The organism is Collinsella aerofaciens (assembly GCF_039752775.1).
In the GTDB taxonomy this organism is placed as follows: domain Bacteria; phylum Actinomycetota; class Coriobacteriia; order Coriobacteriales; family Coriobacteriaceae; genus Collinsella; species Collinsella aerofaciens_R.
Map to the genome: position 1 here is coordinate 1 of NZ_JBDMGT010000012.1, position 55,997 is coordinate 55,997.

At 58.0% G+C, this 55,997-nt stretch carries 59 protein-coding genes (1 of these 59 running past the window's edge); 40 read left to right on the plus strand and 19 right to left on the minus strand.

What is annotated here, in order from left to right:
- Positions 1–307 precede the first annotated feature (307 nt).
- The 4 genes from nrdG to folB all read left to right on the plus strand — a co-directional run bounded on the left by nrdG (position 308) and on the right by folB (position 2,626).
- Positions 308–889, plus strand: coding sequence for an anaerobic ribonucleoside-triphosphate reductase activating protein (nrdG, locus tag ABHR63_RS04620; RefSeq protein ID WP_346965087.1), 582 nt, complete (start codon positions 308–310; stop codon positions 887–889).
- 67 nt (positions 890–956) lie between these two features.
- Positions 957–1,514: a GTP cyclohydrolase I FolE gene (gene folE / locus ABHR63_RS04625; protein WP_346965088.1), complete on the plus strand. Its 558-nt coding sequence runs from the start codon at positions 957–959 to the stop codon at positions 1,512–1,514.
- A 1-nt stretch (position 1,515) separates the two neighbouring features.
- A complete protein-coding gene (locus ABHR63_RS04630) occupies positions 1,516–2,097 on the plus strand; it encodes an HD domain-containing protein (protein WP_346965089.1) in 582 nt (193 codons plus the stop codon).
- 43 nt (positions 2,098–2,140) lie between these two features.
- Complete coding sequence (folB, locus tag ABHR63_RS04635) at positions 2,141–2,626, plus strand: dihydroneopterin aldolase (RefSeq protein ID WP_118226560.1); 486 nt, start codon at positions 2,141–2,143, stop codon at positions 2,624–2,626.
- Between the two features lie 6 nt (positions 2,627–2,632).
- Here folB and ABHR63_RS04640 read toward each other — a convergent pair whose 3' ends face one another.
- Positions 2,633–3,409, minus strand: a complete 777-nt coding sequence (locus ABHR63_RS04640; RefSeq protein WP_346965090.1) for a M48 family metallopeptidase — start codon at positions 3,407–3,409, stop codon at positions 2,633–2,635.
- A 74-nt stretch (positions 3,410–3,483) separates the two neighbouring features.
- The gene (locus tag ABHR63_RS04645; protein ID WP_346965091.1) at positions 3,484–4,497 is read right to left on the minus strand and encodes a dipeptidase; all 1,014 of its coding nucleotides are present in this window, start codon (positions 4,495–4,497) and stop codon (positions 3,484–3,486) included.
- 120 nt (positions 4,498–4,617) lie between these two features.
- Between ABHR63_RS04645 and ABHR63_RS04650 the strand changes: the two genes are divergently transcribed.
- From ABHR63_RS04650 to ABHR63_RS04660, 3 genes are all read left to right on the plus strand, one after another.
- Complete coding sequence (locus tag ABHR63_RS04650; protein WP_055286916.1) at positions 4,618–5,046, plus strand: FKBP-type peptidyl-prolyl cis-trans isomerase; 429 nt, start codon at positions 4,618–4,620, stop codon at positions 5,044–5,046.
- A gap of 3 nt (positions 5,047–5,049) precedes the next feature.
- On the plus strand, positions 5,050–5,628 hold the full coding sequence (locus ABHR63_RS04655; protein ID WP_346965092.1) for an urease accessory protein UreE: 579 nt from the start codon (positions 5,050–5,052) through the stop codon (positions 5,626–5,628).
- A gap of 83 nt (positions 5,629–5,711) precedes the next feature.
- On the plus strand, positions 5,712–6,509 hold the full coding sequence (locus tag ABHR63_RS04660) for an HAD-IIB family hydrolase (protein ID WP_346965093.1): 798 nt from the start codon (positions 5,712–5,714) through the stop codon (positions 6,507–6,509).
- Between the two features lie 77 nt (positions 6,510–6,586).
- Here the strand turns inward: ABHR63_RS04660 and ABHR63_RS04665 are convergent, their stop codons facing one another.
- From ABHR63_RS04665 to ABHR63_RS04685, 5 genes are all read right to left on the minus strand, one after another.
- Positions 6,587–6,967, minus strand: a complete 381-nt coding sequence (locus ABHR63_RS04665) for a Fur family transcriptional regulator (protein ID WP_172677978.1) — start codon at positions 6,965–6,967, stop codon at positions 6,587–6,589.
- 61 nt (positions 6,968–7,028) lie between these two features.
- Entirely contained in the window at positions 7,029–7,439 is a 411-nt protein-coding gene (locus ABHR63_RS04670) for an acylphosphatase (RefSeq protein WP_195245751.1), read from the minus strand.
- A 2-nt stretch (positions 7,440–7,441) separates the two neighbouring features.
- Entirely contained in the window at positions 7,442–8,548 is a 1,107-nt protein-coding gene (locus tag ABHR63_RS04675) for a Gfo/Idh/MocA family protein (RefSeq protein WP_346965094.1), read from the minus strand.
- 75 nt (positions 8,549–8,623) lie between these two features.
- The gene (gene rnhA, locus ABHR63_RS04680; RefSeq protein WP_195245749.1) at positions 8,624–9,160 is read right to left on the minus strand and encodes a ribonuclease HI; all 537 of its coding nucleotides are present in this window, start codon (positions 9,158–9,160) and stop codon (positions 8,624–8,626) included.
- A gap of 12 nt (positions 9,161–9,172) precedes the next feature.
- The gene (locus ABHR63_RS04685; RefSeq protein ID WP_195503334.1) at positions 9,173–10,111 is read right to left on the minus strand and encodes a LysR family transcriptional regulator; all 939 of its coding nucleotides are present in this window, start codon (positions 10,109–10,111) and stop codon (positions 9,173–9,175) included.
- A 273-nt stretch (positions 10,112–10,384) separates the two neighbouring features.
- Here ABHR63_RS04685 and ABHR63_RS04690 point away from each other — a divergent pair, with 273 nt between their 5' ends.
- From ABHR63_RS04690 to ABHR63_RS04700, 3 genes are all read left to right on the plus strand, one after another.
- On the plus strand, positions 10,385–11,695 hold the full coding sequence (locus ABHR63_RS04690; protein ID WP_346965095.1) for an O-acetylhomoserine aminocarboxypropyltransferase/cysteine synthase family protein: 1,311 nt from the start codon (positions 10,385–10,387) through the stop codon (positions 11,693–11,695).
- 312 nt (positions 11,696–12,007) lie between these two features.
- The gene (locus ABHR63_RS04695; RefSeq protein WP_346965096.1) at positions 12,008–12,784 is read left to right on the plus strand and encodes a hypothetical protein; all 777 of its coding nucleotides are present in this window, start codon (positions 12,008–12,010) and stop codon (positions 12,782–12,784) included.
- Between the two features lie 186 nt (positions 12,785–12,970).
- Positions 12,971–13,177, plus strand: a complete 207-nt coding sequence (locus ABHR63_RS04700; protein ID WP_117773770.1) for a hypothetical protein — start codon at positions 12,971–12,973, stop codon at positions 13,175–13,177.
- A 109-nt stretch (positions 13,178–13,286) separates the two neighbouring features.
- Here the strand turns inward: ABHR63_RS04700 and ABHR63_RS04705 are convergent, their stop codons facing one another.
- Positions 13,287–14,201 carry a ketopantoate reductase family protein gene (locus ABHR63_RS04705; protein WP_346965097.1) on the minus strand — a complete coding sequence of 305 codons (915 nt, stop codon included), beginning with the start codon at positions 14,199–14,201 and terminating at the stop codon, positions 13,287–13,289.
- A 326-nt stretch (positions 14,202–14,527) separates the two neighbouring features.
- Between ABHR63_RS04705 and ABHR63_RS04710 the strand changes: the two genes are divergently transcribed.
- The 6 genes from ABHR63_RS04710 (at position 14,528) to ABHR63_RS04735 (ending at position 21,115) form a co-directional block, all read left to right on the plus strand.
- Complete coding sequence (locus ABHR63_RS04710) at positions 14,528–15,718, plus strand: aldo/keto reductase (protein WP_138112086.1); 1,191 nt, start codon at positions 14,528–14,530, stop codon at positions 15,716–15,718.
- Positions 15,719–15,809: 91 nt separating this feature from the next.
- Complete coding sequence (locus tag ABHR63_RS04715; protein WP_238057570.1) at positions 15,810–16,829, plus strand: Gfo/Idh/MocA family protein; 1,020 nt, start codon at positions 15,810–15,812, stop codon at positions 16,827–16,829.
- 166 nt (positions 16,830–16,995) lie between these two features.
- Positions 16,996–17,862 carry a deoxyribonuclease IV gene (locus ABHR63_RS04720; RefSeq protein WP_346965098.1) on the plus strand — a complete coding sequence of 289 codons (867 nt, stop codon included), beginning with the start codon at positions 16,996–16,998 and terminating at the stop codon, positions 17,860–17,862.
- Between the two features lie 147 nt (positions 17,863–18,009).
- A complete protein-coding gene (locus ABHR63_RS04725) occupies positions 18,010–18,870 on the plus strand; it encodes an ABC transporter substrate-binding protein (protein WP_346965099.1) in 861 nt (286 codons plus the stop codon).
- 118 nt (positions 18,871–18,988) lie between these two features.
- On the plus strand, positions 18,989–20,350 hold the full coding sequence (locus tag ABHR63_RS04730) for an ABC transporter permease subunit (protein ID WP_238057569.1): 1,362 nt from the start codon (positions 18,989–18,991) through the stop codon (positions 20,348–20,350).
- 12 nt (positions 20,351–20,362) lie between these two features.
- A complete protein-coding gene (locus ABHR63_RS04735) occupies positions 20,363–21,115 on the plus strand; it encodes an amino acid ABC transporter ATP-binding protein (protein WP_006234381.1) in 753 nt (250 codons plus the stop codon).
- 117 nt (positions 21,116–21,232) lie between these two features.
- On the opposite strand, the gene ABHR63_RS04740 is transcribed toward ABHR63_RS04735, so the two are convergent.
- Together ABHR63_RS04740 and ABHR63_RS04745 are read right to left on the minus strand one after the other, a co-directional pair.
- Positions 21,233–21,652, minus strand: coding sequence for a flavodoxin (locus ABHR63_RS04740; RefSeq protein ID WP_006234379.1), 420 nt, complete (start codon positions 21,650–21,652; stop codon positions 21,233–21,235).
- Between the two features lie 46 nt (positions 21,653–21,698).
- On the minus strand, positions 21,699–22,403 hold the full coding sequence (locus ABHR63_RS04745) for a DUF3793 family protein (protein WP_175406011.1): 705 nt from the start codon (positions 22,401–22,403) through the stop codon (positions 21,699–21,701).
- A gap of 174 nt (positions 22,404–22,577) precedes the next feature.
- Between ABHR63_RS04745 and ABHR63_RS04750 the strand changes: the two genes are divergently transcribed.
- A complete protein-coding gene (locus ABHR63_RS04750; protein ID WP_138112100.1) occupies positions 22,578–22,961 on the plus strand; it encodes a heavy-metal-associated domain-containing protein in 384 nt (127 codons plus the stop codon).
- A gap of 26 nt (positions 22,962–22,987) precedes the next feature.
- Here the strand turns inward: ABHR63_RS04750 and ABHR63_RS04755 are convergent, their stop codons facing one another.
- Both ABHR63_RS04755 and ABHR63_RS04760 read right to left on the minus strand, forming a co-directional pair.
- A complete protein-coding gene (locus ABHR63_RS04755; RefSeq protein ID WP_233540402.1) occupies positions 22,988–23,413 on the minus strand; it encodes a hypothetical protein in 426 nt (141 codons plus the stop codon).
- Complete coding sequence (locus ABHR63_RS04760) at positions 23,406–24,911, minus strand: Y-family DNA polymerase (RefSeq protein ID WP_128620111.1); 1,506 nt, start codon at positions 24,909–24,911, stop codon at positions 23,406–23,408. Before ABHR63_RS04760 ends, ABHR63_RS04755 begins: the two co-directional genes overlap by 8 nt.
- A gap of 236 nt (positions 24,912–25,147) precedes the next feature.
- On the opposite strand from ABHR63_RS04760, the gene ABHR63_RS04765 reads away from it, so the two are divergent.
- Positions 25,148–25,672 carry an iron-containing alcohol dehydrogenase gene (locus ABHR63_RS04765; RefSeq protein WP_229066775.1) on the plus strand — a complete coding sequence of 175 codons (525 nt, stop codon included), beginning with the start codon at positions 25,148–25,150 and terminating at the stop codon, positions 25,670–25,672.
- A 199-nt stretch (positions 25,673–25,871) separates the two neighbouring features.
- Positions 25,872–27,566, plus strand: coding sequence for a glucose-6-phosphate isomerase (pgi, locus tag ABHR63_RS04770; protein ID WP_138112106.1), 1,695 nt, complete (start codon positions 25,872–25,874; stop codon positions 27,564–27,566).
- A 141-nt stretch (positions 27,567–27,707) separates the two neighbouring features.
- Here pgi and ABHR63_RS04775 read toward each other — a convergent pair whose 3' ends face one another.
- From ABHR63_RS04775 to ABHR63_RS04785, 3 genes are all read right to left on the minus strand, one after another.
- Positions 27,708–29,012, minus strand: a complete 1,305-nt coding sequence (locus ABHR63_RS04775) for a VirD4-like conjugal transfer protein, CD1115 family (protein WP_138112109.1) — start codon at positions 29,010–29,012, stop codon at positions 27,708–27,710.
- Entirely contained in the window at positions 29,005–29,622 is a 618-nt protein-coding gene (locus ABHR63_RS04780) for an ATP-dependent Clp protease proteolytic subunit (RefSeq protein ID WP_138112112.1), read from the minus strand. The genes ABHR63_RS04775 and ABHR63_RS04780 overlap by 8 nt, the downstream gene beginning before the upstream one ends.
- 63 nt (positions 29,623–29,685) lie before the next feature.
- The gene (locus tag ABHR63_RS04785; protein WP_138112116.1) at positions 29,686–30,732 is read right to left on the minus strand and encodes a hypothetical protein; all 1,047 of its coding nucleotides are present in this window, start codon (positions 30,730–30,732) and stop codon (positions 29,686–29,688) included.
- A 618-nt stretch (positions 30,733–31,350) separates the two neighbouring features.
- Between ABHR63_RS04785 and deoC the strand changes: the two genes are divergently transcribed.
- The 14 genes from deoC (at position 31,351) to ABHR63_RS04855 (ending at position 45,277) form a co-directional block, all read left to right on the plus strand.
- The gene (gene deoC / locus ABHR63_RS04790; protein ID WP_117770143.1) at positions 31,351–32,025 is read left to right on the plus strand and encodes a deoxyribose-phosphate aldolase; all 675 of its coding nucleotides are present in this window, start codon (positions 31,351–31,353) and stop codon (positions 32,023–32,025) included.
- A 149-nt stretch (positions 32,026–32,174) separates the two neighbouring features.
- On the plus strand, positions 32,175–33,017 hold the full coding sequence (locus ABHR63_RS04795; RefSeq protein ID WP_346965879.1) for a Cof-type HAD-IIB family hydrolase: 843 nt from the start codon (positions 32,175–32,177) through the stop codon (positions 33,015–33,017).
- A gap of 63 nt (positions 33,018–33,080) precedes the next feature.
- Positions 33,081–33,740 carry an HAD family hydrolase gene (locus ABHR63_RS04800; RefSeq protein ID WP_346965880.1) on the plus strand — a complete coding sequence of 220 codons (660 nt, stop codon included), beginning with the start codon at positions 33,081–33,083 and terminating at the stop codon, positions 33,738–33,740.
- Positions 33,741–33,889: 149 nt separating this feature from the next.
- Complete coding sequence (locus ABHR63_RS04805; RefSeq protein WP_006234364.1) at positions 33,890–34,633, plus strand: GntR family transcriptional regulator; 744 nt, start codon at positions 33,890–33,892, stop codon at positions 34,631–34,633.
- Between the two features lie 218 nt (positions 34,634–34,851).
- Positions 34,852–36,315, plus strand: coding sequence for a YfcC family protein (locus ABHR63_RS04810; protein ID WP_006234363.1), 1,464 nt, complete (start codon positions 34,852–34,854; stop codon positions 36,313–36,315).
- A 9-nt stretch (positions 36,316–36,324) separates the two neighbouring features.
- Positions 36,325–37,908: an amidohydrolase gene (locus ABHR63_RS04815; protein ID WP_346965881.1), complete on the plus strand. Its 1,584-nt coding sequence runs from the start codon at positions 36,325–36,327 to the stop codon at positions 37,906–37,908.
- A gap of 1 nt (position 37,909) precedes the next feature.
- Positions 37,910–38,761, plus strand: coding sequence for a sugar phosphate isomerase/epimerase family protein (locus ABHR63_RS04820; protein WP_346965882.1), 852 nt, complete (start codon positions 37,910–37,912; stop codon positions 38,759–38,761).
- Between the two features lie 61 nt (positions 38,762–38,822).
- A complete protein-coding gene (locus ABHR63_RS04825; RefSeq protein WP_022094440.1) occupies positions 38,823–39,791 on the plus strand; it encodes an SIS domain-containing protein in 969 nt (322 codons plus the stop codon).
- A 14-nt stretch (positions 39,792–39,805) separates the two neighbouring features.
- The gene (locus ABHR63_RS04830) at positions 39,806–40,669 is read left to right on the plus strand and encodes a PfkB family carbohydrate kinase (protein WP_346965883.1); all 864 of its coding nucleotides are present in this window, start codon (positions 39,806–39,808) and stop codon (positions 40,667–40,669) included.
- 121 nt (positions 40,670–40,790) lie between these two features.
- On the plus strand, positions 40,791–41,591 hold the full coding sequence (gene frlD, locus ABHR63_RS04835) for a fructoselysine 6-kinase (protein ID WP_195239143.1): 801 nt from the start codon (positions 40,791–40,793) through the stop codon (positions 41,589–41,591).
- Positions 41,592–41,618: 27 nt separating this feature from the next.
- Complete coding sequence (locus ABHR63_RS04840) at positions 41,619–42,479, plus strand: amidohydrolase family protein (protein WP_346965884.1); 861 nt, start codon at positions 41,619–41,621, stop codon at positions 42,477–42,479.
- A gap of 2 nt (positions 42,480–42,481) precedes the next feature.
- On the plus strand, positions 42,482–42,910 hold the full coding sequence (locus tag ABHR63_RS04845) for a secondary thiamine-phosphate synthase enzyme YjbQ (protein ID WP_006234356.1): 429 nt from the start codon (positions 42,482–42,484) through the stop codon (positions 42,908–42,910).
- A gap of 33 nt (positions 42,911–42,943) precedes the next feature.
- Positions 42,944–43,753 carry a BtpA/SgcQ family protein gene (locus ABHR63_RS04850; protein WP_346965885.1) on the plus strand — a complete coding sequence of 270 codons (810 nt, stop codon included), beginning with the start codon at positions 42,944–42,946 and terminating at the stop codon, positions 43,751–43,753.
- A gap of 6 nt (positions 43,754–43,759) precedes the next feature.
- Positions 43,760–45,277, plus strand: a complete 1,518-nt coding sequence (locus ABHR63_RS04855; protein ID WP_346965886.1) for an FGGY-family carbohydrate kinase — start codon at positions 43,760–43,762, stop codon at positions 45,275–45,277.
- A 79-nt stretch (positions 45,278–45,356) separates the two neighbouring features.
- On the opposite strand, the gene ABHR63_RS04860 is transcribed toward ABHR63_RS04855, so the two are convergent.
- Both ABHR63_RS04860 and ABHR63_RS04865 read right to left on the minus strand, forming a co-directional pair.
- Entirely contained in the window at positions 45,357–46,139 is a 783-nt protein-coding gene (locus ABHR63_RS04860) for a TatD family hydrolase (RefSeq protein ID WP_346965887.1), read from the minus strand.
- Between the two features lie 14 nt (positions 46,140–46,153).
- Positions 46,154–46,951 (minus strand): tRNA threonylcarbamoyladenosine dehydratase, encoded by a 798-nt coding sequence (locus tag ABHR63_RS04865; RefSeq protein ID WP_346965888.1) that lies wholly within the window; start codon positions 46,949–46,951, stop codon positions 46,154–46,156.
- A 179-nt stretch (positions 46,952–47,130) separates the two neighbouring features.
- On the opposite strand from ABHR63_RS04865, the gene ABHR63_RS04870 reads away from it, so the two are divergent.
- From ABHR63_RS04870 to ABHR63_RS04890, 5 genes are all read left to right on the plus strand, one after another.
- Complete coding sequence (locus ABHR63_RS04870) at positions 47,131–47,409, plus strand: autorepressor SdpR family transcription factor (protein WP_346965889.1); 279 nt, start codon at positions 47,131–47,133, stop codon at positions 47,407–47,409.
- Positions 47,402–48,106, plus strand: coding sequence for an SdpI family protein (locus ABHR63_RS04875; RefSeq protein ID WP_270226768.1), 705 nt, complete (start codon positions 47,402–47,404; stop codon positions 48,104–48,106). The genes ABHR63_RS04870 and ABHR63_RS04875 overlap by 8 nt, the downstream gene beginning before the upstream one ends.
- Positions 48,107–48,289: 183 nt before the next feature.
- The gene (ettA, locus tag ABHR63_RS04880; RefSeq protein WP_055251458.1) at positions 48,290–49,969 is read left to right on the plus strand and encodes an energy-dependent translational throttle protein EttA; all 1,680 of its coding nucleotides are present in this window, start codon (positions 48,290–48,292) and stop codon (positions 49,967–49,969) included.
- 280 nt (positions 49,970–50,249) lie between these two features.
- Positions 50,250–51,377 carry a hypothetical protein gene (locus ABHR63_RS04885; RefSeq protein ID WP_161144873.1) on the plus strand — a complete coding sequence of 376 codons (1,128 nt, stop codon included), beginning with the start codon at positions 50,250–50,252 and terminating at the stop codon, positions 51,375–51,377.
- Positions 51,378–51,408: 31 nt separating this feature from the next.
- Positions 51,409–51,747 (plus strand): hypothetical protein, encoded by a 339-nt coding sequence (locus tag ABHR63_RS04890; RefSeq protein ID WP_195245735.1) that lies wholly within the window; start codon positions 51,409–51,411, stop codon positions 51,745–51,747.
- A gap of 53 nt (positions 51,748–51,800) precedes the next feature.
- On the opposite strand, the gene ABHR63_RS04895 is transcribed toward ABHR63_RS04890, so the two are convergent.
- Positions 51,801–53,147, minus strand: a complete 1,347-nt coding sequence (locus tag ABHR63_RS04895) for a hypothetical protein (protein ID WP_161144875.1) — start codon at positions 53,145–53,147, stop codon at positions 51,801–51,803.
- 138 nt (positions 53,148–53,285) lie between these two features.
- Positions 53,286–54,239 carry a hypothetical protein gene (locus ABHR63_RS04900; protein ID WP_161144876.1) on the minus strand — a complete coding sequence of 318 codons (954 nt, stop codon included), beginning with the start codon at positions 54,237–54,239 and terminating at the stop codon, positions 53,286–53,288.
- Positions 54,240–54,733: 494 nt separating this feature from the next.
- On the opposite strand from ABHR63_RS04900, the gene ABHR63_RS04905 reads away from it, so the two are divergent.
- Together ABHR63_RS04905 and ABHR63_RS04910 are read left to right on the plus strand one after the other, a co-directional pair.
- Positions 54,734–55,015 (plus strand): DUF2087 domain-containing protein, encoded by a 282-nt coding sequence (locus ABHR63_RS04905; RefSeq protein ID WP_055251466.1) that lies wholly within the window; start codon positions 54,734–54,736, stop codon positions 55,013–55,015.
- A protein-coding gene (locus tag ABHR63_RS04910) for an MFS transporter (RefSeq protein WP_346965890.1) crosses the window boundary here: on the plus strand, positions 54,993–55,997 show its 5' portion. Its footprint extends 180 nt past the window's final position; the window shows 1,005 of its 1,185 coding nt (coding positions 1–1,005); its start codon is at positions 54,993–54,995; its stop codon lies off the right edge, out of view. Before ABHR63_RS04905 ends, ABHR63_RS04910 begins: the two co-directional genes overlap by 23 nt.

The following is a 55,997-nucleotide window of genomic DNA, read 5'->3' on the forward strand; positions in this document are numbered from 1 at the left end:
AAAGGTCCGGGGCCTCGCTACGGGGCGGCCAAGTTGACGTAGCTGAGATGCGGCATGCGGTCTGCTCACTCCTCGAAGTTCTTAGCGGAGATAATTCGAGCTGCAGCTGCGATTTACTTGCGATGGCGGTTGAGCCGCAACCCAGTTTTTATTAGATCTCGAACCCTATGCTCGATGTTCGCTTCGTTCATTGAGTTACCCTTTGCATGAGGCCGGGACATATCGTCCCGCCCGCAGTTTCGCAGGCCGCAGGCCGAGAATGTTTGAGGACGGGATGATATGTCCCGGCCTCCCGGGAGAGTTACCTATGAACTACGCGAACATTAAGTATTTCGACATTGCTGATGGGGAAGGTGTTCGTACTTCTCTGTTTGTGAGCGGGTGCCGTCGTGGGTGCAAGAACTGCTTTAACTCTGTTGCGTGGGATTTTGCTGCGGGCGAGCCCTTTGATCGCACCGTCGAGGACAAGATCATCGAGAGTCTCGACCATCCCTTTATCGATGGCCTGACGATTCTGGGCGGGGAGCCCATGGAACCCGAGAACCAGGCGGGACTCGTTGATTTTATTGAGCGTGTTCGTGCCACTTATCCTGTGGGGTCGGGGAAGACCATTTGGTGCTTTACCGGTGACGTGCTCGAGGAACTTATGCCGGGCGGTCGTCACTATACCGAGGCGACGGAGCGCATTCTCGCCTGCCTCGATTTGTTGGTGGACGGTCCGTTCGTTCAGGATCTGTACGATATCTCGTTGCGCTTTAGGGGCTCGAGCAATCAGCGCGTGATTGATATGAACGCCACGCGTGCCCGTGCCGAGCGTGAGAACATTGCGCTTTGCGACGCCGTGGAGCTTTGGCGGGACGATCCGGTCTATTCGACCCATACTATGTAGGTGGCAGAGGTTGCGTGCCGGCGTGGTACCATAGCGCGAACGCTAAATCGAAAAAAGTGAGGCCCAGATGGTCGATCAGGAAAAAGTCGAGACTGCCATTAAGCTGCTGCTTGAAGGTATAGGCGAGGACCCAACTCGTGAGGGCTTGCTGGAGACTCCGGCACGCGTCGCCCGTATGTATGGCGAGATTGCCGGCGGTATGGACCAGAGTGCCGAGGAGCACCTGTCCAAAACCTTCGCCGTCGCTTCGAACGATTTGGTTATCGAGCGCGACATCACGTTCTACTCGCTGTGCGAGCACCATCTGCTGCCGTTTTATGGCAAGGCCGCCATTGGCTATATCCCTAACGGTCGGGTGGCTGGGCTTTCCAAGCTCGCCCGCACGGTTGAGGTTTATGCCCGCCGTCTGCAGCTGCAGGAGCAGCTGTGTGCGCAGGTTGCCGACGCTCTCATGGATTATCTCGCTCCCCAGGGAGCGATTGTGCTCATGGAAGCCGAGCATATGTGCATGACCATGCGCGGCGTGCAAAAGCCTGGCACCAAGACCGTGACGCTCGCTCGCCGCGGCGTCTTTGAGACCGATTCCGCGCTCGAGGAGCGTTTCTTTAGGATGCTGGGCCGCTAACATGAGGGTCGTCAACGACTTTGCATCGAGGACCGATGAGGGGACGTCGCGTCGCGGCTTTATGGCTTCGGGCTTGGCTCCCTTTGGTGCCATGCCTCGCATTGATTACATTTGTGCCAACGGGCTGTTCCGGCGGCATCTGGGCAACATTGCGCAGTTGGAATCGGGGCGCATCTTCTGCCGCCACGGTATTGACCATCTGCTCGATGTCGCTCGCATTATGTGGATCAAAAATCTCGAGGAGCGGCTCGAATTTGACCGCGAGGTCATCTACGCCACGGCACTTCTTCACGATATCGGCAAAGATGAACAGTATGAATCGGGTATATCCCATGATGTTGCAAGCGAACGCGTCGCTGATGCGATTCTCGGCGGCATGCCCGATGATGTGGCGTTTGAGCCGGCCGATGCCGCAGCCATTAAGACGGCCATTCTGGGCCATCGAAAGCTGCGCGTGAACAGCCAACCGCTTGAGCGTCTGCTCTATGCAGCCGACAAAGCGTCGCGCGCCTGCTTTGCATGCCCCGCGCGCAATGCTTGCAACTGGAGCGATGATAAAAAGAACCTGTCGATTCGCGTGTAGTTAGTTTGCGCGGTCGGGGTTCTAAACGAAGGAGACGATCGCGATGAGCAATAAGAAACTGCCCGAGAATGCAACCAAGACTGAAGGCGCCGAGCTCGCCCGCCGTGGAAGGGGCGAAATATCCACCGCAACGGCGGTACCCCACGTGAGCTATGACGATCTGCGCCATGCTGACCGCATTACTATCGACGGTCTCGAGGTCTTTGCCAACCACGGCGTGTATCCCGAAGAGAACGCGCTGGGCCAGAAGTTCATCGTGTCCTTGGTGCTCTATGCCGACCTGCGTGCAGCGGGGGAGCACGATAACCTGGACGCTTCGATTGACTACGGCTCGGTGTGCCACGATGTCGATGGCTATCTGCGCGAGCATACGTTTAAACTCATCGAGGCGGCAGCCGAGGGTGTGGCCCAGATGCTGCTGCGTCGTTACCCCTTGCTGCTTGGCGTGCGCGTTAAGCTCGATAAGCCTTGGGCTCCCGTCGGTCTTCCCCTGGCAAGCTGCGGCGTCGAGATCGAGCGCGTACGCTAACCGGTTCTAATACATCTCTATGGGTGGCTGCTTGAGCCGTTGCGACAGCGCTCTATTGTTGGGGCAGTACGCGTCGAGCAGGGCGTGAAACCGCTGATTGTGGCTTGGCTCGAGCAAGTGGACGAGCTCGTGGGCGACAACCATGTCGAGGCATTCGACAGGGTAGGCGGCGAGCTCGCGCGCGATGCGAATGGCGCCGGATTTGGGAGTGCATGAGCCCCAACGCGTTTTCATGCTGCGTACGGAAACGCGAGAAACGGCGACACCCATTGCGATTTCGTATGCGTGCACCATATCGCGCAGCGCCGATGTGACTTCGGACGTATAGAGCTGGTCGATGTGGGCTTGGAGCTCATCGGACGTTAGGCCGTCGAGGATTGCGTGCCGCTTGGTCTGTGGGCCTTCGTCCGATTTATCGGTACCCATAAAACTTGCGAAGGTGGCCTGTTTGGGTCGCGGTGCGGGCGATGCAAAGTTGTGATCGAGCGCATCTTGTACCGTGATGGGCTTGCCCCAAAGTGCAATGATGGACGAGGGGCTGAGCGGCTCTCGCGCTGTCGCCTGATGTTGCTCACGCTGGTCAAGTCGGCTGATAATCCAGGCGCTGTTGCGCTTCACAAACGCTTCGATACGCTCGCGGCTGGCGCCGAGCGGTGCGCTGGCGTGGGCCTCACCGCTCGATGTGATGCGTAGGTTGAAGTTCTTGACGCGCTTTTTGGTAACGACGACGGGGATGGATGTGCCATCCGGTCGGGATACGGTAATCGTAAACTGCTGCGTCAAAAGCGGTCCTTCAGGTTGGGGACGGGCCGGCATGTCGACCGTTCGGCATGCCGGCCCGCTCAAGGGACGTGAAATTAATAACGCTCAAAGAAGGCAAACGCGTTATCGCTGCAGAGCTTCTGCATCACGGTCTTGCCAAAGTGCTTGGAGAGCATGTTCTGGAATTCGGGCATCTTGCTGGCATCGGAGAGGAAAGCGGGCACGGTGGCTCCGTCCCAGTCGCCGCCGAGTGCGATGACGTCCTCGCCGCCCAGGTCGAGCCAGTGCTCGATATGTGCCGCCAGCTGGTCGAAGGTGACGTCTGCGGCTGTCTTATCGGTTGCGTCGTTGGAAAGGAACTCGCTGCAGTAGTTGAGGCCGACGATACCGCCCATGTCGCGAATGGTGCGGAACTGGTCGTCGGTGAGGTTGCGCTTGGCGCCGCAAACCGCACGGGAGTTGGAGTGGCTGGCGACGAAGGGACGCGTGGCGTGGGCGACAACCTCGTCAAAGCACTCGTCGTTGAGGTGGGAGACATCGAGTACCATGCCGGCGTGCTCCATCTGCGTAAGTGCCTCGATGCCGGCGGCGGTGAGGCCGGCGTGGGTATCGTGTCCGCTCGCGAGCGGTCCCTGCGCATTCCAGCTGAGCGATGACATGAGTACGCCCAAGCTCTTGAGCACCTCGATCAGCGCGGGGTCCTCGGCAAAGAACGTGGCGTTTTCGATGGTGTGGATGCAGGCGACCTTGCCGTCTTTGAGCGCGGGGCGAATGTCTGCCGCGCTGCGTACGTTGACCATGCGGTCGTGGTTGAGCATTGCCTGGCCGCTCATATGCGCCATGATCTGCGCCTGGAAGCGCGCGGCGTGGGCGGTGGGAATCTCGTCGGGGACAAACGTGGCGAAGCACTGTGCCCATGGCGTGTTGCCGATCTTTGCGAGCGAGATGGCGCAGGCGTTGCCCTCGATGAGGTCGAAATCTTGCGGATGCGTTTCGTCGCCGGGGAAATAACCGTCGGTGCCGGCGGTAAAGCGCAGGTCGAGATCGAGCGTGGCCCAGCCGATGCGGTCGGCGGTGTCGCAATGTAGGTCAAATACGGGATATGCCATGGTTCCTCCGGATGCAGCGTTTCTTTGCAAACTGTCCTTGAATTGTATGACTAGGGTATAGTTAGCGCCATATGTTCACGGCGGCCCGCGTTGTGCGCCGCCCTTATCACGGAGGTTACCATGTCCAACCAGGGCAAGAAGGTCAAGACCCATTATCGCGGCACGCTCGACGACGGCACGCAGTTCGATAGCTCCTACGATCGCGGCGAGCCGCTGGAGTTCACCTGTGGTGCCGGTCAGATGATCAAGGGCTTCGACGCCGCCGTTGTCGACATGCAGGTGGGCGAGAAGAAGACCGTGCACATTCCTGCTGCCGATGCCTACGGCGAGCACAATCCCGAGATGGTTATTACCTTCCCGGCCGAACAGGTTCCCAACATCGAGCAGATCGAGAAGGGCATGAAGCTCTTCCTGTCCACGCCGAGCGGCATGCCCGTCCCCGCCGTGGTCATCGACGTAACGCCCGAGGCCGTGACGCTCGACGCCAACCACGAGCTGGCCGGTAAGGACCTCAACTTTGATATCGAGCTCGTCGAGGTCGAGGGTTAGAGTATGCTCGAGCGCTTGGTTTCGACGACATGCTTGGGAAATCTCAACGATCCGTCCTATGAACTCCTGTTTCGCCGGAAGCTGGGCGGCGTCTTTGAAGTTGACGAGCTGCTGCTCGATTGGGACCAGGCTGATGTATACGCGTTTGTGGGCGTGACGGAGCTGGGGCGCACGGTCGATGTTCGGCTGGATACTGCCGACAGCGGTCGTCTTGTCGACGGCGACGTGCTCGCCGTCGACCGTTCGGGCGTGGTGCCCGTGGCGGTTGTCGTGCGCCTGCGCAGCGCCGAGGTTTATTTGGTCGAAGTTGACCGCATGGACCCGATTGCGCTCGCGCATGCGTGCTGGGAGATCGGCAATATGCATGCGCCGCTTTTTCGAGGCGATTCGGACGAGCATACCGTGCGCATGTATACGCCGGTGCAGCCTGTTTTGGGCCGCATGCTCCGGGGCGTCGAGGGCGTTCGGCTCTCGACGGTTACCCGTGAACTCGATTCGGACCGGCGCTTTGCGTCGAGTGCGGCGGATGCCGTTGTGAGTATGGCTCCAGACTTTACGATCGTAAAAAAGGCGCGCGGCTAAGCGCGCGTATGCGCAAGACGGGCTTTGAGGGGCGACCGATCAAGGTCCGTCTTGCTGTTGATATGAGGCTTTGGGGGAAGCATATGGGTCTTGAGGGAATCAAACTGATTGCATGCGATTTGGACGGCACGTTGCTGCATCCGGGGGAGCGCGAGCCGCGTTCCGAGGCCTTTGAGCTTATCGATGAGCTGCATCGTCGTGGTATCGTGTTTATGCCGGCGAGTGGCCGTCAATATGCGAGCTTGCGCTACCTGTTTGCCCCGGTGGCCGATGAGCTCGCCTATGTATGCGAAAACGGAACCCTGGTGATGAGCGAGGGGCGTGCCGTCGTCAAGCGTTCCATGGAGCGTAGCCTTGCTATGGTTATCGCGAATACCGTGGTTGCGTATCCCCATACCGACATGACCCTTTCGTGTGAGGGGCACATCTACACCATGAGCGGCAACGATGCGTTCGTCGACCATTTGCGCTATGTGGTCCACTGCGATGTGGCGGTGGTCGACCGTCCCGAGGACATCGACGAGGATGTCATTAAGATTGGCTTCCAGACGCCCGAGGTGGATTATCCGGCGGCCCGGGAGTATTTCGAGCGCCTCTTTGGCGACCGTGTCGATGTGATGACGTCAGGAACCGCATGGACGGACCTTATCGGTTTCGGTTCGGGCAAGGGCTCCGCGCTTGTCGATTACGGTCGTGTCCTGGGTATTTCGCCCGATGAGATGATGGCGTTTGGCGACAATGAGAACGATCGCGACATGCTCAACGTCGTGGGCCATCCCTATCTGATGGAGAGCTGCAATCCCTCTATGCGTGGCATTAACGACCGCGTCCGCTACGTGCGCACGGTCGAAGAAGAGCTGCGTCGTCTACTTGCTGAGTAGACATTTGGGACATGTCTAGGAATCTACTTTTTGCTGCAAAGTGCGGAAAGGTGGATTTTAAGGCATGTTCCAAACATCTACCGGCAGTCGGGGCAGAGACCCTCGAAGATGGTGTAGTGCGACGTGACGTGCCAGCCGATTTGCTCGGACGCCTTGGCGTCGAGCTGGGCATCGAAGGGGAGCGGTACGTCGATGACGCGGCTGCACGAGGTGCAGATGATATGCGCATGCGGCTCGATCGTGCGATCGAAGCGGCTGCCGCCCGGCGTCTTGATGGAGAGGATTTCGCCGGCGTCGGCCAAGAGATTGAGATTGCGGTAGACCGTACCACGGCTGATTTTGTCATCCTGCGCGCGCACGACGTTGTAGATTTCGTCGGCGGTGGGATGGTTATAGCTTTGGCGCACGGCGTCAAGAACCAGCTTTCGCTGCCTGGTATTCCTTCTTTGCACCGCCATGCGCCTCGCCTCTTTTCTATTAACGGTCGTAGGTAAATGATACCGTATTTAGCACACAATACTAATAATGAGGAGTGAAACCGTCTTCATTGGCAAGTGGGGCTCGGGCCTGGGCATCTACGAGGCGAAAACGCGTTCCCATGCGCTCGTAGGAGGCATGAAGTGCCTCGAGATGAGATAGGATATTTGCCGGAGCTCCCTGTATCTCCATCTCGACTGAGCCGTCTTCCATGTTACGCACCCAGCCGGTGAGTGCGCGTGCCTGCGCGAGGTTGGTGTTGGTAAAGCGAAAACCAACGCCTTGGACTTGCCCCGCCCAGCGCAGGAAATAGCGCAGGGGAGTGTCTTGAGTGGCCTCGTCGCTTGCGAGCACGGTAAGCCTGCGGCGCAGCTCGAGCTCGACGTTTGATGGTTTTTGAGGCTCTCGACTGCCGCCGGTGACGCTGGAGAAGAACGTATCGAAGAGGCCCATCGCTATGCCTGCTTGCCTGCGTCGGCCGGGAAGGTTATGCCGGCCTGCTGACGCACGGCATCCATGATGCGTAGTGAGACGAGCGTGACATCGCGGTAGTGGCCAAGCTCGTGGCGTCCCGCCGGGGTCTCCCAAATCTCTTCCTTGACGTTATCGATGCCGCCGATGGCGGTGATGAAGTCCGTGAGCTCGTATTCCATAGTGTTGCTCGATTTGGGCAGGTCGAGCACGCGGCCGTTATCGCCCTGTTCGCGCGGCGCCTCGGTCGCCGAGCCGCGTACGACGTCGCCGCGATAGTCGATGCGGACGTTGCGGGGCGTGGACAGATGGTCGATCTGGATAGTGCCACGCTCGCCTTCGATCTGCGAGGGCAGTAGGTCATTCGTAATTTTGGAGTGCGCGAGCTCGACGGAGATTCGGCCACCGCCGTAGCTGGCGAGGATGGAACCGCAGCCGTCGATGGGGCCGTGCGTGAGCTGTCGCGTGGTGGGGTCGAGCAGAGTAGCCATGCTCGTAAGGCCGGAGGGCATGCCGAAAATCTCGACCATGGGCTCGACGGTGTAGACGCCAATATCCATGAGGGAACCCGATGCCATATTGCAGTCGAAGATATTGGTGGCGCGTCCCGCGAGAATCTCGTTGTAGCGCGAGGAATACTTGCCAAAGCGCAATGAGGCGCGGCGGATGGGGGCGATTTCACCCAAGGCGTCCTCGATGGCGTGGAAGGCGGGATCGTGGAGGGGACGCATGGCCTCGAGGGCCACGACACCTGCTGCCTCGGCAGCGCGGAAGACCTCAAGCGCTTGCGCCTCGGTGGCGCAGAAGGGCTTTTCGACGATAACGTGCTTACCGCCGGCGATGCAGGCGAGCGCCTGTTCGTGATGGAGTGCATTGGGGCTGCCGATGTAGACGGCGTCGACGTCGTTGGCGGAAGCGAGCTCGTCGAGTGCGGTGAAGTTACGCTCGCCGCCGTGCTTAGCGGTGAAGGCGGCGCCGCGATCAGCATCGCGCGAGAGCGTGCCCACAAACGCAGCTTGGTCGTTGGCGTTGACGACCTGGATAAAGTCGTCGGTAATCATGGATGTGCCGATGGTCGCTATACGCAGCATGTATCCCCCTCGTGCCGTTCGGTTTACAGGATGAGTGTAGCGCGAAGGGGCAGGAAATAGCGTGCGAAAACGCCGTTACAGGTCGCTCTCGTTAAAGCCAGTGTCGATATCGAGGTTGCTGCCGTCGGCCGCCCTGGTGGCAAGCTCGTCGCAGCGCTCGTTGAGCTCATGGCCGGCGTGACCCTTAACCCAGATGAACTCAACCTTGTGCTTGCTCTTTGCGGTGAGCAGGCGCTCCCACAGATCGCGGTTCTTGACAGGCTGCTTGTTGGCGGTCTTCCAGCCGCGTTTTTTCCAGCCGTCGATCCAGTGCTTGTTGAAGGCGTTAACGACGTACTGCGAATCGGAATGGACTTCGACGTCGCAGGGGCGGTTGAGCGCCTCGAGTGCCACGATAACGGCCATGAGCTCCATGCGGTTGTTGGTGGTCTTGGCGTAGCCGCGCGAAAGCTCAGAGGTGAAGGTCTTGCCGGCGGGGTTGGTGTATTTGAGCACGGCGCCGTAGCCGCCGCGTCCCGGATTTGATCGGGCCGAGCCGTCGGTATAGATGATGACCTTCACATGGTTCCTTTCGTTGGGTACGTTTCGTGTGAGTGACCATTGTAGCGCCATGCCCGCCGGGGGCTAGCAATCTACGATTTCTACCCCGTCTTCCGACAGTTGGTTGGCATGGATGATGCGGTTGAGTTCGTCGAGGTATTGCTGCAAGAGGGGAGAGGGCTTGCGATCGTCGTGCATGATGTAGCCCACATGCATCGTCGGGGCGTCTGCTAACGGGATCGATGCCATACCCCATTGCATTTCATTGGAGAGGACACCGGTCGACAGGGTGTAACCGTTCGACGTGATAAGTAAGTTAGTAAGTGTTCCGCGGTCCGAGATTCGTATGTTGCGGTCGCAAGGGATATAGCTAAAAGGTTCCTCGGCGTAATAGAAGGAGTTTGAGGTTCCCTGCTCAAAGCTGTAGCGCGTATAGGGTGTGAGGTCGGCAAGGGACAGCTGCGGGCGGCGGGCAAGCGGGTGGCGCTCGCTAACGAAGACGTGGACCGTTGCGTCGAAGAGGGGATGGAAGCTTGCGCGGGCATCGGCGAAGGCCTTCTGCAGAACGCGGGCGTTAAAGTCATCCAGATACAGAATGCCGATATCGCTGCGAAACGCGCGGACGTCATCGATGATCTGCGATGTGGTGGTCTCGCGCATGATGAACTCGAACTTGCTGTCGCGGCAGCGCTCGACCACGTTGACAAAGGCCTCGACCGAAAAGGCGTAGTGCTGGGCGGAAATGGCGAGGCGGGCTTGCGGGGTGCCGCCGTCCTCGTAGCGCGCCTCGAGCATATCGGCCTGCTCTACGACTTGACGCGCATAGCCCAAAAGCTCGGTGCCGTCGTTGGTGAGCGTGACGCCGCGGCTGGAGCGCGTAAAGATCTCCAGATGGAGTTCCTGTTCCAGGCTTTTGACGGCGTTTGAGATGTTGGACTGAGCGGTATAGAGGCGCTGAGCTGCGGCGTTGATTGAGCCGGACTCTGCCACGGCAATCAGAAAACGAAGCTGCTGAAGGGTCATCGACGCCATCCTTTCGATTGCTATCTATAAAACCGATAACAGGTTAGCGCTTTTAAGTGATTGACCGAGCGAAACAATGCTCGTACTATTCAAAACACACAAAGGCGGTAGGTAATTAAACCGACCACGGAACCGGGATGCGAAAGGAGGCCCGCATATGAATTGCTTACCAAGACGAATGCCGGGCTCCTGTTTGCGCCCGTTGGCGTGATCAGGAGACAGCGACTTACTTCTCTCTAATTTGTTTACTTTTGTTCGATCAAGGAGATCATCATGAGCCAGTTCATCAACAACCCCGAGCACACCTTTGGTTTCGATACCCTGCAGCTTCACGTTGGCCAGGAGAGCGCCGATCCCGCATCCGACTCCCGCGCCGTGCCTATCTACCAGACCACGAGCTATGTGTTCCGCAACTCCCAGCACGCCGCCGACCGCTTTGGCCTTGCCGATGTTGGTAACATCTACGGCCGTCTGACCAACTCCACCCAGGGCGTCTTCGAGGACCGTATCGCCGCACTCGAGGGTGGCGTGGCAGGTCTCGCCGTCGCCTCCGGTGCTGCTGCCATCACCTATACCCTGCAGGCTCTTGCCCAGGCCGGTGACCACGTGGTTGCCCAGAAGACCATCTACGGTGGCTCCTACAACCTGCTGGAGCATACGCTCTCCCAGTTTGGCGTCGAGACCACGTTTGTCGACGCTCATAACCTGGACGAGGTCGAGGGCGCCATCAAGGACAACACCACGGTCATCTATCTCGAGACGCTCGGCAACCCCAACTCCGACATCCCCAACATCGACGCCATCTCCGAGATCGCCAAGAAGCACGGTCTGCCGGTTGTCGTCGACAACACCTTCGGCACCCCGTATCTGTTCCGCCCGCTGGAGCATGGTGCCAACATCGTCGTCCACTCCGCAACCAAGTTCATCGGCGGCCACGGCACCTCGCTGGGCGGCGTGATCGTCGACGGCGGTAACTTCGATTGGAAGGCGAGCGGAAAGTACGCGCAGATCGCCGAGCCCAACCCCTCCTACCATGGCGTCTCGTTTGCCGAGGCTGCCGGTCCCGCCGCCTTCGCAACCTATGTCCGCGCCATCCTGCTGCGTGACGAGGGTGCCTGCATCAGCCCGTTCAACGCCTGGGTCCTGCTCCAGGGCACCGAGACTCTGTCGCTGCGCGTTGACCGTCATGTCGAGAACACCAAGAAGGTCGTTGAGTTCCTGACCGGTGACACCCATGTTGCCAAGGTGAACCACCCGAGCCTGCCTGAGCACCCCGACCATGAGCTCTACAAGCAATATTTCCCCAACGGCGGTGCCTCGATCTTTACCTTTGAGATTAAGGGTGGCCAGGAGGCCGCCTGGAAGTTCATTGATCATCTGCAGGTGTTCTCGCTGCTCGCCAACGTGGCCGACGTCAAGTCGCTCGTCGTGCACCCGGCTACCACCACGCACTCCCAGCTCTCTGCCGAGGAGCTCGCCGAGCAGAACATCACGCCCTCCACGATCCGTCTTTCCATCGGTACCGAGAACGCCGAGGATATCATTTGGGATCTGAAGCAGGCTTTCGCCGCGCTGGACGAGTAAGGCGACTTGTGCAAGGACCCCTTGCGACTCGATAGGTATAACTGCATAAAATGCCTGCTCAAGGCGCCTGTGCGAACAATGGTTGCACAGGCGTCTTTTTTGCATAGAGAGGGCGCAAAAACAGGGTTTTTGACATGCTTTATGCATTCGAGTTGTGGAAAACTCCTGTTGAGAGGATGTGAGTTTTACGCAATTGACGTGCGCCTTTTGAGTAAAACCGCAGGTCGCGATTTGCTCGGGGTACTATGCAGCGCGATCGAATCACACGCAGCTCAAACGCAGCAAAAACGCACTACGGAGGTTTCCAGCTACATGAGGATCGATTCACGAAAACCGAAAACCGCCGCCCTTTCCGCCGCTCTGACCGTGGCACTTTTGGCGGGCGCCGGTGCAACTGATGCCCACGCCGCAACACTGTCCGATACGGTTGGATCTACTCCGTCCGAGACGACGCTGGTGCAGCCCGTTGACTATCGTGGCGATGGTTATGGTTCCATGCAGGAGTGGAACGCCTCGATGGAGGCCAAGCGCGATTCCCTGGAGATGCGCGCTCAGATCATCATGAATATGTATGGCGACTATGCCACCGATGAAGAGCGCGCTGTGTTGCAGGGTTGCATCGACGGTGCGGGCAGCCTGTTGACGATGGGGGAGGTCGACGCCAAGTCGACCGAGCTCGATGAGCTGCGCACCGCGCTTGAGGATGCCAAGCGCGAAGCGCTCGAGGCGGCCGCCGCCGAGGCGGAGGCTGCCGAGGCCACCCAGGCTTCGTACTACAACGCCGGTTTTACTCCGTCCTACGCGTCTGCCGCGTCCTACGCGAACGGATCGGGCCTGACGCGCTCTGCGGGTGTCAATAACTACAACGGGCGCCGCGAGACCTATTACAGCAGCAATGTGCTTTATCACTATCGCACGGGCGAATGGACTCAGGATTCTGAGGGCTTCTGGCGCGATTCCGACGGCTATTACGTTGTTGCCGCGGGCGATATGGCCCAGGGCTCGACCTTTACGGGCTCCAAGGGTGATTGCAAGGTCTATGACTCCGGCTGCGCTGCCGGAACCACCGATTACTACACCGGTTGGTAATTTTTCTGCATCACGGATATTTGGCGGACGGGCGTCTTTACCGAGCTTTAGGGCAACGTAAGGACGTCCGTTCTATGTATGCGTTTGAGTTAACAGAGCCCTTACCGTGGCGGTACGCTGGGCGTATGGATGCGGGGCACACTGGTTCTTGAGAAATAAGGTCTTTCTCTTGGAGGAAGTGGTCTTGTGAATGCTCGAGATATTGCCGTTGCCGCCGTCGCGTTGATGCTTGGCTGCCTTGGTCCCACGGCCGCGCTCGTCGCGGGCATGCAGGGGACATGCGGGGCTGCTCCTATCGTGGTCGGCGCGCTGATCGCGGCCACGCTGCTGGGAAGCGCAGGCGTGGTTCTTTGCCGCGACGATGAGGACCAGGCGTCGGAGTCGCAGCTCTAACCGTTCTGAAGCTGATTTTTGGCCAAAGATGAAAAAGGAAGCCGCCGCGAGGGGAGTGCTCCTTGCGGCGGCTTTGCCATTGGATCTGTTGGCTGCAGTATGCCGAGCACTACCAGCTGCTTTCTATTTCGCGAATCCTCTGGTAGAGCCAATCGTTTTGCGGCACTTGGATATCGTGTTTGGCGGCCAGGCGGCAAATGGTGCCCGCGAACTCCTCGACTTCGGTTTTTCGTTGTGCGATGCGGTCTTGAGCCATCGAGGGCATACCGGCGGGGTCGATTCCCTCGATGAGGTGCACCATCTGCGTCAGGTCTGCCTCGGTCAGCTCAACGCCCTCGGCGTTGGCGACCGCAAGCGTTTCGCGCATGGCGGAAGCAAAGCAGCGACGCTGCTCGGAGCCCAGCTCCGTGGCGCTTCCGTAGGTCCCGCCGTAGGCCATGCAGGTCTGGTTGATGCCGTCGTTGAGCATGAGTTTGGCCCACATGCGGTGCGCAATATCGCGCTCGACGGTATGGGCGATGCCGCAGCGCGTATAGAGCTCGTCGATGGCGGTAACGGTTGCGGGCTTGGTGCCCGCTGCCGCGCCAAAGCGAATCTCGCCCGCATTGGTAAAGGTGAGCTCTCCGTTGAGGAACACGGCGTCCATGCCTTGGCAGATACCCAGGACGGTGTGCTCCCAGCCAAAGCGCTCGGCAATCTTTTGCTCGCTCGTAATGCCGTTGCACAGCGAGGCGATGAGCGTGTTGGGTCCCACGACACGCTCCATAGTCTTGAGTGCTTGGTCGAGACCGGTGGTCTTGACCGTCAGGATGACCAGATCGGCGGGCGCTGCCTCGCTGGCGCGGACGGACGTGAGATCGCAAGGCTTTCCGTTGACGGTGAGCGCATCGCCCGCGTGACGCTCAAAACGGGCGTCATCCATAACGTATTCGACGGCGTCATTGCCGAGGGCCTTGGCAATCATGCTGCCGTAGAGCAGGCCGACGCCGCCCTTGCCGATAAAGGCGACCTTGTTGATCTGCATGTGAATCATCTCCTCACAAAAAGGCGCCCGCGTGCGGGGCGCCTGATGGATTGTATGCTGCCGGGGTGATTGATGGGTGCGCGGGGCGGCTGTTATGAAAAAGAAACTATTGCGCTGTGCGCTTATGCCGCGGGGCAGACCGCAAAGACATGCGCGTGGTCATGCCCGGCCCCTTTCATCGGGCTTTTTGCTGATGTTAAAGCGGTGCCGTGACAGCTCGATTTCTACTGCGTTACGATACGTTCTCGATTGCGATTCCACGATGTTTCGGCTGCGTGACCATTGTGTTTCGCCTTGCCGGGGCGCTGATGGCGAAGGGAGGGGCCGTGCAATATCGCGTTGACCCCAAAAGCGGCAACCGTATCTCGGCGTTGGGTCTGGGCTGCATGAGGTTTCCCGGTGCGCCGGGACGTCCGGATGCGAAGACAGCCGATGCCATCATTTCCCGTGCGGTGGAGCAGGGGATTAATTATCTGGACACCGCGTATCTCTATCCCGGTAACGAGGCGTGCGTGGGCGCCTCGCTTGAGCGCTTGGGGCTGCGTGACCGGGTGTTGCTGGCGACCAAGTTGCCGCATGCTTCGTGCAAGTGCGCGGAGGATTTCGACCGGTTCTTCGATGAGCAACTGCGGCGCCTGCGGACCGACCATATCGACTATTACCTCATGCATAACATTACCTCGCCCACCCAGTGGGAACGTGTGGTGGCGTTGGGCATTGAGGACTGGATCGCGTGTCAAAAGGCGGCGGGGCGTATTCGCCAGATTGGTTTTTCGTACCACGGCAGCGCGGTGGATTTCCTGACGATGCTTGACGCATATGACTGGGATTTTTGCCAGATACAGTACAACTATGCCGGCGAGCGTTACCAAGCGGGAACGGCAGGACTCATGGCGGCTGCGGAGCGCGGGCTCGCGGTGTTTGTGATGGAGCCGCTGCTGGGCGGGCGTTTAGCGGGCAAGCTGCCGCCACGGGCCCGCGCTGTGCTCGATAGTGCCCGTGACCCGCATTTGCGCACTCCTGCCGCCTGGGGTCTTTCGTGGGTGTGGAATCATCCTCAGGTGACGATGCTGCTTTCTGGTATGACCGATACCGCGCAGGTGGACGAGAATTCGTCACTGGCAGACCTCGCGTTGCCGAATTCGATGACTGCCAACCAGCTCGACACGATCGCGCACGTGCTGGATGAGTTTGAAAAATCGAATCGCGTGCCCTGCACGGGATGCGGCTACTGCATGCCATGTCCCAAGGGTATCAACATTCCCGGCTGCTTTGCCGCCTACAACGCGAGCTATGCGCACAGCTGGTTTACGGGGCTGTCGCAATACTTTACGGCGAGTGCGGTGCGCACGAGCGAGCCCAAGCTGGTGAGCAATTGCGTCAAGTGCGGCAAATGCGCGCGTCACTGCCCGCAGCATATCGATATCCCCGAGCGTCTCGATGACGTGCGCCGACGCTTCCAGCCGGGCCCCGTAACGGCCATGCTTAAAGTCTTCGGCAAAACACGCTCCTCATGACCCTTTTATATCTTGTGATGGAATAGTTCCTGTTTGCGGCAGAATAGGGCGGTAGCAGGAACTATTTCGCCGCAACTGATGGGAGGCTATCGTGGGTGACCGAGGTTTACGTAATGATTCGCGTGAGGTTCGTTGGGGCATTTTGGGCGCTGGGCACATTTCTCATCGATTTGCATCGTCTCTCAAGAAGGTCGATGGGGCACGGCTGGTGGCTGCGGCCGGCCGCACTCCTGCACATGTCGAGGAATTTTGCCGAGCGTTTTCGATCGATGCTGCGCATGGCCATGTCTCGGTCGACGATAACGGCGATGCGGCTTATGACGCGCTGATTGCCGACCCCGATGTCGACGCAATCTACTTGGCTCTTCCGCATGGCATGCATACGCGTTGGGCCTGTCGCGCGCTGTGCGCCGGAAAGGCCGTGCTGTGCGAAAAGCCGGCCGTTTTGAGTGAGGAAGAGGCTCTCTCGATTGCCTCCACCTCTCGCGAGCGCGGCGTGCTGTTTATGGAGGCGATGAAGAATCGGTTTTGCCCGATGCACACTCGCGTGAAAGACTTGCTTGCGTCGGGTGAGCTTGGCCGTATTGTCTCGATTGAAAGCGTGCAAAAGCTCGATTACGGCGAGTCTCCTTCGGGCTATCTGCTTGATCCGTTGCAGGGCGGCTGTCTATATGACATGGGCTGTTATGCGGTCGGTTGGTTTGAGGATTTGCTCGCGGGCGCGTGCGAGGTTTCGTCCCGTGAAGTTCGCTGGCGTGACGTATCGGGCGGCCGCGTCGATTGGGCCGACGAGATCCGTATGAGCGTCGGCGGTATACCCATTCATATGGTGTGCGACGGCAAAGCAACATATGAAAGCCGCTTAACGATTGCCTGTGAGCGAGGCTCGTTGGAAATCGAGCGTCTCCATCGCCCCGAGCTCGCCCATGTGAAGTATTCCGACGGTCGAACGCTAGAAATAAATGCCCCGTTTGAGATCGATGATTTCTACGGCGAAATCCAGCATGCGACGCGGCTCATTCAGGCGGGGAAACTCGAGAGTCCCGTCATGCCCCTTGCCGCCACGCAGCGCTGTGCACACATCATCGATGCGATTCGTCTAGCCCTCTAGGACTTGGCGCTGACACGTAGGGGATCATGACGCCGGCGCCCGTGGTGCCTGGCGGCCCACATCTCTGATGCCCCTTTTATAACTTGCGGTGGAATACGGTCTGTTTGCGCCAAAATAGGGCACCAATAGACCGTATTTCACCGCAACTGATGAGGGGGAGCTGGAGATGCTGACAATCGGATGCCATCTTTCGACGACGAAGGGCTATCGGGCAATGGGGGAGACGGCGTTGTCCATTGGTGCCAATACCTTTGCGTTCTTTACGCGCAACCCGCGCGGTGGCAAGGCAAAAGACCTTGACATGGATGACGTGGCGGCTCTGCGCGAGCTTATGGCGCAAAACGACTTTGGCCCGCTCGTGGCTCATGCCCCGTATACCTATAACCCCTGCTCAGCCAAAGAGCGGGCGCGTGAGTTTGCCCTGGAGGCCATGGCAGAGGACCTACGGCGCATGGAAGCACTGCCCGGCAACTACTACAATTTTCATCCCGGTGCGCATGTAGGACAGGGGGCAGACGTCGGCATTCAGATGATTGTTGATACGCTGTGCCAGGTGATGTTCGAGGGACAGCAGACGACGGTATTGCTCGAGACCATGGCCGGCAAGGGCACCGAGGTGGGCCGTAGCTTTGAAGAACTGGCGTGCATTATCGAGGGCGTTGCCGCCAAGTGCCCAGAGCTGTCCGATAAGCTGGGCGTTTGTTTGGACACCTGCCATGTGAGCGATGCTGGCTACGACATCATCCATGATCTGGACGGCGTACTCGACGAATTCGACCGCGTGGTGGGTATCGATCGTCTGCATGCCGTACACATCAACGATTCGAAGGACCCTTGTGGCGCCCATAAAGATCGTCACGAGTGCATCGGCAAGGGATACCTTGGCAGCGAGGAATTTGGTGGCGGTATGCAGGTTATGCAGAATATTGTATCGAATGGTCGCTTGCGCGCATTGCCATTCATTTTGGAGACACCGAACGAACTTGCAGGTTATGCGGCTGAAATCAAACTGTTAAGGTCATTGCAGCAGTAATGGCTGCCATAAAGTGGGACGCTCCATTCACGTTATGGGTTTGTTTCAATCAGTTTTCTAATTGCAGATTCTTCCAAGCGGGTGCATAATAACCCTCAGTTTTTGCAGACCTCTGAATCACGTGGGGTCATTGGAAGGAGACTGATTATGAAGCTGAAGAAGCTTGGCGCATTTGCCGCCACGGGTGCTATGGCGCTCGCCCTCGCTCTGACGGGCTGCGGCTCGTCCAACGCCACCTCTGGTTCTAATGCCGGTTCCAGCAGCTCTGACGACGCTAAGGTCGAGAAGGTCGACGGCTCCAAGGAGTACGCGCTCGTCAAGGACGGTACGCTGACCGTCGGCACCTCTGCCGAGTACGCTCCGTTTGAGTACAAGGATGACAACGGCGATTATCAGGGCTTTGACCTTGAACTCATCAAGGCTATCGGCGACAAGCTGGGCCTGGATGTCGAGTATGTCAACAATGACTTTGACACGCTGGTTCCGGGCGTCGCTTCGGGCGCCAAATATGACGTCTCCATCGCGGCTATCACCGACACGCCCGAGCGCGAGAAAGAAGTCACTTTCTCCGATTCCTACTACATGGACGATCAGGCTATCGTGACCAAGGTCGATAACGCCGACATCACGGCCGACAACTGCAGCGAGAAGCTCAACAACGCCGATGCTACCATCATCGTCCAGTCTGGCTCGACCGCCGAGTCCTTTGCCCAGGAGAACTTCCCCAAGGCCAAGATTGTCCCCTACAAGGACGCCACCGAGTGCTTCAGCGCCCTGCAGTCCGATAAGGGCGACGCCGTAGTCACCAACCGCTCCGTTGCCAGCCAGCTGACCGCCGAGCAGTTCAACACCTGCCAGACCATTAAGCAGATTAGCACCGGCGAGGAGTACGCCATCGCCATCAACCAGGGCAACACCAAGCTCAAGGACGACATCAACCAGGCCATCAAGGACCTGACCGACGACGGTACCGTTGACGCCCTCATGGCTAAGTACAACATCAAGTAAAATAGCTACTTGATTGCTCACGGGCCCTTTCCGTTTTGGCGGAGAGGGCCTTTGCGCTTCTCTTGACGGAGAGTATTTCCGTCTCGTTTTGCCGGCAACTTCTACGATAGGAGCCACCTTGTCTCGACTGAACAAAGGGGCCGCGGAGCAGCGTTTTCCACTGCCCGCCTTGCTCCAAAAGCTAGTCTGCGTCATGGCCGTGGCGCTTGCGCTGGTGTGTGTGGGGGCATATGCGCCCACGACCGCCCAGGCGCTTGAGACCGCAAAGATTACCGCCCGACCCAACACCGGTTCGGGCAGCGCTGTGGTCGGCGGTACCGAGACGCGCATTACCTGGGAGGTCCAGGCCGATGCCGACGAGGAGCTGAGCGGTCTTTCTTTGACGTTTGTCGACGGCACGACGTTTGGTACCGATGACACGCGATTGACGATGCTCTCGGGCGAGGACCTCATGGATCGTACGCCCATGAAACCCACGTGCAAGGCTGATGGCCAGACGCTCAAGATTGACTTTGGCGAGACGGCGCCTGCCGGCGGCTTTTTCCGTGTCGAGGTTTACGGCGTGACCTTCCCCGTCGAGGGCGGCGATGAGGCCTTTAGCGGCACCTACACTTTGGCCGATGGCTCGACCAAGAAGATCTCCAAGATTCCGTCGGTGGAGATCAAGGGCGTGACGGCCTTCGATAACTTCCTGGCCGATCTTAAGGAGCAGCCGTGGGTCGAGGCCTGGAACTCCAATATGTTCCTGCGCCTGTTCTTGAACCCGGTCATTTTGGTCCAAAGCCTGCCGATCGTCTTTAAGGGCTTCCTTATGTCGCTTTCGATCGTGCTTGTGGCGTTTCCGCTGGCAATTCCCTTCGGTTTTGCCCTGTCGCTCATGCGCATCTCCAAGTCGCGCATCCTGCGCTGCCTCGCCGGCATCTATGTGAATATCATCCGCGGTACGCCGGCGTTCCTGCAGATCTATATCGCGTTCTTCGGTCTGCCGTTGGCCGGCGTCAAGGTTGATGACTACGTGCTTGGCGTTATCGTCATGGCCATGAACTCGTCTGCGTACCTATGCGAGATCTTCCGTGCCGGTATTCAATCGATCCCCAAGGGCCAAAACGAGGCTGCGCGTTCGCTGGGCATGAACGCGTTCCAGACGCTGCTCTATGTCATGATTCCGCAGACGTTCCGTAATGTTTTGCCTACGCTGACCAGCGAGTTTATCTTGCTTTACAAGGATACGTCGCTGCTTGCCGCCGTGGGTGTGGTCGAGATCGTCATGAACGCCCGTACCATCGTGGCCACGACGGGCTCCATTACACCGTACGTGGTTGCCGCCCTGTTCTATCTGGTCATCACCCTGCCGCTCGCTCGCTTGGTGAGCGGTCTTGAGGCGAGGCTTTTGGGCACGGCCGAGACCAAGAAGAAGCGTCCCGCCAAGAGCGCCGGACAGGTTGTCGCGACGCCCGCCGATCACATCGCCGGTCTGTAAGGAGGTCCTATCATGAGCGAAACCAATAACTCGAACGAGGTCGTCGTCAGCATCAAGAACCTCCAGAAGGCCTTTGGGGACAACGTGGTCCTGCGCGATATCGATCTGGATGTGCACAAGGGTGAGGTCGTTGTGGTCTTGGGCCCCTCAGGCTCGGGCAAGTCGACGATGCTTCGCTGCATCAATCGCCTGGAGCATCCCACGAGCGGCTCGATTGTCGTCGAGGGCGTGGATGTGTGTGCCAAGGGCGTCGACCTCAACAAAGTGCGCACGCACCTGGGCATGGTGTTTCAGCAGTTCAACCTGTTCCCGCACCTGTCGGTCAAAAAGAACGTCATGCTTGCGCAGCAAAAGGTGCTCAAGCGCAGCAAGGAAGAGGCCGAGAAGATCGCCGTCGAGGAGCTGACCAAGGTCGGCCTGGCCGAGCGCATCGACTTTATGCCGAGCCAGCTCTCGGGCGGCCAGCAGCAGCGCGTGGCCATCGCCCGCGCCCTGTCGATGAACCCGCACGTGATGCTCTTTGACGAGGCCACCTCGGCGCTCGACCCTGAGCTCGTGCGCGACGTTCTGGGCGTCATGCGCGACCTGGCGCACGACGGTATGACCATGATCGTCGTGACGCACGAGATGGGCTTTGCCCGCGATGTCGCCGACCGCGTCGTCTTTATGGACGGCGGCGTCATTGTGGAAGAGGGTACGCCGAGCGAGGTCTTCGACCACCCCAAGAGCGAGCGCACCAAGGCGTTCTTGGGCAATATCTCGTAGCCGCTTTATATGACTGACATAGCAGAAAACGGGAGCCGGATGTGATCCGGCTCCCGTTTTTGTTGGGACGCGAATGTGTTTTGTTGCAATGCGCGTTGCGGGCGGAGCTCATTGCCGCTAGGCGAGCTCGGCTCCAAGGGCGCGGCAGGCCGCTTCGCTCTCATCATCGGGGGCGTCGTAGCAGATGACGGAATCGACGACGTTGACGCCCTCCTCGTCGGCGTCCGCCTTCCAGTTGTCCATCCATTCGCCCTCGGCCCACGAATAAGAGCCAAAGAGGACGACCTTCTTGTCGCCGAGGGTCTCCTTGACCTCATCCCACATGGGCTGGAACTCATCATATTCAAGCTCCTCGGAACCCATGGCGGGGCAGCCGAAGGCGATAGCGTCATAGCCAGCGGCCTTGTCTGCGGAGAAGTCGGCGCAGGAGATGACCTCTGCCTCGGCGCCGGCATCGGTTGCACCTTCGGCAACGAGGTTTGCCATGGCCTCGGTGTTGCCCGTGCCGCTCCAGTAGACGACGGCGATCTTGCTCATATGTTTTCCTTTCGGTTGTGCGGCGTGCGGCCGCGTTTTGTATGCTCTATCGGGTTGCCTGGACAAGTTGTCCCAGGGTGCAGCCCTGTTGATAGATGTAGGTAAGGTATTGCGTGCATGCGCGATAGGAATCGAAGGTCGTGAGCGCCTGCTCAACGTTTGTGTATACCTTCCATGCGCCAAAGACCTTATAGTTTTCGCCGTGCTGGACGATAAACTGATGGACATCTTCGTAGGGATAGCCCAAAAAATAGCCAATTTCGTGGGGGAACTCGCATATGCACCCCGTATCGCAGTGCCTATTTCGCGCGAGTGCGCAGACGCTGCCGTCATAGGCGCTTTCTGCGGCATTGCTGCTTGCCAGCGTGATGCGAGCGGCGAGATGCACCAGGGATGCGGGCAGGTTGTGGACATCGTAACCTTCGGCGGCTAGCGCCGTCGTGGCACGGGGGTCGGAGAGGTATCGCATGAGGTCCGCAGGGCGGTACACATAGATGAGCGCTCCGCAGGGGCGCCAGACCAAAACGCTCATATGGATCCCGAGTGGCTGGAGCTCGCAGTTGCATTGGGCTATGACGGCGAGCAGGCGAGAGCGTCGCTCTTCGATATGGGTGGCGCTGGGTTTTCCGTTTTGGTTGGCGTAAACGCCGGGATAGGTAAAGAGCGAAGCCGGCTTGATACCTGCGAGCGTAGGGGAGCAGTTGCGCACGACAGCCGTTTGGTATGTTGGGATGTCAATGGTTCGAGTCACGATGCCCCTTTCGGGTCCTCAGTTGTTAGCCTAGGAAAACTTATACACGAAAGTAAGCCATGGTCAACAAAAAGTTTGAAGAGGGAAACTAATTGACCGAACAGACATGATTTTGGGTTAAGATGGGGACACCCCATGGGGGTATCTAGATAGGGCTACTTGAAAGGGGAACGCATGAGTGACTTGCTCAGCCCTGCGAATCTCATCGTGCTGGCCGTCATTGCCGTCGGCATGTTTTTTGGACTGCGTCGCATTGCCGCTTCGACACACGGGAAGAGTTGTTGCAGCGATGGTGCGAGCGGCAAGAAGGCCAAAAAGGTTGTTGTGGTGGATACCGATGCGTCACACTATCCCTATAGCGATGAGCTGCTCATCGGCGGCATGAGCTGTGACGGCTGCGCTCAGAACGTAGCCAATGCCCTCAATGCACTGGATGGCGTGTGGGCAACGGTGACGTATGCGGACCACACGGCACGCGTGCGCTCTAAGCAGCCGGTGGATCGTGATGTCCTCGAGACGGCCGTGAAAGACGCGGGCTACTACGTCATGACGCTGTAAGCGTCGCTCTGGATGCGCTTCCTTGGCTAGGCTCGTCCGCGCAGTTCGATGTCTTGGATGTCGTCGAAGTCGATGGCGATGTCTCGGAGCTTGAGGAGCTTGAAGGCGGGGAGCGCCTCGTCGAGGATGCCGGTGCGGCTGCGATAGCCGTATGTATCGTAATAGGTGACACGAACCAAGTCGCCACGTTTGAGACCCTCGAGTTTTTTAGAAAGCACGAGGGCTTTTTCTTCCGTGAGCTCACGTTTTGGCTCGACGGTGATTTCCTGCTTGCGCACGAGTTCGTAGTATCCCGTGAGGGCGGCAAAGGGCATAAACTGTGCGGCGCGGTTGGCGCGCACGGCACCGTTGGCAGTGAGGTTGGGGTCGGCGGCGCGGCGTCTGCCCTCGGGGTCCGCCAGGCGCTCGAAGGCGGTCGGCGGGCGCACGGGCTGTTGTTTGGGTTTAGGCACGGTGTCCTCCAACTTGTTCGTTGCGTTCGCGCGCGGTGGCGCCGGCGGTAAAGCTTAATCCCTTGACGAGCGCGTTCTTGCCGTACTTGCCTTTCACGGCCAGGACGGCGCGCGCCAGGTCGCGCTCGCGCTCATCGGCCTCGATATCGCTGAATAGATCGATGGTGGCAAATTCCTCGGGCATGAGGTTGCCAAATCCCAGGTTGATGCGCTTGACCGGTCGTTTGGGATCGACAGTCTGCGCCCAGAGCTCATCGAAATAGCCCATGATCTTCTTAAACGAATTGGTACGCTCGGGCAGCTTTCGCGAGGCGTTAGAGTGCGCAAAGAGTGCGGCATAGCCACCGCGCGGTTTGCCGCCATGCTCTCCCACAAAGATGCCATCGATTGCCTGCGCTTCGCGCACCAGGCGACGCCGTTCGTCATCGCGCTGGACGGGCTTGGGCGCACGGGGCGCGAGCTCGGGGCCGGCGGTTGCGGTGGGTTCGATACTCGATGTGCTCGAGCGCAGGTGCCCGCATCCGTCCACATACTGCGCTGTACCGCTGGCGTCGAGGCGGCGTATGTCGGCGCGTTCGCTCGCGTAGCCCACAAAGAGCGAGATGCTGTCGCAGACCACGTGCTTATCGACCAAGTCTAAAACGGCGTTGTCGACCATCTCGCGCAAGACGGTATAGGCCTGTTCGTAGGCATAACCCTTCGAGAGCACCTGTCCTGTGGTGGTCGAAGTTGCTTGCGGGCGATAGGCTTGGATATCGGCGATGGTTGTCGGCTCGCGCCCGAAGGCATGGTCGATGAGATATTCGGCATTGACGCCGAGCTCGTCGTAAAGCAGGTTTTCGTCGAGCGCCGCGACGCCCATCAGATCGTAGACGCCGTATTTCTCGAGGCGGGCTGCCACGCCGGGACCGATGCCCCAGATATCGGTGATGGGACGATGGGGCCAGATCTCCTTGCGAAAGGTCTCGTCGTCGAGTATGCCGATGCGGCTGGGTACGTGCTTGGCGGTAATGTCGAGCGCTACCTTGGCCTGGAATAGGTTGGGGCCGATGCCGACCGTCGCCGTGATGCCGGTGCGCGCGAGGACCTCGTCGCGCAGCGTGCAGGCGAACCCTTCCGCATCTGTGTGATAGAGGTCCAGATAGGGCGTCACGTCGATAAAGCACTCATCGATGGAGTAGACGTGCACGTCCTGGGGGCTGACGTATTCCAGATAGATACCGTAGATTTTCGCCGACACCTCCATGTAATGCTGCATGCGTGGTACGGCCGTGATGTAGTCGATGCCATCGGGAATTTCGAACAGACGGCAGCGATTGTGTATCCCGAGGTCCTTCATGGCCTGCGTGATGGCAAGGCAGATGGTCGTGCGTCCGCGCGATTCGTCGGCAACGACCAGGTTGGTGGTGAGCGGATCGAGCCCACGGTCGACGCACTCGACGCTGGCATAAAACGTCTTGAGGTCGATGCAGATATAGGTGTGCTGCTCGTGCGCCATCCGAGCCTCCCATCAAACACATGTTCTTATCGAATACCTGTTCGATAATACCCGCTCATCCGGACATCGTCAAAACCTGTCAAAAAGGGACTGGTTTGTTTTGGTAGGTATGGTCGTGCGGTTGGATCGGGTTTTAACGCAGCTCTAAAGAGCGCGAAACAGCTCGGAAAAGCTCGCTTCGTAGCATGAGCCTAACGATCGATACCGCCTATACGCACGGAAGGGTTGTGGGAAAGATGGTCAATTACGGGTTTGGTATGCCGACGCGCCTTGTTGTGGATGGAGACGTGGCTCGCTGGTGCGGACGATTGGTCGCTCACTACGGTGGCACCAAGGCGCTGGTCGTGTTGGGCGGTGACAAGCATACGCGCGATGAGCTTGTCTCGGCGGCACTTGGCTCGCTTGATCGAGCCCTACTCGAGCGTGTGCTTTTCCGCTGCGGCTCGGTTGGGGGCGACGGGGGAGACGAACTGATCGACGAAGCCGTGGCCCTGGCGACCGACGAAGGCGTGGACTTTGTCCTGGCGATCGGCGATGCCGATACTGCTGGCTTTGCACGCGAACTCGCCCGTCGCATGGCGGCGCTCGATGCCGGCGAAGACGGTTTTGTCCCTTATGGATGCATTCTCTCGGAGGGCAAGGCGCCTGCTGTCGTGGGCACCGGTGAGGTTCCCGTTTTTGCCATTATCGCGCCCGAACTGCTGGAGGGCATCGGGTCTCCTCTGCGTGAGTTGCTCGGTAGCATCTGCGCCGCGGCCTAATATTTGCCATAAAAGGACGGGTTATTTTTGGTTGGTAAAGCGTTTGACCTGCCAAAATAAGCCTGTCCCTTTTTAATCGGTTACCGTTTGGGGGCCGATTGGCAACGCTCGCTGATTGTAGTCTTGACCTGCGCTAGAATAGTGGCATCTGAATGTCCGGGCGCATGGAGGCGTGCGCCCGTATGCTGAGGAGGACTCTATGGCAACTGTTGCCGCACCTATCGATGCTACGTCGACTGCCGCTTGGAAGGCACTCGAGGCTCATCAGGAGAAGCTTGAGGCCGATGGTATCGACCTCAAGGCCTGGTTCGCTGCTGACGCCGACCGCGTGAACAAGCTGAGCTTTGACGCCGGTGACCTGCACTTCGATCTTTCGAAGAACCTGGTGACCGATGAGACCGTCAAGCTGCTGTGCGATCTTGCCCGCGAGGTGAAGCTCGAGGAGCGCCGCGACGCCATGTTCTCCGGCGAGCACATCAACACCACCGAGGACCGCGCCGTCCTGCACACCGCGCTGCGCCGCCCGGCAAGCGAGAAGGGCCAGCTCATCGTCGACGGCCAGGACGTCGTCGCCGACGTGCACGAGGTCCTGGACCGCATGTATGCCTTCGCCGAGCGCGTGCGCTCCGGTGAGTGGAAGGGTGTTACCGGCAAAAAGATCGAGCACCTGGTGTCCATCGGCATCGGCGGCTCCGATTTGGGCCCGGTCATGGCTTACGAGGCTCTGCGTCCCTATGCCGACGCCGGTATCGACTGCCGCTACATCTCCAACATCGACCCCAACGACCAGGCCGAGAAGCTCAAGGGCTTGGATCCCGAGACCACGCTCGTGATCATCGTCTCCAAGACCTTCACCACGCTCGAGACCCTCACCAACGCCCGCGAGGTCAAGACCTGGATGCTCGAGCAGCTCAAGGCTCAGGGCGCCATCGACGGCTCCGATGAGCAGAACGCCGAGGCCGTGGCAAAGCACTTCGTCGCCGTTTCCACCGCACTCGAGAAGGTCGAAGCCTTCGGTATCGACCCCGCCAACGCCTTCGGTTTCTGGAACTGGGTTGGCGGCCGCTATTCCGTTGACTCCGCCGTGGGCCTGTCGCTGATCGTCGTGCTCGGCCCCGAGCGCTTCCAGCAGTTCCTCGAGGGCTTCCACGCCATCGACGAGTACTTCTGCAACACCCCGCTCGAGAACAATGCCGTCGCGCTGATGGGCCTGCTCAACGTCTGGTACGTCAACTTCTTCGGTTCCAAGAGCCACGCCGTGCTGCCGTACTGCCAGTACCTGCACCGCTTCCCGGCCTACCTGCAGCAGCTCACCATGGAGTCCAACGGCAAGCATGTCCGTTGGGACGGCAGCGCCGTGACCTCCGACACCGGTGAGATCTTCTGGGGCGAGCCCGGCACCAACGGCCAGCATGCCTTCTACCAGCTGCTGCACCAGGGCACCGTGGTGGTTCCGGCCGATTTCATCGCCTTCGCCAATACCGCCAACCCTGCGACCGATAGCGGCCAGGACGTGCATGAGCTGTTCCTGGGCAACTTCCTGGCCCAGACCAAGGCGCTCGCCTTTGGTAAGACGGCCGACGAGGTCCGCGCCGAGGGCACGCCCGAGCAGATTGTCCCCGCCCGCTGCTTTGAGGGTAACCGTCCGACGACCTCGATCTTCGGCGACACGCTGACCCCGTTCGCGCTCGGCGAGCTCATCGCCCTGTACGAGCACATCACGTTTGTCGAGGGTACGGTCTGGGGCATCGATTCCTACGACCAGTGGGGCGTCGAGTTGGGCAAGCAGCTTGCCAAGCAGATCACCCCTGCCTTCCACGACGATGCCGCCAAGGCCGAGCAGGACGCTTCGACCCAGGCGCTCATCGAGTTCTATCGCGCGCATCGCAAGTAGTCGCTGCTGTTAACGCATCGCGCCTTATAGTCAGGGGCCCGTATCCTATCGGATGCGGGCCCCTTTGCTTTGCCGTGGTCCCGGGGCGCACGGCCTTTGTGGAACATCGCCGGGGCGCCGCGCGCTGCGAGAACCCTGCGCCTAGATCTCGGCCTCCGCATGGCCTCGCTGCGCCTCGGGCAGCTCCCCGTAGAGCGGATGGTCTTCGAGCCTAAAGCGCTCGACCTGTTCGGGAGTGCGACCGCGTACAAAGAGCCACGAGCGATCAATCGGCGTCGCCATGAGCGTGCTGGGCAGCGCGTCAGCGCGGTCGGAAAACACCCGGGCACTCTCGGGATCCTGGAACGCCAGCACCAGATGCGTGTCGCAGTTGCCCATGATGGAGCGTGCGCGTGCCTCGCCATAGAGCGCATCGAGCTGGTTGGTCGACTGCAGCAGCAGCGTTGCCCAGATGTTGCGGCTTCGGATAATCGAGAGCACGTTGTCGATCCTGGGGATCTGCAGATTTGCGAAGTCATCGAGCATAAAGCGCACGGGCACGGGCAGGCTGCCGTCGGGCTGCCTATCGGCTTCGCGAATGAGGCCCATAAACGCCTGCGTAATAAAGAGGCCGGTCAGCGGATCGAGATTGCGGTCAATATCGCTCACGGTTACAAACAGGGCGCAGGGGGTGTGTCCCATGGAAGCGAAGTCCACCTGATGGCACTCACGATAGAGCTGTGCCGCACCGTCGAATCCCAGACACATGACCTTTTCGGCAAGGATGCCGACGATGCTCGCGTGCATGCGCTCGGCATTTTGCGTAATGGCGTAGCGCCGCCATAGCGAGAGGGCATAGCTTTGGGGGTCGGTCGTGATCAGATCGTCAAACAATCGGGCCGTGGCACCGTCCTGCAGGTGCTCGATCAGCTTGATGACCGAGCTGATCGTCTGCTCGTCGGCGGGTAGCTGTTCGGTGACGTAGGCAATAAGACACGACAGCAGGTTTGCCGCCGCATGATCCCAAAAAGGCTGGTTGTTGTCCTCGATGGGGCAGATGGCCTTTGCCACCGAGAGGATGTCCTGCTGGTTGGGCCTGCCGTCCGCCTTGCGGCGAATGTGCCTCAGGGGGTTGTAGCCGCAGCGCTCGATGCCGAGCGCAAGGGCCGGGACGGTGTTGAGGTCGGCGAAGTTGAGGCATTGCACGCGGTAGCCGTGGGCTGCCAGCGCGGGTCCCACTTCGCGACAGAGCGTGCCTTTGGTGTCGAGCACGATGTAGCTTGCGTTCATTTGCAGCAGGTTGGGCTTGAGGACGTTTCGGGTCTTGCCGGCTCCCGAGGGGCCGATCACAAGTGCGTTGTTGTTGAGTCCCGTTTGGCGGGTGTCGCAGGAAAGCGTTCGATCCTTGGCGAGGATGGTGGACGATGCGGACTCAGATGCGGCGAGGCGGCTGGCGAGGTTAGACATGGGCGACCTCCTTGGTGGTCGAGAGGATTTCGTGGGCAAAGCCGAGCTCGACGGCGCGCTCGGCCGAAAGGTAGGTGTCTTTTGCAGTGAGGGACTGGATGCGCTTGGGCGTGAGGCCGCTGCGGTCCGAGAGGATTTGCGTGAGGGTCTTGCGGGTCTGCATGAGACGCCGGCTGGTTTCCTGCAGCGCAAGTGCCGAGCCGCCTGCCCCCTGGGGGATCAGCGGGTCGTGAATCATGAGCTCTGCATGGGGCGCCATACGGCGATCGTCACCGCCCATAAAGATCACGGCGCCCATGGACGCGGCGAATTCCAGGCAGACGGTGCGGATGGGGCACGATGCGAGGCGCATGGCGTCATAGATCGCAAGACCCGATCGCACGCTTCCGCCGGCGCTGGCGACAAATATGGTGATGGGGCGGCTGGGGTCGGTGGCATCGAGCAGGCGGATCTGCTGGCATAGGTCGTGGGCCATCGGGGTTTCGATGTTTCCCATGACGGAGAGCTCGCGACGGGCGAGCATCTCATCGTAAATCCTGGTGAGCGTGATACCTCGGGCGGATTCACGCATGGTGAGGGGGCTGATGATGGGGGAATGATTGGTGTCCATGAGGACTCCTTTCTGTTGGCTGTGTTGTGGAATAGGATTGTTGCCCGTGGAGGGGCTGGCGGGCTACAGGGTTCGTCCGAGCCTGAGATCGAGCTCGGTTGTGGGGCAGGCTGCCTGTTCGTGCGGCTCGCAAGCGCCAAGGGCTCCAAAGCGATGGAGCGTTGCGGTGGGCGTGGTGTAGGCGAGCCGCAGCTGATGATCGACAGGGGCACATCCGTCATTTTTGTAATGAGCCGCGTAGTACTGCGCGATGCTGACGTTCATCTCACTGCCATTGCGATGGCGCTCAAACTGGCGTCTGCAGGTCTCGATGATCTTTGCTACCGACTTGGGTGCCGTCGCGGGAACAAGGGCGAGATAGCCCTCAAATAGCTCGTTGATGCTCAGGAGGCACAGCAGATCGATCAGCGTCCTTATGGCTGCTCCCTCGGCGGAAAAGTGCGCGGTCATGCGGTTATATCGGTTGCGGTCGACGATGGCCGCATGGGGTCTTGGAGTTTTCTGCCCCGTGGTCCCGGGCTTTTGCCGCGCCTGTGTATTGAGCTCGACGTTGCAGCGCTTGAGGCCGTCCAACGGAAGGAACAGTGCGGTGCGCAGGGTGTCCCGCTTGCTTTCGAGTTCATGACGCTCGTCGGGTTCCCATTCGAGCTTGAGTTTCGTGTCGAGCGCCGTAAGCATATGGGCTAGGCAGCCTACGGTAAGAACGTACGAATCGTTGTCGCGTTTTGGGGCATAGGGGTCTGTCAGCTTGCGAATGTCGGGGTCGCCCATGATCTTTGTGCAGCGCTTCAGCAGTTGAGGGTGGTCGGCCAAGATCGTCGCGAGCGGTAGCGACGCGTAGTTCTTTATGGTCGCGGCGGCAAAGGCGGCGTCATATTCGTTTGCATATGCTCGCTCAATGCGGGCATCCAGAATGCTTTTCTTATCGCCGTCTTCAGCGTGGTGGTTTGTCATAGCTTCTCCAATCGGTTGATGTTCGTGCTGTTTGTTGATGTGTTGGTTGTCGTGAGTGATGTGCTTGCCGTGGGTGATGTGCTGACGTTGGGGTGCTATGCGGTTTTCAATGAGCCCGTGAGGCAGTTGCTGCAGGGGCGGGATGGAACGGCCCATGCAAGGCGGAAGGCATCGTGCTCAAAATCGAGACAGCAATGCCCTGGGTGCCTCACATGTGGCAGTTACCTCATTAAGTTGTCATTGCGTTTGGGGTTGTACTTTGCCGATCTTCCTTCTCTTACACGCTGAAAACTGAAACTTCATATGCTCGATCTACTTAAAACCGCAACGGCGGTCTTTTATCAACTTATATGTCGGAACGTGTCTTTGCAAGTACTTTTTTGCGTTTGTTTCAAATGGGGTGGTTTTGCAACCGTCACGCGCCACGCTATGCGAACGTGCCCCGGCTCGGATAAGATGGTGCGATCGAGTTCTACCGCGCTCACTGCAAGTAGTCTTTGTTGCTGAGATAGGTCACGGCCGAAAGGGGCCCGTATCCCAACAGATACGGGCCCCTTGCTATTTAAATGGGCATGAGGGTGTATTGAGGGGGGATGTCTTGCTGTCGGCATCCGCGTGCGGTGCCATTCGCTGTCCGTAAATTATACGTTTACGGCTAATTTCATACCACTTGTCGGAATGCGGACGCTGTCCTTGCATGCCGGGCGTACATTGAACGTGGTTTTTCGCGTGAAGCCACGAATCGGTTGTCAGTCCTGAACAAGGAGGCCCAGCATGACGCTTGCCAAACCCATCAACAAATACATCGACTATATCGATGCCCCCGAGGACACGTTTGAGCAATATGTCGAGAAGGCGTTAAAGTACAACTTTCGCTGCGTATTTGCGAACCTGCAGGAGTACGAGACGGGCCGCGCCATGCTCGAGGACTCTGACATCATCCTTGCCGGCGCTATCGACTTTCCCCAGGGCACTATGGCGCTCGAGGAGAAGCTTGCGAGGTTTGAGGAATACGCTGCGTGTGGCTTTACCGAGATTGACTACGTTTTGAATCAGAGGTCGATCGAGAACCGCGATTTTGATGCCATCGAGCGCGAGATGACTACCATTGCTGATTTTTGTCGCGCGCATGGCATCACTGACAAGGTAATCGTCGAGATGTGCAAGCTGGACGGCGACGACGCCGCCAAGCGCCGTGTATGCGAGATCGCGCTGGAGGCCAAGCCGGGATTCCTTAAGACATCGACCGGCAGAAGCTTTGGCGGTGCTAAGCTCGAGGACGTGCGGCTGATGCACGAGGTGCTCGGCGATGCCGTGGCAATCAAGGCGGCGGGCGGTATCCATAATTACGAAGAGGCCTGCGCATTCATCGAGGCCGGCGCCAGCGCGTTAGGTGCATCGGCGGGCATCGCGATCGTCGAGGGCGCACCGACGGATGAGCGTCGCTAGCAGACGTATTTGACCTGAGCGATAAAGCTTCACGACCACACGCTGTTCATGTTCGAGACAATATGACATTTTTCCCGTTGCAAACGGAGTCGCGGTGGCTGTTCTGTATGATGACTCAGACAAGGTTATTCAATGACAGGGAGGCATATATGGCAATCAAAGCCATCGCGATGGATATTGACGGTACGCTCACCAACGACCAGAAAGTGATTAGCCCGCGCACGCGCGAAAAGCTGCTCGCGGCGCAGGAGTCGGGCATTAAGCTCATTTTGGCTTCGGGCCGTCCCGCATGGGGACTACATGCTCTGGCGCAGGAGCTCGACCTTCAAAACCATGACGGTCTGCTGGTTGCCTTTAATGGCGCGCATGTGGTCGACGCTCAGACCGATGAGGTCCTTTTTGACCAGGCCATGCCGGCTGACGAGCTGCACCGTCTGATTGATCACCTGCAAAACTATGATGTGATCCCCATGATCTCGCTCGGGCGTGACCTGCATGTAGAGGACTCGTATCGCTGCATGATTACACTGCCGGACGGCTCGCAGAAGAATATCGTCAAATACGAGCGCGATGCCTGCGACCTTAAGATTCGCGAAGTCGAGAGCCTTCATGAGGTGGCGGATGCTTATCCCGTGGACAAGCTGCTGACGGCGGGCGATCCGGCCTACCTGCAGGCGCATCACGAGGAGATGTACGCGCCCTTTACCCAGACGCTTTCGGGTATGTTTACGGCCGACTGGTACTTTGAGTACACGGCGCCCGGTATTGACAAGGCCCGCGCGCTCGAGGGTGCCCTGCCCAAGCTCGGCATCGATGCCAGCGAGGTCGTCTCGTTTGGCGACGGCCAGAACGACAAGTCTATGATTGAGTGGGCCGGCACCGGTGTTGCCATGGGAAACGCCATCGATGAGGTTAAGGCCGTGGCCCAGATGGTGACCGCCAATAATAACGAAGACGGCATTGCGGTGGCGCTGGATAAGCTGCTGGGTTAGAATCGCCGATAGTGCATGGCTCGGGCGTCCGCTTGCGGGCGCCCTTTTGTTAGGGAGGGTGCCGTGTCCGCATTTCCGTTCGACGCCGTTATCTTTGACATGGACGGCGTCATTGTCGATACCGAGTATTACTACCTGGGCGAGACTGCCGCGTTTGCCAAGGAGCTTGGGCTTAACCTGACTCAAGAGGAGTTGAACGGGCAGGTTGGTACCTCGCATCAGTTCTTCCTGCGTATGCTGGTCGATTGGTTTGAGCGCGCCGGTAGGGGGCATTTCACTGGCGAGGAAGCGTTGGCCCGTTGGGACGAGTGGGCGCATAAGCGTCCGCGCGACTATCAGGCTTTGATTAACCCAGGCGCCGTGGATACGATTCGAGAGCTGCCGCGCCGTGGCGTTCGCGTGGCGCTTGCCAGCTCGTCTCCCATGGATAGCATCGAGGAAGTGCTCAATGCGTGCGGGCTGGCGGATGCCTTTGAGTATGTGGTGAGCGGCGAGCAGTTTAAGGAGAGCAAGCCCGAGCCCGACATCTACCTGCATGCGCTGGACCTGCTGGGGCTGCCCGCGAATCGCTGCTGCTGCGTTGAGGATTCGGTGCCTGGCATCACTGCCGGCAAGCGAGCCGGCCTGACAGTTATTGCCAAGCGCGAGGAGCGCTTTGGCTTTAGCCAGGATGCCGCGGACAAGATTATCGACCAGCTGCCGGAGCTGCTCACGCTTTCTTAGGAGCGCGGTAGTTGCGCGTTTTTCGGGTCAGATGAGTAAATACCCGACATTTTGGTGCGGCAGCAAGCATACTTTATGCTATGCGGGCTTAAGGGCTTGTTGAATGCCCTTAAGCCCGCTTTTGACTTAATTGGGCTGGGAGAGGGTATATGCCACCGACTGAAGGACTAACTGACGGTAAAGCAGCGATACCGCTGTACCAACAGGTTATCGATATCATTAAAAACGAAATCAATTCCGGTGCCTACAAGGCGGGCGCGCGGATACCCAACGAATTCGAATTGGCTGAGAACTATAAAGTTGGCCGCGTTACCGTGCGACGCGCTATTGAGGAGCTCGTCCAGCAGGGCTATCTAACGAAGCGGCAGGGGAAAGGCACGTTTGTCAACGCCCCCAAGCTTAAGCGCAAGATTCGCCAGAAGGATGACGTCCAGAGTTTTTCGGACGCATGCCGCGTTAACGGAATGGAGCCGGGGGCGTGCGTCATTTCGAGAAAGATACTGCCGGCGGATTCTACCGAAGCGCAGTTCTTTGGTGTTCCCGTTGGAACTGATTTGATTTGCGTTGAGCGTGTACGTACTGCCGATGGCGTCCCCGTCATGCTCGAGAACAACATATACGTTTACGAGGACAACGCCTATCTATCAACGGCACCTCTATCTAACCAATCCATTTTTGAGTTCGTGCGCAACCGGACGGGCCGCACGCCCGCGTTTACCGACCCGTGCACGCTCGAGATCGCGTGCGCGTCGCCCGAGGTCGCTCGACTGTTGGCAGTTCCCGTTGGCGAACCCTTGTTTTATATGGAAGCCTTCTTTTTCGATGAGCAGCGGCGGCCGTTTATCATCGGTCGTCAGCGGATCGTTGGGTCTCGCTACGTTTTTGACATCTAGGACATTGCGAATGGAAGCGCCCGGTGGATCATCTCACCGGGCGTTTCCATACCGTTCACGGCGCAAACGCAACCGTTCAACCGCGTTGCGGCAATCAGTTTGAAATTATCTTGATGAAGGAAAAAGCTGCTGGTAATCTATGGGACGTCATAGAACGTTTGCATTGTGCAAACGTTGAAGCGAGATGCGATGCAGTCTCGAGCTCTTTGGAGGTATCTATGTCAGATACGAAGGCGAAGAAGACAAACAGACGTTTTAAGTTCAAATTACCGCATGTCTATACGATCATGTTCTTGCTGATCGTTGTCTTTGCGGTCCTGACTTGGATCGTTCCCTCTGGTCAGTATCAGCGCAAGACGATTTCGACAGCGGCGGGCGAGCGTGAAGTCGCCGTTGCTGGAACCTATGAACAGGTCGATAAGAACTACACCGATTCCGAGACCGGCGAGACCATCAATCTGGGCCAGGATATCTTCGCGGTCCTGCAAGCGCCCACCAAGGGCATCCAGGAGGCTGCCGACGTCGTTGCGTTCGTCTTATTGATTGGCGGATCGTTCGCAATCATCACCAAGACCAACGCTTTGAATGCCGGCATGAGTCGTGTGATTAAAAAGCTCAAGAACAAGGACATCCTCATCATTCCCATCACGATGACGTTGCTGTCCATTTGCGGCACTACGTTTGGTATGTCTGAGGAAGCCCTGCCGTTCTATGCCATCTTCATTCCCATCATGATGGGTATCGGTTATGACTCGATGACGGCATTCATCATCTGCTTCCTTGGTCCTAACCTGGGATATTGTGCTTCGACCATCGACCCGTTTAATGTTTTGATCGCCCAAGGCATCATTGGCATCGAGGGCAATCCGCAACTGTGGCTGCGCGCCGTTTCTTGGGTTATCTTCACTGCCGTCGGTATCGCATGGGCCATGCGCTACGCCATGCGCGTCAAGAAAAACCCCGAGTCGTCCATTGTGTACGAGGACGATAAGCTCAAGCGTATTGAGTTTTCCGTGACCGATGCCTCCATCGAGGAAGAGTTCACTATCCGTCAGAAGCTCGTGCTTATCGATTTTGCTTGCGGTATGGGCATTATCGTCTGGGGTCTTGTTACCCAGGGCTGGTACATGAATGAGATTTCCGCCGTGTTCCTTGGCATGGGCTTGCTTGCCGGTATCCTGGGCGGCCTTGACCAGCAGACGATCGCAGAGGAGTTCGTTAAGGGTCTCGCCGACTTTGCGTACGCTGCCATCGTTATCGGTATCGCTCGCGGTATTCTGGTCATCGCCGAGGGCGGCATGATCATCGACACCATCCTCCAGGCGCTCGCTACCGCGCTTGCCGGTGCACCCGCCGCCGTCTACACCACGTTTATGTATATCGTCCTTGGCCTGCTCTCTTTGCTGGTTCCCTCGAGTTCTGGCCTGGCGGCGCTCACCATGCCCGTTATGGGCCCCCTGACCGAGCTCATGGGCCTCAATCCCGAGGCGGCCGTCACCGCGCTCCAGTTTGCCAACCAGACCATCAACACCATCAGCCCCGTGGCGGGCATGACGGTCGCCGGTCTTGCCGTGGCTAGGATTTCGTTTGGCCAATGGTGGAAGACCATTTGGAAGTTCTTCATTTTCATGGTCGTCTTTGGCCTGATCGTAACGGCAATCTCTGGCATGCTTCCGGTGTAGGTGGTTGTGATGTCTGATCGTTTGACGGTCCTGACGTCTAAGAGCGTCTTTACCGGTACGGGGGACCTGCCGTTTGAAGGTTTCGTAGCGGTCCGTGGCAATCGAATTGAGGCTGTTGGCACCAAGTGTGAGGTAGCTTCGTATTTGACCCAGGCGGACGAGGTAGTTGACCTGGGCGACCGCACCGTCATGCCTGGCCTGATCGATGTACATACCTTCTATACAGGCTGGGCGCTGCGGACGTTGGGGTCTGATCTGTCCGGCATCGCTGATGCCAAAGAGGCCGTGTCGCTCTTGCGTGCATGGAAAGAAGATCATCCGGATTGCGCGGCGGCTTTTGGCCACAACCTACCCGAAACGTTGGCATCGGATGCCGAGAACGCAAATACAGCAGCTGTGTTTGACGATTGTTTTGGCGATATCCCCGTCGTCTGCTTTACATCGGGTGCGGAGACCTGCGTTCTCAATGCTGCCGCCAGTGCGCGATACGGCTTTACACCCCAGGCGTGCTATGCCGAGAAGATCTGGCGCATGATGAGCGATTTCCTCGCGCTGCCCGAGGTGCGTGCCGGGTATTCGGACTACATGAGCATGCTTAACGAGCGCGGCGTTACCGCCATCAAGGAAATGGCGTTTGATGACTACTACGGCTTTGCCGACGAAATGGCTCGCCGTGAGGAATCTGGTGAGCTGACGGTTCGCGTCTCTATGATGTCGCAGCCGGTGGGCGCCGGTGCAAATCTGGCATATGCCCGCGAGGCGCGAGAGCGCTTCCGGGGACCGTTCGTTCGTTTTTCTGGCTTCAACCGTATGACCGATCGCGGCGTATGGGCGGGGCTTGCCGAGATGATAGACCCCTATGAGGACTCGGCCGATGCGGGCGCTGCCGGCAAGACGGTCGTCGAGGAGCCAGAGTGGGATCTGATTGAGAACGAGCTGCGTGCAATTGATGCTGACGGCTTCCGATATTCCTTGCATTGCCAGGGCGATGGCGCCGTTCGTCGCACCGTGGCGCTCTATGCCTCGCTGCCTCGAGACGAGCATGGACGGATGCTTCGCCGCCATGCGATTACCGATCTCGAGAACTCTGACCCGACCGATCTTGTCGAGTTTGGCAAGTTAGGTGGAATTTGCGAGGTCTATCCGCAGATTCTGACGCTGGACCGGCGCGAGGATTGCCTGTCGATGATGCGTCGACAAATTGGCGAGACGCGACTTTTGCACAGCTGGAATCGCCGCGGCATGGAAGATTCCGGATGCACAGTGTGCTGCGGCACGGATCTGCCGCTGCTTATTCCGAGCCTGGGCGAGTCAATCTACAGCGCGTGCGGCGGACTCTTCGCCGACGGACTGCCCGTGAATGAGGTCAACACGCTGACGCTTGTCGAGCTCTTGCGCGCTTGGACTGCCGGGGGCGCGTACGACCTGATGCGCGAAGACGAGCTGGGTACGCTCGAGGTTGGCAAGCTTGCCGATATTTGCGTGCTCGATCGGGATGTGTTCGACCTCGATTATCGCGACGCACGCGATCTTGCGGTTGACATGACGATGTCGGACGGACAAATCGTGTTCGATCGAAATAAGGAGGCATAAGATGTCTGAATCCAAACCGACGCTGCACCGCGAACAGATTGCGGGCATGAATATCCACTACATCATGTGGTCGCTCGATTACTTCCTTGATGTGCAGCAGCGTTTGGGCTTTGAGTCCATTGAGCTGTGGTGTGCGGAGCCGCATGTGACGCTCGACCACACGGGCTACTTTGAAGCTGAGGTCCTGGCGAAAAAGGCTGCAGACCGTGGGCTTAGGTATCGTACTCTGTGTCCCGAGAATGTTGTCTATCCTTGGCAGTACTGCGCACGCAAACCGCTGCATGAACAGCGCAGCTTGGCGTACTTTAAGCACGGCATTGAGCTTGCCGAGGTACTTGGGTGCGACCGCATGTCCATCAACTCGGGCTGGGGCGACTGGGACGAGGACCGCGAGGAAGCCTGGAAGCGCAGCCGCGAGCACTTGTCCATTCTGGCGGAGCATGCCGGCGAGCACGGTCTGGTGCTTACGATGGAAAGCCTGCGTCCCGAGGAGAGCAACCTTGTGACGACGGTTTCCGATGCGAAGCGCATGATTGACGAGGTCGCGAGCCCGTACTTACAGCCCATGGTTGATACAACCGCGATGGGCGTTGCAGGCGAGACGCTCGAGGACTGGTTTGCCGCCTTTGGTGATGGGGCAATTCACGAGATGCACTTTATCGACGGTGACCCGTATGGCCATCTGGTGTGGGGCGATGGCAAGCACGATATGGACGCCTTCGTCGCCACGCTCAACGCCCATGGTTTCGACGGCATGCTGGGCCAGGAAATCACGGACGGTCGTTACTACGATGATCCGGCGGCGGCAGATGCCAAGAACATGGCCGCATTCGAGAAATATCTGATTGACTAAAACAACTATCGGCCACGCAGCCAACGTCATTGATTGCGGCCAAACAAGAAAGGAACTGGATATGAACGCACACGATCTGATCAAAGAGGCAATTGCCGAGAAGGGCAAGTTCGACAGCGTCTACTGGATTGCTTGCGGTGGCTCCATGATCGATTTGATCCCGGCTCATGAGCTTCTGCAGCGCGAGGCAACCACCTTCACTTCGTATATCTATACGGCTCGCGAGTTCGATATCATGCGTCCGCGTCGTCTGGGCGAGAAGTCCCTGGTCATCGCTTGTAGCCACAGTGGCAACACCCCCGAGGTCGTCGAGGGCTGCGAGATTGCCCTTGCTGCCGGCGCTACGGTGATCGCCCAGACCGACAACGCTGGATCCAAGATTGACTCCGGCAAGTGGACCACGTGGGTCTACCCGTGGGGCGAGGGCGTGCCGCAGGCCGAGGTCCCCGCTGGCATTTCGCTGTCGCTTGCGGCCGAGCTGCTCGATCAGCAGGAGGGCTACGCCGATCTTGCCGATATGTATGCCGGTATCGCCGAGATGGATAAGATTCTTCCCCCGGCACGCGAGAAGGTAAATGCCGAGCTGGGCGATCGTTTTGCCAAGCTTTGCCAGGAGCACGAGTTCTTCTACATTCTGGGCAGCGGTCCCAACTTTAGCCAGACCTACGGTTTCGCTATCTGCTCTCTTATGGAGATGCAGTGGCAGCACTGCAGCTACATCCACTCTGCCGAGTACTTCCATGGCCCCTTCGAGGCTACTCAGGATGGCGTTTTTTACTTCCTGCAGATGGGCTCCAGCGAGTGCCGTGCCATGGACGAGCGCGCCCTGGCGTTCCTTAAGACGCATACCGATACGCTGATGGTGCTCGATGCCAAGGAGTACGGTATGGAAGCCGTGCCGGCGAGCGTCCGTGCCTATCTGGACCCGGTGCTGTTCTACGCCATGAACTGCGAGCTGCGTGCTGCACGCGGCAAGGTGTTTGATCACGATCCCGATTTCCGTCGCTATATGGGTGTTGTCGAGTACTAGAAGGGACAAAGGCCATGGCATTTAACGTTAACGCGCTCGGATTTGGCGACAACGTCGTCGATCGCTACGAGCATATCCACACCATGTATCCCGGCGGCAATGCGGTGAACTTCGCTGTTTATGCTAAGAAATGCGGTGCCGCACGCTCCGCATACATGGGCATTTTTGGCAATGACGCCGCTGCCGAGCATGTCATTGCAAGCCTCGAGGATGAAGGTATCGAGCTTGACAAGTGCGAGCAGATGATTGGCGAGAACGGAGCGGCTCGCGTGACCGTCGTCGACGGTGACCGTGTCTTCCTCGGCTCCAACGAGGGCGGTATCCGTGGCGATGCGCGCTATGTCCTCAATCGCTTTGACCTTGCGTACATGAAGCAGTTCGATGTGGTTCATTCGGGCAACTATTGCTTTACCGAGCGCGAGCTGCCCAAGTTGAAGGCTGCGGGCGTCACGGTCTCTTTTGACTTTTCGGACGACTCCACCGACGAGTACTACGAGCAGATTGCGCCCTACGTCGATTTCGCTTTCTTTAGTGCGGCGGATGCTGCGAGTGAGGACGAGATTCGCGAGCGTCTGGCATGGGTGAAGGGCCTGGGTCCGCGTTTTGTGTCGGCTACGGCGGGCGCCGAGGGCTGCATTGCTTACGACGGCGAGCGTTATTACCGCCAGCTGGCTAAACCGGTAACGGACATGAAGGACACCATGGGGGCGGGCGACTCGTTCCTCACCTCGTTTTTGATGTGCTATCTCGATTCCGCCAAGCGTGGTGAGGATGGCGCCGAGGCCATCGAGCGCGCGCTCGACTTTGCTGCCGGGTTTGCCTCGACCGTGTGCGGCATGGAAGGTTCTTGGGGCCACGGAGCACCAATCGTCGAATAGCTTAAGAAAGCGTACGGCGGTCTGGCTATGAGGCCTTGGACAGCCGATGCAAAACAATAAGCGAAACGCGAAAAGGGGGCTCGCCATGTGGCGGGTCCCCTTTTGAACATTGGAGAAGACCATGGGTATTAAAGCGTGTGCGGCTGGTTTTTGCTGCGCGGACGTCTATCAAAACATCGGCGTGTTCTATCCGACTGGTAATGGCATTGACTGGGGTATCCATCTTGCACGAATGGGCGTTTCGGTATCCGCCGTGTCGGTTGTCGGCAAGGACGAGTACGGAGACAAGATGAGAGAGGCGCTGGCCGCTGAGGGGTTCGATATCTCACATCTGCGGGTGGAAGATGGCGACACCTCGGTGATGCTCATGGCATTGAAAGACGGCGTCGATCGCGTGCATCTCGAGGCAATCGATGGCGTAATGGAGACATATCGACCGAATGAAGACGACCGGGCGTTTATCCTAGAGCATGACATCATTCATACCGACCTGTTTGGCAATTGTTTGGACCTCCTGCCCGAATGGCATGATGCGGGCAAGACGGTGGTTATGGACTTCTCGGTGTTCAGCCAGGATCCCGAATATGCATGCGAGGCTCATTTTCCTTACGTAGACTATGCGTTCATGTCGTTTGAAGAGGACACTCCGGAGCTGCGGGACTGGGTACGCCACGTGCAGGAATTGGGACCGCGCGTTGCGGTTGCCACGCTTGGCGAGAAGGGGAGCATTGCCTATGACGGTGAGCGCTTCTATGAGTGCGGGATCGTACCGGCGGAGAAGGTCGTTAATACCGTGGGTGCCGGCGACTCGTATATTGCCGGGTTTACCAAGGGCGTGATCGATGGCCTTGATATTCCGGCGTGTATGAAGGCGGGCGCTGAGCTGTCGTCCCGAGTGATTGGTTCGTTTGAGCCGTACTAGGGTCAAATGCCTGGAAAGGAGTACGAAATGGTTATCGACATGTTGGTCCATCCTATGCTCTACGGCGAGATCTGTACGCCGGGTGATGAGCCTGATGGATTCGGTTTTTGGTCACGAGAATTTGGTATGGGGCATATGGGCCCCATGGATTGGGATGAGCTTCAAGTCGAGATGGACGTCTGTGACGTGCAGAAGAGCGTGCTCATGCCGCTCGATGTAACCACGGCATGCGGAGGGCACTTTGGCACCAATGACCAGATTGCCATGCTGGTTGCCGCGCATCCCGATCGTCTGTGGGGATTTGCGAGCGTAGACCCGCAGGTGAGCGGTGCCGCAGACGAACTGGAGCGCGCCTTTACCGAGTTGGGGGCAAAGGGGCTTTGCCTGCATCCTGCAAAGCAGGGTTTTGCCCCCGATGATGCTGTGGCCGAGCCGCTTTACGAACTGTGCGAGCGCTATAACAAGCCGGTGGTTTTCCATGCCGGTATGTCTTGGGAGCCTGGCGCAGAGCTCTCGCGCAGTAACCCGCTTGCATTTGAGCACACAATCGCAACGCATCCAAATGTGCGCTTTAGTTTGACCCACTTTGGCTGGCCCTGGGTGCGCGAGACCGTGGCGATGCTGCTCAAGTATCCCAACTGCTACACGGACACCTCTATCACTTACATCGATTCGCCCGAGGAGATGATGCAGCGTCTTTTCACGGTCGATATGGGGCCGCTGTGGTATGAGCGCGCGCTATCGCATCAAGTGATGTTCGCCAGCAATACGCCGCGTTTCCGTGCATTCAAACTCAAGCGGGCGCTCGATACCGTGTCCATGCGCGATGATGCGCGAGAAAGGCTCTACTGGGGTAATGCCCTGCGTTTTCTTGAAGGGGATGAGTGAACATGGTGACGCTCGAGACATTGAGCTATCTATCGACTGCTCCGGACCAGTTCATCGATATTACCGAGGACGTGCACGCCGCCATCGAACGCAGTTCGGTGACGAATGGCTTGGCAGCAATTATTTTGTCGCATACGACCTGTGGAATCGTGGTAAACGAGGGACTGCCCTGCGTGGAGACGGATCTTATGGAGACGCTTGATCGCATCGCCCCGCTCGATGCCCCCTATGCGCATGCACACTTCCTGCCGAGCTATGGAGCCACCGGCAACAACTCCTGTGGGCATATCAAGAGCATGATTTGTGGAAACAGTTGCTTCTTTCCCGTCCAAGATGGCCACATCGTGTGCGGAAGTGCCCAGAACATCTATCTTGCGGAGTTTGACGGTCCGCAGAAGCGAAAAGTGTACGTCGAGGTGCTGGGGGAGTAACGTCCCTGCGATAACCCTATGAAGGAGCACGTTATGTCGTTTCTAACCTCGATGTTCAAGACCGAAAAGCCGGTTATCGGAATGCTGCACCTGCGTCCTCTGCCGGGCGATCCGCTGTATTACCCGGGCGGAAGCGTGCCGCAGGTCGTGGAAGCCGCCAAGCGCGATCTCGAGGCGTTGCAGCAGGGCGGTGTCGATGGCATTTTGATTACCAATGAGCTCTCGATGCCCTATGAGCAGCACGTTTCTCCCTCAACCCTTGCATCGATGGGCTATGTAATCGGGGCTCTATCCCATGATCTGTCGACCCCTTGGGGAGCTGAGGCTATTTACGATGGTGATGCCACAATCGAGCTGTGCGCTGCCGTCGACGCGCAGTTCACACGCTGCAATTTTTGCGGTGCCTGGGCCGGTGATCTTGGGCTGATTAACCGAGATTTCGCTCACACCATGCGTCGCAAGGCGGCGCTGCGCTTGGACGACCTCAAGCTTTTTCACTTCATCACGAGCGAGGGGGAGGTTTATCTCAACGACCGCACGACTGCGGACATTGCCGATTCACTTCTCTTTAATTGCCTTCCGGATGCAATGGTCATCGGCGGTTCGGCTGCCGGTCGTGGCGCTTCGGGCGAGCTTGCCGATGAAGTCCGCGAGCGTGTTGGCGAAGTACCCGTGGTATGTGGCACCGGTTGTCGCGAAAATACCGTGGCTGACGTATTTGCTCACTACGATGGCGCGTTTGTCGGCACCTGCTTAAAGCGCGACGGAAAGCTGGATGCCCCGGTTGATGTTGAGCGGGTAGCTCGTTTTATGGCTGCCGCTCGTACGGCGCGAGGGGAGTAGGCACCTATGGCGCTCTATCTGGGTATTGATATTGGGACAAGCGCCTCTAAAGGCGTTTTAATCGATGATCGATGCAACATCGTTTGCCAAGCCTCTTGTGGACATGAGACGGACAACCCGTGTGACGGATGGTACCAGCATGATGCGGAGGCAGTTTGGTGGGGCGATTTTTGCCGCTTGTCGCGCGAGCTGGTGGCGCGATCGGGGGTTAACGCGGCACAGATCGGATGCGTGGGCCTTTCCGCATTGGGTTGCGACTGTGTGCCGGTCGATACCGAGTGCAACGCGCTGGCGCCCGCGATTTTGTATGGAGTCGATGCACGTTCGAAGCCGCAGATTGACGAGCTTCTTTCCGAATATGGGTCAGATCGCGCACGCGAGCTTTTCGGGCACGATCCCTGTTCGTCAGATATTGCTCCCAAGATCTTGTGGTTTAAGGAGAATATGCCCGAGGTGCACGAACGTGCCGCGAAGTTCCTGACGGCGTCATCGTTTCTATGCGCAAAGTTGACGGGGCGTTTTACGGTGGACCGTTATTTGGCGGAGGATTTTCTTCCCCTATACGACCGCTACACCTGGAAGGTTGATGCTCGGGAATGTGCTCGTTTCTGCCGGCCTGACCAGATGGCGGAGGTAATGTCGGCTACCGATATTGCCGGGGTGATTACGCGGTGTGCGGCTGAGGCGACGGGGCTCGCGGCAGGGACACCTGTCTTAGTGGGAACGGGCGACTCTGGTGCCGAGACCATTTCGACGGGTGTATTCCGTCCCGGCGATATGATGGTTCAGTTGGGGAGTACGGCGTATTTCATCTACCTAGCTGATCATATGATCGATGATGCCCGCCTGTGGCCGGGGACGTTTATCATTCCCGGAACTTACGGGATCTGCGCGGGGACCAATACGGCGGGCGCACTCACATCGTGGCTGCGCCAAGAGCTGTATCGCGACGCCGTAGAGGCCGAGGGCCACGGTGGTCCCGATGCCTATTCGGTTATGGCGCATGATGCCGCCGATGTGGCGCCGGGTGCCGATGGGCTCCTGTGTCTGCCGTACTTTGCGGGGGAGCGTACTCCGCTCAACGATCCCGAGGCGCGTGGCGTCTTCTTTGGCCTGACCGGAAGGCATACGCGAGCCCATATGGTTCGCGCCGCCTTGGAAGGCGTCGCGTATACCGTTGCATCCCATGTCGACATTATCGAGCGAGAGCATGGACTGCCAATTGGGCGCATTATGCTTGTCGGAGGTGGAACCAAGAATCCAGTTTGGATGCAGGCTATCGCCGACGTATGCGGGCGCGAGGTCTCGGTTGCCAAGGTTACGGTGGGCGCATGCTTCGGTGATGCCATCATGGCAGCTCTCGCAGGTGGTGCCTATGCATCATGGGATGAGCTCGCCCGAGTCCTTGGCGTTGCGCAAACAATCGCGCCCGATATGGCTGCCCACGAGTTATATGTGTCGCGCCGTCATATCTTCGACGAATTGTATGCACGCAACCGTGATCTCATGCACGAATTGGTGTAATGCTGCCGAATTGTACTGCCTACCAATAGGGACTGCGTTGTGCGATTCGCATGTCCCTTGGCATGTTTGCCCACAGGGGTTAGCGAAGGTCAAAAACAGAGCGCGCATTTGCTAAAACTGCCGACTCGATGCGCTTTGCGTCACAGTTTTTGAGTGAGGCAATGCGCATCGAGGTCCTTGTGAGCGATCTGATGAGCGACTGTGCGCTTGTTTCTGTGTTTGGTTCGGCTGGTGAATCGGTCTCGAGCAGTAAACGATCGAGTGGAATCTGTCGTGCGTATTCGCGTCCTCGTTTAGATGCGAGCATGCGTTCGTTGACGGAAAAATAACAGCCCGCATTACGCGCGCGGACGAGTTCGTCCGAAGTACCGCTAAACCAGTGGAAGATGATAACGGGGGAGCTGGGGGTGTCCTCAAGAAGGCTGTGCGACTCCAAAATGTTCAAGATCGCTCCTGCCGCGCGAATGGCGTGAATGGACAGGACGCGCCCAGGAAGCGGGTACTGCGACAGCGTCTGGCAAAGCCGATCAAATGCCTGAGTTTGGATTCCCTCGGTGTCCGCGAAGCGCGGCGAGAAGTCGAGCCCAACTTCGCCGATATAGCGCTCCTGTGCGGCAAATTTGCAAAGCAGATCGATTTCGGCGGTACCGCATCGGCCGTCAGCCAGCCACCAAGGATGGAGTCCGATGCCGGCGGTGATGCCTGGGTGGCACGCGGCGCACTTGTTTGCCGTTGCGAAGTCGCGCGGGTCGACCCCGCAATCAAAGAGTCCCAGCCCCATCGCCGCGACCTCGCTGGCAATGGCGTCAGGGCAGGCCATTAAATCAAGGTGGCAGTGTGCGTCAAAAAGCTGTAACTCCATCGCGGCGTGCTCCGCTAGTCCAGGCGCTGACCGTCAGCGCGCACGCGCTCGGTGCCGCGACCACTGATCTGGCGGATAACCTCGCCGGCAATCATCTGACCCATGATGGGCGGCATAAAGCTGGCGGTTCCGAGCTCGGTACGCTCGTGGATATTGGAAGGGTCGCGGGGCTGTGTCTTAACCGATTCCTCACAGCTAAACAGTACATGCAGGCTCTTGATTCCGCGTTTCTTGCATTCTTTGCGCATAATGCGGCTCATAGGGTCACGCACCGTATCGAAGATGTCGGCAAAGCGGAGGCACTCGGGATGGAGCTTGTTGGCCCCGCCCATGGAGCTAACCAAACGAATGCCGTGGTCCTGAGCGTATTTGGCAATGGTGAGCTTGGCCGAGATGGTGTCGATGGCGTCGACGACGTAGTCGAGCTTGCCGTCCGTCTGCTCCAAAACGCTCGCGAAGAAATCATCGATGTTGTCGCTCAGCAAGTATTCGGTGCGCTTGATGACGGTGGCGGCGGGATTGATGTCGTGGATCATGGCCTCTATCACGTCGACCTTGCGCTTGCCGACGGTGCTGTGAAAGGCGATGGCCTGGCGATTGATATTGCTGGGCGCGATGATGTCCTTATCCAGAATGACGAAATGACCAATGCCGCCGCGGGCGAGTGCCTCGCAGCAGTTGGAGCCCACGCCTCCGCAGCCGAGCACTAGCACCGTAGCATCGGCGAGCTTATCGAGTGCCTCGCGGCCCATGATAATCTCGAGCTTGGTGTCGCGTGTCTCGATGGGAGTTGCGGCTGTGGTTTCGGTCATAAATATCCTCCGATGGGGAAGCGAATCGTGTTTTAGCTATCGTCATTATAGGTAATCGCCCATAGGTTGCGATGGCGTTTGCTTTGATGTGGTTTGAAGCATTGCGATTAGATAGTTAGACAAACATCTAAATATCGAGTATAGTGTGCGCGTCATGAGAGATGATGAGAGGAGGTCTTATGCCGGGAGAGGGTTTTAAGGCGCTGGCCGATCCTACGCGACGGCACATTTTGGAACTGCTGCGCGAGGGCAATTGTACTGCCGGGGAACTTGCCGAGCATTTTGACATTAGCAAGCCGTCGCTCAGCCATCATTTGACGATGCTCAAAAACGCCGGGTTGGTGACCGACGAACGCCATGGTCAAAACATCGTATACAGCTTAAACACCACCGTCATGCAGGACTTGATCGGTTGGTTTATGGGCTTTACAAACACGGAAGGTGATAAGGATGAATAACGAAAACAAGGGCATTCACGCCACGGGGGTATCGCGGCGTGTGTGGATTGCGCTGATCGCTCTGTGCGTCGCCAATGTCGTAGTGCACCTCATAGTGATGCCGAGCTTGCCTGCGCAGATTCCCACGCACTGGGGAGCGAACGGCGCCGTCGACGGTTGGGGCCCTAGCTGGATGGCCTCCGCGCTCGGCGTGCTGCCTCTGGCACTTCTTGCAATGTTCCGCGTGGTGCCGCACATCGATCCCAAAGGTGAGGCATATCGAACCTCGGGCAAGTTCTATCAGGGCTTCGTAATCGCCTTTACCTTGTTCATGTGTGCCGTAAGCTGGCTGGGAGAGCTTACGGTCTGGGGCGTGGTGCCGGCGGTCGGTTCGGTCAACGTGCTGATTTCCGGTGCTATCGGTTTGCTGTTCATCGGCGTAGGCAACTACTTGCCGCGTGTGAAGCAGAACTATACGCTCGGTATCAAGACACCTTGGGCGCTTGCCGATCCCGAGAACTGGCGCCGTACGCAGCGTTTTGGCGGCGCCTGCTTTATGGTGCTGGGTATTGGCCTGATTGTGATGGGCGTGGCAGGCAGCGTGCTTTCGAGTGAAGTCGTCGCCGCGGTGATTGCGGTTCTGGCGTTTGGTTCGGTTGGAGCCGTCTACGTCTACTCGTATCTGTTGTGGCGCAAATCGCAGCGAGCCGCTCGTTAAGGTTGCGGAAAACTAGCGTACGCAGTTCATAGTATGTTCCGGGGGACTTTTCCCAGGTAGTATTAGGGGCGTGGGCAACCATGCCCCTTTTTCGTTAAGTTTCAGAGCTGGTTTCCTCATTTCGTTTCCACTAAAGCGAATCAAGAATAGGGAAACAGCAGGTAGAAAGGATAGAACAGACATATGGCGGAGTTTATCTACCAGATGTATCAGGCTCGCAAGGCCCATGGCGACAAGGTAATCCTTGACGACGTGACCCTGAGCTTCTACCCCGGTGCCAAGATCGGCGTCGTGGGCCCCAACGGTATGGGCAAGTCGACCCTGCTCAAGATCATGGCCGGTATCGAGGAGGTCTCCAACGGCGATGCCAGGCTCACCCCCGGCTACACCGTGGGCATCCTGCAGCAGGAGCCGCCGCTCGACGATGACAAGACCGTCATCGAGAACGTGCGCATGGCGTTTGGCGACATGATCGCCAAGGTCGATCGCTTCAACAAGATCGGCGAGGAGATGTGCGACCCGGACTGCGACATGGACGCCCTCATGGCCGAGATGGGCAAGCTCCAGGACGAGATCGATGCCGCCGACGGCTGGGATATCGATTCCAAGCTCGGCCAGGCCATGGACGCCCTGCAGCTGCCCGATTCCGACATGCCGGTCAACGTGCTTTCCGGCGGCGAGCGCCGTCGTGTTGCCCTGTGCAAGCTGCTGCTCGAGGCTCCCGACCTGCTGCTGCTCGACGAGCCCACGAACCACCTGGACGCCGAGTCGATCCTGTGGCTCGAGCACTTCCTGCATAACTATCAGGGCGCGGTGCTTGCCGTCACACACGATCGCTACTTCCTGGATAACGTTGCCGAGTGGATCTGCGAGGTCGACCGCGGTCACCTTTATCCCTACAAGGGCAACTACTCCACGTATCTGGAGACCAAGGCCGCGCGTATCGAGGCGCAGGGCAACCGTGACGCCAAGCTCGCCAAGCGCATGGAGGCCGAGCTCGAGTGGGTACGCAGTTCACCCAAGGCTCGCCAGGCCAAGAACAAGGCTCGTCTGGCTCGCTACGAGGAGATGGAGGCCGAGGCCCGCGCAAGCCAGAAGCTCGACTGGACCGATATCCGCATCCCTGTGGGCCCGCGTCTGGGCAACAAGGTGCTCGAGGCCCATCACCTGCACAAGGAGTTCGACGGTCGCGTGCTCATCGATGACCTTTCGTTCACCCTGCCGCGCAACGGCATCGTGGGCGTGATCGGCCCCAACGGTGTCGGTAAGACCACGCTGTTCAAGACGATTGTGGGTCTGGAGCCGCTGACTTCGGGCGAGCTCGAGGTGGGCGAGACCGTCAAGATTAGCTACGTTGATCAGAACCGCTCCGGCATCGACCCCGACAAGAACCTGTGGGAGGTCGTCTCGGACGGCCTGGACCACATGATGGTCGGCGAGACCGAGGTCCCGAGCCGCGCCTATGTGGCGAGCTTTGGCTTTAAGGGCCAGGACCAGCAGAAGCGCGCTGGCGTACTCTCCGGTGGCGAGCGCAACCGTCTGAACCTGGCACTCACGCTCAAGCAGGGCGGCAACCTGCTGCTCCTCGACGAGCCCACGAACGACCTCGACGTCGAGACGCTGTCCTCGCTCGAGGCGGCGCTGCTCGAGTTCCCGGGCTGCTCGGTGGTCATTAGCCACGACCGTATGTTCCTGGACCGCGTCGCCACGCACATTCTGGCGTGGGAGGGCACCGACGAGAATCCGGGCAACTGGTATTGGTTCGAGGGTAATTTCGAGGCCTATCAGGCCAACCGCATCGAGCGCCTGGGCGAGGACGCGGCCCAGCCGCATCGTATTCACCGTAAGCTGACGCGCGACTAGTAGCAAGTAGAAAGGCCGCCACCAAGGGCGGCCTTTCTTGTAGCAATTGCACTGCAGCTATGCCCTGGCTGCTGGTTTGATTCATAATCAAAGTTATCTCTTTGGGATTAAAGCCCGTTTTTGCTATGAGCGATTTTCTAATTCCGTTTAAAACGTAAAGACGCATTGGGTTGCAAGGACATAAGCAAATCGAATTGAAATATAACCAGTGCTGTAACGTTACAAAAAAGATTATAGAATAGGAGTACCTTATAAGTCGCTTCTCTAGAAAGAAGAACATATGCTTTCGCGTCGTCGTTTTCTGCAACTTGTCGCGTCTTCAATTGTCGCCTTAGCCGCACGTCCGAAAGAGGTTTTTGCTTCGACGGGCAATATTGATGGTGAGCAGATACAATTTACTTCTGAAATTGCGCAAGAGCTTGCCGATAAATATATAAAGGGACTCCTCGGCTATTCGTATACGCCTTCTGACCCTATTCCTTTTGTAGATGTTGATGGGTCCCCGCTTGGTTACATTGTTCCGGTTGTGACATCCAATAGAGCCGCGGGCTATTTGGTTTTAGATGCTTCAGATGATGAAATACTTACGGGATATCGTTTTGGAGACGGCTTAGTCAGCCCTATGGATCGGGGAGGAGATCTTGGTGTCGAGTCTTATTCTTTCAATAACCCAGTCGTAATGATCAATCCATTCGAATTCGGCGTGCAATCTTTGGACGGTTCAATAACAACAAATTGCGGAAGAACAATCCCGGCTGTTTCCATAGAAGGACGGCCTGTCGTTTTATCGAATAAACCTTCAAGCTGGAACGATGTTGTAATTTACGCAACTCAAATGCAGGATTACACAGTATCTGGATTTCGTTCCATTTCTCAGTTTATGTCATATGATGAAAGCGAGATTAAGAGGCTTACCGCCCACTATGCTTGTATGGTGACAGCTTTTTCGAACGTTGCGGAACTGTATGGCATTGCCAATTTATATAGCGACCCTTCGCAATATATGCAGATATGGAGTTACACCAATACCCATGCTCTTTCCGATGAAGAACAGACTGTTCCCGGCGTTGTTTTGGGTGGAACGCCGATATCAACCTGTGCAACGGGGTTTACAAATTACTGCGCAAGCAGAGGAAGTACTCTTATCGCCCGCACTGTCTCCTCTCCGGCTATCGCGAGCATTCAAAATGAGATTAACTCTAATAGACCGAATGTTTTACATGCGAGTTTGTACAACGGATCAGCCCATTCTGTAACAGCGGAGGCTTACGCCACACTTACTGGTAAGAAAACTGGAGAGACAAGGCAGATGATTGGCATAGCGGACGGCTGGAATTCATCTTTATCCTTCCTGAAGTATGATCAGAGCTATTATGCGTGGACTTATGGAACGACTTTTTCGAAGTAGGGCGATTCGTCTAGCCCTGTCTTTGGTGCTGATGGCTTCATTGGTGGGCTGTTCAACAAAGGAAGAGATATCGCGCGGAGGTTCCGGAGAAGTGACTGCGACAGACTCAGGTTCATTAGAAATAGCTGGCGGGCATGCCGATGTGATGTTACAAGGAAAAGGCGTGCTTAGGTCGGTTGATGCTGAAGACGCTGTCTGCTCAATAGAGGATTTAAAGACAGGTGAAACTGCACCGTACCGAGTCTCAGATAATGCTGCGAATATGATTGAGTCGATACCGACTGGAGCGCAGGTTTCTTTTAGATACTTTGCTCCGCAACTTGAGGATGAGCTTGCTTCTCTGGTGTCTATATGCACCGATGACAACTAAAAGGCCTGAATTCAAAAGGCCTCGGATGGTCAATTGGCTATCCGAGGCCTTTTTTACTCGACCGGGGCTTCGACCTTGTCGATGACCCAGGTGGCTCCGAGGCCGCCGGTGGTGTTGCGGCGGATGCGCACGGTGACTTCGTGGCGCTCGCCGGCCTGCGTGTAGTGCAGGGGGAAGCTTGCGCGGTTTCGCGCGGCCTCGATGGTACCGCGCTCGCGGGCGATCCAGTAGTACTCGCCGACGATACCGAGCGTGTCGGCGCCGTAGGGGAGATAGGTCGATAGCTCGTGCAGAAGCGGGCCGGGGCAGAAGACCTCGGTTGCGAAATCGATGGGGAAGTCCTTGGGGATGGTCGGTGCTGCGGGTGCGGGGGCCGGTGCTGCAGCGGGGGCCGGAGACGGTGCCGGTGCGGGAATTTGGTCGCAAACAGCGGCGGGCACGGATTCGATGACGGGTGCGGGCTCCGGCGTCGCTTCCGGCTTGATCGTGGAATCTGCGGGCTCCGGCGTCGTCTTCGGCTTGGTTGTGGAATCTGCGGGCTTCACGGTGACGGGCGCGTCTGCAACTGCGGTTTCAACCTCAACCTGCGTCGCGTTCTCGTTCTCGACGCTCGACTTTGCCTCGATGGGCGTGGATGCCATGGTGGTGATGCCGGCGTTTGCGTTCTCGGGGTCATAGACGACCGTGAGCGAGATGGCGGGCTGCGGCGTCTCGGGCTCCGGCGCCGACTCGGTAGCGCCTTGATCGTCGGGCTCGTCGGGCTGATCGTCCTCGGTCTCGTCGCCAAAGACATCGCTGTTTTGGAACGCAGGCGTTTCGGGCTGGTCAGCGGCTTCTTCGGTTGTCGACTTGGGAGCTTCGTTGAGCTCCGCAGTGGCTTCCTGCTCGGATATGACTTCGGGATCGGTCGTGGCGGTGATTTCGGTGTCGGCTTCTGCCGTTACCTCAATAGCGACTTCGATCTCTGCCTCGGGCTCGGGCTCCGGAGCGACTTCGGCCACGGGCTCGGGCTCGGCGCGCTTAACGTGCTTGGGGCGCACGGCCTTGAGGTCCTTCTCGCCGCGCTTTTTCTTTTTGTAGGACTGCTTGGCACCCTTGGCAGCCTTGGGCTTGTCCTCGCCCTTGGCAAGGGCGGCATCCCAGGCCTCGTTGGCGATGAGCGTGGCATACAGGCGACCGCCCTTAAAGACGGTCAGCCTTATGCAGTCGTCGAGCTCCTCGAGCAGCTCGCGCGTGGACTCGAAGCCCAGGTCATAAGCGGCCATGTCACCAGCAGCGAGCGCCTCCTCGACCTGCGTCATAAACGTTTGCTTGCCGCACCCAATCGCATCACGCAGCAGACGATACAGATAGATGTGGTTGCCCAGCGATAGCGTGGGCTTAACTATTGTCTTGCTCATGGCAAATCTCCTCTTTACACACCAAAGCATCTTACCATCGCGCGGGGCTTGCTACCTCGGCGCCCAAGGCAAACGGGCGCGACCGTTGCCGGTTCGCGCCCGTTATACAGGTCGATTATCTATGAGGGGCAAACGTGCTTAGTTGCCCGATGCCGTGCCTTGGCTCGAGCTGTCAGATGCCGTGCCGGACGCGGTTCCACTCGAGCTGTTCGAGTTGCTGGTGTTGCTGCTGTCTGCTGAGCCCGTTCCCGACGTGGTGTCGCTCGTCTGGTCGCCCGTGCTCGGTTGAGAGCCGTCAGTCGTTTGGCTTGAGTCGGTTGTGCCGGATTGCGTACCGTTGTTGTTCACAGAAGAATCGGCGCCCTGCGACTGATCGGGGGTGTTCGAGGACGAGTCGGTGGATGCGGAGGTGCCCTGCGAGTCGTCCTGCTGGCTTTGCGATTGACCAGTGCTGTCCGCGTCGTGCTCGGTCGTGCGTGACGACAGAATCGGCTCGGGACGCTCGCCCAGACCCTCACCGGCGGTGGTGATAAGGATGGCAGCGGTGCAGGCGATAACCGCGACGATGGCGATGGCGATCGAGAAGATGATGACCTTCTTTTGCGTCTGGCTGCGCTCTGCCGCCGCCTTGGCGCGCAGGCTGTCGGGGGCGACGCGCGCCGTGGTCGCGCGCCCTGCAATCTGGCGCATCTCCTGGGTAGTCGCGGCGCCGCCTAAGTGCTCCTCGGCATTTAATTCAACGGGTTCATAGGCGCCGGCGGGGTAGTCGACGGTGGCGTGCGTACCTTTGAGGGCTTCGGCGCTGGCAGAGATAAAGTGGCGGTAGACCTGCGAGGACACAACGGTGATGACCGAGCTCACGGCGGCACCGATCACCGATCCGGCGATACCGATCTTGGAGGCAAGCGCGACGCTCGTGGCGGCAGCTGCGGCGCCGGCGATGATTTGGGGAATGGAAATGTCGTCAAACAGGCCCTTTTTGGGCGCGATGGCCATGGTCTGTCCGATGGAATGGTTCTCGTGCACGCCGTTGTTGAGCGATGCCGGCGTCATGACGCGCGTGCGCGGCGCGTCGGTGTACTTGGTTGTCATACGGGGTCCTCCCGGTGTAAATCTGCTTCGTTTCGTGTAGCCATCAGGGTACCCACCAGATGTGAATCGTACGTGACATTTAACAGATACCATCAACTCATCAAGGGGGGCTTGCTGTCTTTGGTGCAATAGCTTGATGCTAAACTGGATTTACGATTGCGAGGTGGTTTACGTGATGTACCCGTATATGACATTCGAAGACGGTACCGAGGTCGTTCATTCTGACCTGATTGCAGATGAGGATATCGAAAAGGTTGTCGTGCATTTTGAACGACCGACGGCAGAGGGCTTCGACTCCGCTCGCTGTGAGTTGCCTTCCTGTTCGTGGACTGACTGGGAAGGGCATTTTACTCAGAGTGAAAAACGAGCTTTCGAAGAGTGTTTGAGCAAATCATTTAGATTAGTTCGAGTTTAGTTCGAATAAAGAAGCCGAATGCGATGACCTAAAGCGTATGCATTTTTAGTATTAGATGCGTATGAAATGGAGGATGTGAATGGATGAGCTAATAGACTTTAAAAAACGATTTCTCAAGAATGGCGAGCTGGTTTCAATTCCAAAAAAGGAAAGCTATAAAAGAATCATGCTGCTATGGGCCGTCTCTTTCTTTGAATTAAATACAAGTTATACGGAGCTTCAGGTTAATCGTGTGCTGTCACAGCTCTATCCTGATTATGCCGTGTTGAGGCGGTACTTGGTTGATTATGGATTCCTATTAAGGGATGAACGAGGCCTGAAATACGAGGTTAATCGTGATGTTCACGGTATTGAGAGCTAGCCATCCGGTTCGGGTCCTATATATTGCTAGAGGGATAAGCGAAATAGGCAATTGGTGTGCGAATATTGCTTTGCCAATGCTGATTTACGAGGTAACTCACGATGTTTCTGCAACTGCTTTGATGGTCTGCTGCAGATTTGCCCCCTCTCTGTTTTCAGTTTCGCTCGTGCAGCTGCCTCAGAAGATGGGTATCGGGACACTGCAGGCCATGAGATTGGCAGACTTAATTCGCGCGGGATTATTCGTTTGCTATATTTTTGTTGATAGTAAATGGAGTATGTTTGCTATTACGTGCGCGGTATCGCTTTGCCGAACGGTTGAAATGCCCTGCTTTTACTCGTTGTTAAGAGCCAATACGAATAGTATCAATCGCGACGTAATTAATAATTCGTTTGGGTTTCTGCAGAATTTGATGATGGTTCTGGGGCCAGTTGCCGGCGGTTTTGTTGTCGCTCAATTTGGGGCGGAGGCTGTTCTTGCATTAGACGCGCTTTCTTTTGCCGCGTCGTTCTGGTTGCTGCGAGATGTTCCGTCGGTTATCGAGGTTAATGATAAAGAGGGGATAAGCAAAAATGAAAAAAACAGGACTGCATTTAGTGATCTTAGCGCGAAGCACTTGGCAATTGGTTTCCTATTAATCGATATTTCTAGTGGCGTGGCATTCGGCTCTCTGAATTCTCTTTTGCCAGCTATAGCGCAATTGCAATTTGACTCGTCATCGATACAATATGGATTCCTTCAGAGTAGTCTTACAATCGGACTGTTGTTCGGAAATACAATATATGGTCGTTTAATTAGTGGTTCCGATTGCGTTAAATCATATTGTTTTGTGACGTATCTTGCGCTCGGTGCGTATCTGGCGTTTGGCTATCGTTATGCGTCTGGGATATCGTTTATTTTCCTTTTTATCGTCGGTGCCGGAAACGCCATTCAAGATGTGCTTCTCATAACATCGCTGCAGGATTTGGCGAGAGACGAATCT

Bases quoted from the DNA above. Each gene is read 5' to 3' on its own strand.
- deoC (WP_117770143.1), top strand. From the start codon at position 31,351: ATGACGCTTGCCAAACCCATCAACAAATACATCGACTATATCGATGCC.
- ettA (WP_055251458.1), top strand. From the start codon at position 48,290: ATGGCGGAGTTTATCTACCAGATGTATCAGGCTCGCAAGGCCCATGGC.
- ABHR63_RS04815 (WP_346965881.1), top strand. From the start codon at position 36,325: ATGTCTGATCGTTTGACGGTCCTGACGTCTAAGAGCGTCTTTACCGGT.
- pgi (WP_138112106.1), top strand. From the start codon at position 25,872: ATGGCAACTGTTGCCGCACCTATCGATGCTACGTCGACTGCCGCTTGG.
- ABHR63_RS04650 (WP_055286916.1), top strand. From the start codon at position 4,618: ATGTCCAACCAGGGCAAGAAGGTCAAGACCCATTATCGCGGCACGCTC.
- ABHR63_RS04695 (WP_346965096.1), top strand. From the start codon at position 12,008: ATGAGGATCGATTCACGAAAACCGAAAACCGCCGCCCTTTCCGCCGCT.
- ABHR63_RS04705 (WP_346965097.1), bottom strand. From the start codon at position 14,201: ATGCAGATCAACAAGGTCGCCTTTATCGGCAAGGGCGGCGTCGGCCTG.
- ABHR63_RS04720 (WP_346965098.1), top strand. From the start codon at position 16,996: ATGCTGACAATCGGATGCCATCTTTCGACGACGAAGGGCTATCGGGCA.
- ABHR63_RS04740 (WP_006234379.1), bottom strand. From the start codon at position 21,652: ATGAGCAAGATCGCCGTCGTCTACTGGAGCGGCACGGGCAACACCGAG.
- ABHR63_RS04855 (WP_346965886.1), top strand. From the start codon at position 43,760: ATGGCGCTCTATCTGGGTATTGATATTGGGACAAGCGCCTCTAAAGGC.
- ABHR63_RS04900 (WP_161144876.1), bottom strand. From the start codon at position 54,239: ATGACAACCAAGTACACCGACGCGCCGCGCACGCGCGTCATGACGCCG.
- ABHR63_RS04865 (WP_346965888.1), bottom strand. From the start codon at position 46,951: ATGACCGAAACCACAGCCGCAACTCCCATCGAGACACGCGACACCAAG.
- ABHR63_RS04780 (WP_138112112.1), bottom strand. From the start codon at position 29,622: ATGGACACCAATCATTCCCCCATCATCAGCCCCCTCACCATGCGTGAA.
- ABHR63_RS04675 (WP_346965094.1), bottom strand. From the start codon at position 8,548: ATGCTGCGTATAGCGACCATCGGCACATCCATGATTACCGACGACTTT.
- ABHR63_RS04655 (WP_346965092.1), top strand. From the start codon at position 5,050: ATGCTCGAGCGCTTGGTTTCGACGACATGCTTGGGAAATCTCAACGAT.
- ABHR63_RS04890 (WP_195245735.1), top strand. From the start codon at position 51,409: ATGGCTTCATTGGTGGGCTGTTCAACAAAGGAAGAGATATCGCGCGGA.
- ABHR63_RS04795 (WP_346965879.1), top strand. From the start codon at position 32,175: ATGGCAATCAAAGCCATCGCGATGGATATTGACGGTACGCTCACCAAC.
- folB (WP_118226560.1), top strand. From the start codon at position 2,141: ATGAGCAATAAGAAACTGCCCGAGAATGCAACCAAGACTGAAGGCGCC.
- ABHR63_RS04870 (WP_346965889.1), top strand. From the start codon at position 47,131: ATGCCGGGAGAGGGTTTTAAGGCGCTGGCCGATCCTACGCGACGGCAC.
- ABHR63_RS04850 (WP_346965885.1), top strand. From the start codon at position 42,944: ATGTCGTTTCTAACCTCGATGTTCAAGACCGAAAAGCCGGTTATCGGA.
- ABHR63_RS04905 (WP_055251466.1), top strand. From the start codon at position 54,734: ATGGATGAGCTAATAGACTTTAAAAAACGATTTCTCAAGAATGGCGAG.
- ABHR63_RS04775 (WP_138112109.1), bottom strand. From the start codon at position 29,012: ATGTCTAACCTCGCCAGCCGCCTCGCCGCATCTGAGTCCGCATCGTCC.
- ABHR63_RS04630 (WP_346965089.1), top strand. From the start codon at position 1,516: ATGAGGGTCGTCAACGACTTTGCATCGAGGACCGATGAGGGGACGTCG.
- ABHR63_RS04840 (WP_346965884.1), top strand. From the start codon at position 41,619: ATGGTTATCGACATGTTGGTCCATCCTATGCTCTACGGCGAGATCTGT.
- ABHR63_RS04725 (WP_346965099.1), top strand. From the start codon at position 18,010: ATGAAGCTGAAGAAGCTTGGCGCATTTGCCGCCACGGGTGCTATGGCG.
- ABHR63_RS04825 (WP_022094440.1), top strand. From the start codon at position 38,823: ATGAACGCACACGATCTGATCAAAGAGGCAATTGCCGAGAAGGGCAAG.
- nrdG (WP_346965087.1), top strand. From the start codon at position 308: ATGAACTACGCGAACATTAAGTATTTCGACATTGCTGATGGGGAAGGT.
- ABHR63_RS04665 (WP_172677978.1), bottom strand. From the start codon at position 6,967: ATGGCGGTGCAAAGAAGGAATACCAGGCAGCGAAAGCTGGTTCTTGAC.
- ABHR63_RS04820 (WP_346965882.1), top strand. From the start codon at position 37,910: ATGTCTGAATCCAAACCGACGCTGCACCGCGAACAGATTGCGGGCATG.
- ABHR63_RS04805 (WP_006234364.1), top strand. From the start codon at position 33,890: ATGCCACCGACTGAAGGACTAACTGACGGTAAAGCAGCGATACCGCTG.
- folE (WP_346965088.1), top strand. From the start codon at position 957: ATGGTCGATCAGGAAAAAGTCGAGACTGCCATTAAGCTGCTGCTTGAA.
- ABHR63_RS04735 (WP_006234381.1), top strand. From the start codon at position 20,363: ATGAGCGAAACCAATAACTCGAACGAGGTCGTCGTCAGCATCAAGAAC.
- ABHR63_RS04660 (WP_346965093.1), top strand. From the start codon at position 5,712: ATGGGTCTTGAGGGAATCAAACTGATTGCATGCGATTTGGACGGCACG.
- ABHR63_RS04685 (WP_195503334.1), bottom strand. From the start codon at position 10,111: ATGACCCTTCAGCAGCTTCGTTTTCTGATTGCCGTGGCAGAGTCCGGC.
- ABHR63_RS04860 (WP_346965887.1), bottom strand. From the start codon at position 46,139: ATGGAGTTACAGCTTTTTGACGCACACTGCCACCTTGATTTAATGGCC.
- ABHR63_RS04845 (WP_006234356.1), top strand. From the start codon at position 42,482: ATGGTGACGCTCGAGACATTGAGCTATCTATCGACTGCTCCGGACCAG.
- rnhA (WP_195245749.1), bottom strand. From the start codon at position 9,160: ATGGCGCTACAATGGTCACTCACACGAAACGTACCCAACGAAAGGAAC.
- ABHR63_RS04875 (WP_270226768.1), top strand. From the start codon at position 47,402: ATGAATAACGAAAACAAGGGCATTCACGCCACGGGGGTATCGCGGCGT.
- ABHR63_RS04895 (WP_161144875.1), bottom strand. From the start codon at position 53,147: ATGAGCAAGACAATAGTTAAGCCCACGCTATCGCTGGGCAACCACATC.
- ABHR63_RS04645 (WP_346965091.1), bottom strand. From the start codon at position 4,497: ATGGCATATCCCGTATTTGACCTACATTGCGACACCGCCGACCGCATC.
- frlD (WP_195239143.1), top strand. From the start codon at position 40,791: ATGGGTATTAAAGCGTGTGCGGCTGGTTTTTGCTGCGCGGACGTCTAT.
- ABHR63_RS04810 (WP_006234363.1), top strand. From the start codon at position 34,852: ATGTCAGATACGAAGGCGAAGAAGACAAACAGACGTTTTAAGTTCAAA.
- ABHR63_RS04690 (WP_346965095.1), top strand. From the start codon at position 10,385: ATGAGCCAGTTCATCAACAACCCCGAGCACACCTTTGGTTTCGATACC.
- ABHR63_RS04830 (WP_346965883.1), top strand. From the start codon at position 39,806: ATGGCATTTAACGTTAACGCGCTCGGATTTGGCGACAACGTCGTCGAT.
- ABHR63_RS04750 (WP_138112100.1), top strand. From the start codon at position 22,578: ATGAGTGACTTGCTCAGCCCTGCGAATCTCATCGTGCTGGCCGTCATT.
- ABHR63_RS04785 (WP_138112116.1), bottom strand. From the start codon at position 30,732: ATGGGCCGTTCCATCCCGCCCCTGCAGCAACTGCCTCACGGGCTCATT.
- ABHR63_RS04765 (WP_229066775.1), top strand. From the start codon at position 25,148: ATGGTCAATTACGGGTTTGGTATGCCGACGCGCCTTGTTGTGGATGGA.
- ABHR63_RS04670 (WP_195245751.1), bottom strand. From the start codon at position 7,439: ATGGGCCTCTTCGATACGTTCTTCTCCAGCGTCACCGGCGGCAGTCGA.
- ABHR63_RS04885 (WP_161144873.1), top strand. From the start codon at position 50,250: ATGCTTTCGCGTCGTCGTTTTCTGCAACTTGTCGCGTCTTCAATTGTC.
- ABHR63_RS04760 (WP_128620111.1), bottom strand. From the start codon at position 24,911: ATGGCGCACGAGCAGCACACCTATATCTGCATCGACCTCAAGACGTTT.